The organism is Stutzerimonas stutzeri, from assembly GCF_000935215.1.
Classification (GTDB): domain Bacteria; phylum Pseudomonadota; class Gammaproteobacteria; order Pseudomonadales; family Pseudomonadaceae; genus Stutzerimonas.
Window position 1 is genome coordinate 1 of the sequence record NZ_JXXD01000048.1, and the last position, 57,671, is coordinate 57,671.

At 63.5% G+C, this 57,671-nt stretch carries 42 protein-coding genes and 2 pseudogenes (1 of these 44 running past the window's edge); 23 read left to right on the top strand and 21 right to left on the bottom strand.

The window, feature by feature from the left end; genetic code table 11:
* The 4 genes from LO50_RS06565 to LO50_RS06580 form a co-directional block, all read right to left on the bottom strand.
* Window positions 1-1,450: efflux transporter outer membrane subunit (locus LO50_RS06565; protein ID WP_044314483.1), on the bottom strand; the 1,450-nt coding region annotated here is incomplete at its 3' end.
* Window positions 1,447-4,551 carry an efflux RND transporter permease subunit gene (locus LO50_RS06570; RefSeq protein WP_044314484.1) on the bottom strand — a complete coding sequence of 1,035 codons (3,105 nt, stop codon included), beginning with the start codon at window positions 4,549-4,551 and terminating at the stop codon, window positions 1,447-1,449. The genes LO50_RS06565 and LO50_RS06570, both read right to left, overlap by 4 nt.
* 28 nt (window positions 4,552-4,579) lie before the next feature.
* Entirely contained in the window at window positions 4,580-7,660 is a 3,081-nt protein-coding gene (locus LO50_RS06575; protein WP_044314485.1) for an MdtB/MuxB family multidrug efflux RND transporter permease subunit, read from the bottom strand.
* Window positions 7,657-8,898 (bottom strand): MdtA/MuxA family multidrug efflux RND transporter periplasmic adaptor subunit, encoded by a 1,242-nt coding sequence (locus tag LO50_RS06580; protein ID WP_044314486.1) that lies wholly within the window; start codon window positions 8,896-8,898, stop codon window positions 7,657-7,659. The genes LO50_RS06575 and LO50_RS06580 overlap by 4 nt, the downstream gene beginning before the upstream one ends.
* 281 nt (window positions 8,899-9,179) lie before the next feature.
* On the opposite strand from LO50_RS06580, the gene LO50_RS06585 reads away from it, so the two are divergent.
* Entirely contained in the window at window positions 9,180-10,646 is a 1,467-nt protein-coding gene (locus tag LO50_RS06585; protein ID WP_044314487.1) for a lipid II flippase MurJ, read from the top strand.
* 104 nt (window positions 10,647-10,750) lie between these two features.
* Here the strand turns inward: LO50_RS06585 and LO50_RS06590 are convergent, their stop codons facing one another.
* The 6 genes from LO50_RS06590 to LO50_RS06615 form a co-directional block, all read right to left on the bottom strand.
* The gene (locus tag LO50_RS06590; protein WP_044314488.1) at window positions 10,751-11,938 is read right to left on the bottom strand and encodes an NAD(P)-dependent oxidoreductase; all 1,188 of its coding nucleotides are present in this window, start codon (window positions 11,936-11,938) and stop codon (window positions 10,751-10,753) included.
* Between the two features lie 312 nt (window positions 11,939-12,250).
* Window positions 12,251-12,751, bottom strand: a complete 501-nt coding sequence (tpx, locus tag LO50_RS06595) for a thiol peroxidase (RefSeq protein ID WP_044314489.1) — start codon at window positions 12,749-12,751, stop codon at window positions 12,251-12,253.
* A 140-nt stretch (window positions 12,752-12,891) separates the two neighbouring features.
* Complete coding sequence (locus LO50_RS06600; protein WP_023445343.1) at window positions 12,892-14,235, bottom strand: alanine/glycine:cation symporter family protein; 1,344 nt, start codon at window positions 14,233-14,235, stop codon at window positions 12,892-12,894.
* A gap of 502 nt (window positions 14,236-14,737) precedes the next feature.
* A complete protein-coding gene (locus LO50_RS06605) occupies window positions 14,738-18,415 on the bottom strand; it encodes a translocation/assembly module TamB domain-containing protein (protein ID WP_044314490.1) in 3,678 nt (1,225 codons plus the stop codon).
* Window positions 18,415-20,097, bottom strand: a complete 1,683-nt coding sequence (locus LO50_RS06610; RefSeq protein ID WP_173425581.1) for an autotransporter assembly complex protein TamA — start codon at window positions 20,095-20,097, stop codon at window positions 18,415-18,417. The genes LO50_RS06605 and LO50_RS06610 overlap by 1 nt, the downstream gene beginning before the upstream one ends.
* Window positions 20,098-20,292: 195 nt before the next feature.
* Window positions 20,293-20,928 (bottom strand): GNAT family N-acetyltransferase, encoded by a 636-nt coding sequence (locus LO50_RS06615; protein ID WP_014820178.1) that lies wholly within the window; start codon window positions 20,926-20,928, stop codon window positions 20,293-20,295.
* Between the two features lie 253 nt (window positions 20,929-21,181).
* On the opposite strand from LO50_RS06615, the gene xthA reads away from it, so the two are divergent.
* The 10 genes from xthA (at window position 21,182) to xylB (ending at window position 33,206) form a co-directional block, all read left to right on the top strand.
* Complete coding sequence (gene xthA, locus LO50_RS06620) at window positions 21,182-21,994, top strand: exodeoxyribonuclease III (RefSeq protein ID WP_044314492.1); 813 nt, start codon at window positions 21,182-21,184, stop codon at window positions 21,992-21,994.
* A gap of 95 nt (window positions 21,995-22,089) precedes the next feature.
* Entirely contained in the window at window positions 22,090-23,454 is a 1,365-nt protein-coding gene (locus LO50_RS06625) for a substrate-binding domain-containing protein (RefSeq protein WP_044314493.1), read from the top strand.
* Window positions 23,455-23,553: 99 nt separating this feature from the next.
* Window positions 23,554-24,486 (top strand): carbohydrate kinase family protein, encoded by a 933-nt coding sequence (locus LO50_RS06630; RefSeq protein WP_044314494.1) that lies wholly within the window; start codon window positions 23,554-23,556, stop codon window positions 24,484-24,486.
* Between the two features lie 66 nt (window positions 24,487-24,552).
* Window positions 24,553-25,458, top strand: a complete 906-nt coding sequence (locus tag LO50_RS06635) for an AraC family transcriptional regulator (RefSeq protein ID WP_031297659.1) — start codon at window positions 24,553-24,555, stop codon at window positions 25,456-25,458.
* Window positions 25,459-25,756: 298 nt separating this feature from the next.
* On the top strand, window positions 25,757-27,064 hold the full coding sequence (locus tag LO50_RS06640; protein WP_044314495.1) for an ABC transporter substrate-binding protein: 1,308 nt from the start codon (window positions 25,757-25,759) through the stop codon (window positions 27,062-27,064).
* Window positions 27,065-27,156: 92 nt separating this feature from the next.
* Window positions 27,157-28,101, top strand: coding sequence for a carbohydrate ABC transporter permease (locus tag LO50_RS06645; protein ID WP_044314496.1), 945 nt, complete (start codon window positions 27,157-27,159; stop codon window positions 28,099-28,101).
* 10 nt (window positions 28,102-28,111) lie between these two features.
* The gene (locus LO50_RS06650) at window positions 28,112-28,945 is read left to right on the top strand and encodes a carbohydrate ABC transporter permease (protein ID WP_044314497.1); all 834 of its coding nucleotides are present in this window, start codon (window positions 28,112-28,114) and stop codon (window positions 28,943-28,945) included.
* A 38-nt stretch (window positions 28,946-28,983) separates the two neighbouring features.
* Window positions 28,984-30,087, top strand: coding sequence for an ABC transporter ATP-binding protein (locus LO50_RS06655; protein ID WP_044314498.1), 1,104 nt, complete (start codon window positions 28,984-28,986; stop codon window positions 30,085-30,087).
* 105 nt (window positions 30,088-30,192) lie between these two features.
* On the top strand, window positions 30,193-31,671 hold the full coding sequence (locus LO50_RS06660) for a mannitol dehydrogenase family protein (protein WP_044314499.1): 1,479 nt from the start codon (window positions 30,193-30,195) through the stop codon (window positions 31,669-31,671).
* An 11-nt stretch (window positions 31,672-31,682) separates the two neighbouring features.
* Window positions 31,683-33,206, top strand: a complete 1,524-nt coding sequence (xylB, locus tag LO50_RS06665; protein ID WP_044314500.1) for a xylulokinase — start codon at window positions 31,683-31,685, stop codon at window positions 33,204-33,206.
* Between the two features lie 94 nt (window positions 33,207-33,300).
* Here the strand turns inward: xylB and LO50_RS06670 are convergent, their stop codons facing one another.
* Complete coding sequence (locus LO50_RS06670; RefSeq protein WP_003285077.1) at window positions 33,301-34,527, bottom strand: acyl-CoA dehydrogenase; 1,227 nt, start codon at window positions 34,525-34,527, stop codon at window positions 33,301-33,303.
* Between the two features lie 146 nt (window positions 34,528-34,673).
* On the opposite strand from LO50_RS06670, the gene LO50_RS06675 reads away from it, so the two are divergent.
* On the top strand, window positions 34,674-35,585 hold the full coding sequence (locus LO50_RS06675) for a LysR family transcriptional regulator (RefSeq protein ID WP_044314501.1): 912 nt from the start codon (window positions 34,674-34,676) through the stop codon (window positions 35,583-35,585).
* 24 nt (window positions 35,586-35,609) lie between these two features.
* Here LO50_RS06675 and gntR read toward each other — a convergent pair whose 3' ends face one another.
* The 4 genes from gntR to LO50_RS06695 are packed head-to-tail and all read right to left on the bottom strand — an operon-like array spanning window position 35,610 to window position 40,224.
* Window positions 35,610-36,629 (bottom strand): HTH-type transcriptional regulator GntR, encoded by a 1,020-nt coding sequence (gntR, locus tag LO50_RS06680; protein ID WP_044314502.1) that lies wholly within the window; start codon window positions 36,627-36,629, stop codon window positions 35,610-35,612.
* Between the two features lie 58 nt (window positions 36,630-36,687).
* Window positions 36,688-37,704 (bottom strand): TRAP transporter substrate-binding protein, encoded by a 1,017-nt coding sequence (locus LO50_RS06685; RefSeq protein ID WP_044314503.1) that lies wholly within the window; start codon window positions 37,702-37,704, stop codon window positions 36,688-36,690.
* 60 nt (window positions 37,705-37,764) lie between these two features.
* Window positions 37,765-39,042: a TRAP transporter large permease gene (locus tag LO50_RS06690; RefSeq protein ID WP_044314504.1), complete on the bottom strand. Its 1,278-nt coding sequence runs from the start codon at window positions 39,040-39,042 to the stop codon at window positions 37,765-37,767.
* Between the two features lie 51 nt (window positions 39,043-39,093).
* On the bottom strand, window positions 39,094-40,224 hold the full coding sequence (locus LO50_RS06695) for a gluconokinase, GntK/IdnK-type (RefSeq protein ID WP_044314505.1): 1,131 nt from the start codon (window positions 40,222-40,224) through the stop codon (window positions 39,094-39,096).
* Window positions 40,225-40,400: 176 nt separating this feature from the next.
* On the opposite strand from LO50_RS06695, the gene LO50_RS06700 reads away from it, so the two are divergent.
* Entirely contained in the window at window positions 40,401-40,679 is a 279-nt protein-coding gene (locus tag LO50_RS06700; protein ID WP_003285081.1) for a peptidylprolyl isomerase, read from the top strand.
* Window positions 40,680-40,687: 8 nt separating this feature from the next.
* Here LO50_RS06700 and zapE read toward each other — a convergent pair whose 3' ends face one another.
* The gene (gene zapE, locus LO50_RS06705; RefSeq protein WP_044314506.1) at window positions 40,688-41,797 is read right to left on the bottom strand and encodes a cell division protein ZapE; all 1,110 of its coding nucleotides are present in this window, start codon (window positions 41,795-41,797) and stop codon (window positions 40,688-40,690) included.
* A gap of 49 nt (window positions 41,798-41,846) precedes the next feature.
* Entirely contained in the window at window positions 41,847-42,755 is a 909-nt protein-coding gene (locus tag LO50_RS06710) for a LysR family transcriptional regulator (RefSeq protein WP_044314507.1), read from the bottom strand.
* Between the two features lie 129 nt (window positions 42,756-42,884).
* On the opposite strand from LO50_RS06710, the gene LO50_RS06715 reads away from it, so the two are divergent.
* The 3 genes and pseudogenes from LO50_RS06715 to LO50_RS06725 all read left to right on the top strand — a co-directional run bounded on the left by LO50_RS06715 (window position 42,885) and on the right by LO50_RS06725 (window position 45,563).
* Entirely contained in the window at window positions 42,885-44,129 is a 1,245-nt protein-coding gene (locus tag LO50_RS06715; protein WP_044314508.1) for a D-amino acid dehydrogenase, read from the top strand.
* A gap of 21 nt (window positions 44,130-44,150) precedes the next feature.
* Window positions 44,151-44,505, top strand: a pseudogene (locus LO50_RS06720) (RidA family protein).
* A 77-nt stretch (window positions 44,506-44,582) separates the two neighbouring features.
* Entirely contained in the window at window positions 44,583-45,563 is a 981-nt protein-coding gene (locus LO50_RS06725; RefSeq protein ID WP_080902076.1) for a TAXI family TRAP transporter solute-binding subunit, read from the top strand.
* A 42-nt stretch (window positions 45,564-45,605) separates the two neighbouring features.
* Here the strand turns inward: LO50_RS06725 and LO50_RS06730 are convergent.
* A pseudogene (locus LO50_RS06730) lies at window positions 45,606-47,665 on the bottom strand (TonB-dependent siderophore receptor).
* Between the two features lie 404 nt (window positions 47,666-48,069).
* On the opposite strand from LO50_RS06730, the gene LO50_RS06735 reads away from it, so the two are divergent.
* Window positions 48,070-49,659 (top strand): ABC-F family ATPase, encoded by a 1,590-nt coding sequence (locus tag LO50_RS06735; protein WP_044314509.1) that lies wholly within the window; start codon window positions 48,070-48,072, stop codon window positions 49,657-49,659.
* Window positions 49,660-49,749: 90 nt separating this feature from the next.
* Here LO50_RS06735 and LO50_RS06740 read toward each other — a convergent pair whose 3' ends face one another.
* Together LO50_RS06740 and LO50_RS06745 are read right to left on the bottom strand one after the other, a co-directional pair.
* Window positions 49,750-50,706 (bottom strand): alpha/beta fold hydrolase, encoded by a 957-nt coding sequence (locus tag LO50_RS06740; protein WP_044314510.1) that lies wholly within the window; start codon window positions 50,704-50,706, stop codon window positions 49,750-49,752.
* 93 nt (window positions 50,707-50,799) lie between these two features.
* Window positions 50,800-51,630 carry an undecaprenyl-diphosphate phosphatase gene (locus LO50_RS06745; RefSeq protein ID WP_014820156.1) on the bottom strand — a complete coding sequence of 277 codons (831 nt, stop codon included), beginning with the start codon at window positions 51,628-51,630 and terminating at the stop codon, window positions 50,800-50,802.
* Window positions 51,631-51,892: 262 nt separating this feature from the next.
* On the opposite strand from LO50_RS06745, the gene LO50_RS06750 reads away from it, so the two are divergent.
* The 6 genes from LO50_RS06750 (at window position 51,893) to LO50_RS06770 (ending at window position 56,817) form a co-directional block, all read left to right on the top strand.
* Window positions 51,893-53,527 (top strand): methyl-accepting chemotaxis protein, encoded by a 1,635-nt coding sequence (locus LO50_RS06750; protein ID WP_044314511.1) that lies wholly within the window; start codon window positions 51,893-51,895, stop codon window positions 53,525-53,527.
* A gap of 403 nt (window positions 53,528-53,930) precedes the next feature.
* Window positions 53,931-54,200, top strand: a complete 270-nt coding sequence (locus LO50_RS06755) for a hypothetical protein (RefSeq protein WP_003300411.1) — start codon at window positions 53,931-53,933, stop codon at window positions 54,198-54,200.
* Between the two features lie 140 nt (window positions 54,201-54,340).
* Window positions 54,341-54,622, top strand: a complete 282-nt coding sequence (locus LO50_RS06760; protein ID WP_044314512.1) for a hypothetical protein — start codon at window positions 54,341-54,343, stop codon at window positions 54,620-54,622.
* 74 nt (window positions 54,623-54,696) lie between these two features.
* Window positions 54,697-55,389 (top strand): DUF421 domain-containing protein, encoded by a 693-nt coding sequence (locus LO50_RS06765; protein ID WP_014820153.1) that lies wholly within the window; start codon window positions 54,697-54,699, stop codon window positions 55,387-55,389.
* A gap of 102 nt (window positions 55,390-55,491) precedes the next feature.
* The gene (locus LO50_RS25070; RefSeq protein WP_003300414.1) at window positions 55,492-55,656 is read left to right on the top strand and encodes a hypothetical protein; all 165 of its coding nucleotides are present in this window, start codon (window positions 55,492-55,494) and stop codon (window positions 55,654-55,656) included.
* 60 nt (window positions 55,657-55,716) lie between these two features.
* Window positions 55,717-56,817: a DNA topoisomerase IB gene (locus LO50_RS06770; RefSeq protein WP_044314513.1), complete on the top strand. Its 1,101-nt coding sequence runs from the start codon at window positions 55,717-55,719 to the stop codon at window positions 56,815-56,817.
* Window positions 56,818-56,821: 4 nt separating this feature from the next.
* Here the strand turns inward: LO50_RS06770 and LO50_RS06775 are convergent, their stop codons facing one another.
* Window positions 56,822-57,671 carry the 3' portion of a sensor domain-containing diguanylate cyclase gene (locus LO50_RS06775; RefSeq protein ID WP_023445314.1) on the bottom strand. 107 nt of this gene lie beyond the right edge of the window, so the window shows 850 of its 957 coding nt (coding positions 108-957); the start codon falls outside the window, past its right edge; it ends in the stop codon at window positions 56,822-56,824.

Genomic DNA, 57,671 nt, shown 5'->3' on the forward strand with positions numbered 1-57,671 from the left:
GCTGCTGTCTATCCCAGCCACCGCCGAGCGCGGCGATCAGCAGCACACTGGCGGTCAGCCGATCGCCCAGCAGGGTCAGGTTGGTGCGCTCGTTGTTCAGCGCGGTGGTCTGCACCGTGGCAACGCTGAGGAAATCGACAGTGCCTGCCCGGTACTGGTTCTCGATCAGACGCAGAGACTCCTGTGCCGCCTCCAGCGCCTCGCGCTGCACAACCGCCTCCTCTTCCAGCACCCGCAGCTGCACCAGGTAATCCTCCACCTCGCGGAAGCTATCGAGCACGGTCTGCCGGTAAGTGGCCACGGTCTGGTCATAACTGGCTTCGGCACGCTCCAGTTCGGCGCGCCGGCTGCCGAAGTCCAACAGTGTCAGCGCGAGTTGCGGGCCGAGCGACCAGAAACGGTTGGGCACACTGAACAGGTCGCTGAAGCTGCTGTTACGGTAACCACCGCTCGCCGAAAGCGTCAGGTCCGGGTACCAGGCCGCTTCGGCAACGCCGATGTTGGCATTGGCCGCCATGACCTGGCGCTCGGCTGATGCAATGTCTGGACGACGCTCCAGCAATTGTGAAGGCACGGTTAGCGGCACGCCCGGCAGCGCCGGGATGTCCTCGCGCACCGCAATATCCAGCTCCGAGGGCGCAACGCCGATGAGCACGGCGATCGCATGTTCCATCTGCGCCCGCTGCCAGCGCAGGTCGATGGCCTGGGCCTGGGTGCTCTTGAGTTGCGTCTGCGCCTGGGCGACGTCGGATTTCGGCACGATGCCGGCCCGATACTGGTTCTCGGTCAGGCGCAGCGAGCGTGCGTAAGCCGCGACGGTCTGGTCGAGCAGGCGTTGATGTTCGTCGATCACCCGCAGCTGCAGGTAGGTCTGCACCAGCTCGGCCTGCAGGCTCAGCCGCACTGCGGCCAAATCTGCGGCGCTGGCCTGCATGCTGGCGCGGTTCGCTTCCAGATTGCGCCGCAGTCGGCCCCAGATATCCGCCTCCCAGGACGCACTCAGGCCCGCTTCGTAGCTTTCGCTGACGCCACTGCCGAACGAGCCGCCGCTGGTGTCCGAGCTACCACTGCCCTGCGCTGAACGGGTCACGCCGGCACTGCCGGAAAGGATCGGGAACAGCTGCGAGCGTGCACCGCGTACCAGTGCCCGGGCCTGACGGAACTGGGCCTCGGCCGCGGCCAGGTTCTGATTGTCGACATTCAGCCGGGCGACCAGGGCGTCCAGCTCGGCATCGCCATAAAGCCGCCACCACGCGCCACGCTCCAGCACATCGGCCGGCGCCGCGGCTTTCCAGCCTTCGGCCTGTTTGAATTCGGTAGCCACGGGCAGCTCCGGACGTTGATAGTCCGGGCCCAGGGTACAGGCGCCCAACGACAGGGCCAGCACGGCAGCCGCGAGGGGCCGCAGGGCATGCTTCAGCGATGAGGGGCTCAGCGACGACGGATTCATAGCGGGTTTTCCAGGGCGGCATCGGTGCGAACACCGCGCCAGCTGTTGAAACGATGACGCAGGCGGTCCAGGTACAGATAGACCACCGGCGTGGTGTAGAGGGTCAGGATCTGGCTCAGCAGCAGACCGCCGATGATGGTCAGACCCAACGGCTGGCGCATCTCGGCGCCCTCCGCGCCGCCGAGCAGCAGCGGCAGCGCGCCGAGAATGGCCGCCATGGTGGTCATCAGGATCGGCCGGAAACGCAGCAGGCAGGCGCGATGGATCGAATCGGCGGGCGACAGCCTGTCGTTGCGCTCGAACTGCAGCGCCAGGTCGATCATCAGGATCGCGTTCTTCTTCACCACGCCGATCAGCAGGAAGAGCCCGAGTAGCGAGATCAGGCTGAACTGGTCGCCGGTGAGGATGATCGCCAGCAGCGCGCCGACTCCGGCCGATGGCAGTGTCGAGAGAATGGTCAGCGGATGGATGTAGCTCTCGTAGAGGATGCCCAGCACGATGTAGACCAGCAGCAAGGCGCCGAGAATCATCAGTGGCTGGCCTTGCTGAGTGCTCTCGAAGGCGCTGCCGGTGCCGCCGAGGCGGCCCTGTACCTCACTCGGCATGCCGATGGCGGCGACGGCGCGCTCGATGGCCAGGGTCGCTTGATCGAGGCTGACGTCAGGCGCGAGGTCGAAATCGATGTTCTCCGCAGCGAACTGCCCGTCGTGGCTGACCCTATCCTCCTCCAGGCTGCGTTCGTAGCGGGCGAACACGGCAAGCGGCACGCGCCGGCCATCCTCTGTGATGATGTGGATCTGCTCCAGCACCTCGGGGTACTGCGCGTAGCTGGGGTCGATCTCCATCACGACCTGGTACTGGTTGAGCGATTCGTAGATGGTGGAAATCTGCCGCTGGCTGAAGGCGTTGTTGAGCAGCGTGGTCACCGTACTCATGTCTATGCCCAGACGCTTGGCCGCATCGCGATCGATCTTCAGGCTGATCTGCTGGGCCCCCTCGCCGTCATTGGCGTCGATGCTGGTCAGTTCCGGCAGCGCCGACAGTGCCTGGGTGACCCGCGGCACCCAGGTGCGCAGGTCGTTCAGGTCGCTCGCCAACAACGTGTAGGAATAGGCCGAACTGCTCTGCCGGCCACCGCCGAACTGCAGGTCCTGATCGGCCATGAGGAACATGCGCCCGCCAGGCACCTTCGGCTGGTTCTTGCGGATGCGCTCGATGACCTTCTGCGCCGAGATCTTCCGCTCGCTCAGCGGTTTGAGGCGCACGATCATGAAAGCATTGTTGATGCCGCCCTGCCCGCCGATGAAGCCCGCCACGCTCTCCACCGCCGGATCCGCCAGCACCGCCTTGCGGAAGACTTCCATCTTCGGCTGCATGACCTGGAAGGACAGGCCGTCATCACCGCGGATAAAGCCGGTCAGCTGGCCGGTGTCCTGCTGTGGCAGGAAGGTCTTTGGCACCTGCACGTAGAGCACAACGTTCAGCGCGATGGTCGCCAGCAAGCTCAGCAGCGTGATGCGACGGTGCCGCAGTGCCCAGCTCAGCGACCGGTCGTAGTGACGCAGCAACCACTGATGGGCCTGGTGGCTCCAGCGCTGCAGACGCCCTTCCTGCGCGGGATGATGCGGTTTGAGCCAGCGCGCGCAGAGCATCGGTGTCAGCGTCAGCGAAACCAGCAGCGAGACCAGGATCGCCGCCGCCAGGGTGATGGAAAACTCGCGGAACAGCCGCTCGACGATGCCTCCCATGTAGAGGATGGAGACGAATACCACCACCAGTGAGAGGTTCATCGACAGCAACGTGAAACCGACTTCGCGGGTGCCGACGTAGGCGGCCTTCAACGGCGGCATGCCGTCGTCGATATGCCGGGCGATGTTCTCCAGCACCACGATGGCATCGTCCACCACCAGGCCCGCGGCCAGGATCAGCGCCATCAGCGAGAGGATGTTCAGCGAGAAGCCGAACAGGTACATCACGGCAAAGGTACCGACCAGCGACACCGGCACCGCCAGCGCCGGGATCAATGCAGTACGCAGGCTGCCGAGGAACAGGAACACCAGCACGATGACCAGCGCCACCGCGATCAGCAGCGTGCGTTCGGCCTCGTGCAGCGTGGCGCGGATCACCGGCGAGCGGTCCATGGCGATGTTCAGATCGACGCTGCCGGGCATGATCGCCTGCAGCGCCGGCAGTTCGCGGCGGATGCCCTCGATGGTTTCGATGATGTTGGCGCCGGCCTGGCGATTGACGATCAGCAGCACGGCCTGCTCGTTGTTGAAGAAGCCGCTGTTGTAGCGGTCCTCCACCGAATCGCGCACCTTTGCGACATCGCCCAGGCGCAGCGCCGCACCGTCCTGGTAGCGGATGATCAGCGGTGTGTAGTCGGCCGCCTCGTGCAGCTGATCGTTGGCACGAACCTGCCAGTGGCGGTCCGCGTCCTCGACCATCCCCTTGGGTCGGCGCACGTTGCCGTTGGCGATGGTCTGGCGCACTTCGTCCAGCGACACGCCGTACTGCTCCAGCTGCTGCGGCTGCAGCTCGATGCGCACGGCGGGCAGCGAGCTGCCGCCGACCTGGATCTCGCCGACGCCGGACACCTGCGACAGCTTCTGCGCCAGGATGGTCGAGCCGATGTCGTACAGCTCGGCCTTGTCCAGCACGTCCGAGGTCAGCGAGAGCACCATGATCGGTGCCTGGGACGGATTGATCTTGCGGTAGGTGGGCATGCTGCGCATGCCGCTGGGCAGCAGGTTGCGCGCGGCGTTGATGGCCGCCTGCACGTCGCGGGCGGCGCCATTGATCTCGCGGTCCAGGTCGAACTGGATGATGATCCGCGTCGAGCCCTGGCTGCTGCGACTGGTCATCTGGCTGACGCCGGCGATGCTGCCCAGCGAGCGCTCCAGTGGGGTCGCGACGCTGGAGGCCATGATCTCGGGGCTCGCGCCGGGTAGGCTGGCCTGCACGGTGATTACCGGGAAATCCATGTTCGGCAGCGGCGATACCGGCAGCAGGCCGAAGCTGACACCACCCAGCAACAGGATCGCCAGACTGAGCAACATGGTCGCCACGGGACGGGCGATAAAGGGTGCGGAAAGGTTCATACCCGCCCCCGCACGATCGCAGGCCGGCTCACGCTTGAGCCTCCGCCAGCGGCTCGCGGCGACGCCCGAAGCGATGGCCGAGGCGGTCGAAGAACAGGTAGATCACCGGTGTGGTGAACAGCGTCAGCAGCTGGCTGAGCAGCAGACCGCCGACCAGCACCAGACCGAGCGGCTGGCGCAACTCGGCACCGGAGCCGGATGCCAGCATCAGTGGAATCGCACCGAACAGCGCCGCCAGCGTGGTCATCAGGATCGGACGGAAACGCAGCAGCGCCGCGCGATAGATCGCGTCCTGCGGACTCATGCCCTGCTGCCGTTCGGCCTCCAGGGCGAAGTCGATCATCATGATCGCGTTCTTCTTGACGATGCCGATCAGGAGGATGATGCCGATGATCGCGATCAGCCCGAGGTCGTTGCCGGTCAGCAGCAAGGCCAGCAGCGCGCCGACCGCCGCCGACGGCAAGGTGGAAAGAATGGTGACCGGGTGGATGTAGCTCTCGTAGAGCACGCCGAGCACGATGTACATGGTCACCACCGCGGCGAGGATCAGCAGCAGCGTGCTGGACAGCGAGGCGCGGAAAGCCTCGGCCGCACCCTGGAAGCGGGTCTGGATGCCGGCCGGCAGGCCGATCTGCTGCTCCACCGCCTCGATCACCTCCACCGCCTTGCCCAGCGACACGTCTTCGGCCAGGTTGAACGACAGGGTCACCGCCGGGAACTGGCCGATGTGGTTGATCAGCAGCGGCGCGTTGCGCTGTTCCAGCCGCGCCAGGCTCGACAGCCGCACCGGCGTGCCGCCCTCGCTCTGCACGAACAGTTGCTCCAGCGCCTGCGGACCGAGGCGGTTGCCCGCCTCTGCCTCCAGCACCACGCGGTACTGACTGGCCTGGGTGAAGATGGTGGAAATCTGCCGTTGGCCGAAGGCGTCGTACAGCGCATCGGTGATATCCGCGACCTGGATGCCCAGGCGCGCCGCGGCGTCGCGGTCGATGTCCAGATAGATCTGCAGGCCGCTGCTTTGCAGGTCGCTGGCCACATCGGTCAGCTCCGGCCGCTCGCGCAGCGCCTCGACCAGCCGCGGCGTCCACTCCTGCAGCAGCTCGCCGTCCGGCGTCTCGAGGCTGAACTGGAATTGCGTGCGGCTGATCCGATCCTCGATGGACAGATCCTGCACCGGCTGCAGGTACAGCTCGATACCTGGCACCTTGGCCAGCTCCGGTCGCAGCCGGTCGATGATCTGGCTGGCAGTCAGGTCTCGCTCGCCGTGGGGCTTGAGATTGATCAGCAGGCGGCCGCTGTTGAGCGTGACGTTGTCGCCATCCACGCCGATGTAGGACGACAGGCTGTCCACCGCCGGATCGGCAAGAATCACCCGCGCCAGTGCCTGCTGCCGTTCGCTCATGGCGCGGAAGGAGATCGACTGCGGCGCCTCGCTGATGCCCTGGATCACGCCGGTGTCCTGCACCGGGAAGAAGCCCTTGGGCACGGCGAGATAGAGCACGACGGTAAGGCCAAGCGTCGCAACCGCGACCAGAAGGGTCAGCGTCTGGTGGCGCAATACCCAGGTCAGCCAGCGCGAGTAACCGCCGATCAGGCGCTCGACCCAGTCAGGCTTGGCGTCGGCGGCCGTCTGCGGCTTGAGCAGCTTGGCGCACATCATCGGCGTCAGCGTCAGCGACACCACCAGCGAGATCAGAATCGCCACCGCCAGGGTGATGGCGAACTCGCGGAACAGCCGGCCGACGACATCCTGCATGAACAGCAGCGGGATCAGCACGGCGATCAGCGAGAAGGTCAGCGAGATCAGCGTAAAACCGATCTGCCGTGCGCCCTTGAGCGCGGCGTTGAGCGGTGTCTCGCCCTCCTCCAGGTGCCGCGCGATGTTCTCCAGCATGACGATTGCATCGTCCACCACGAAGCCGGTGGCAATCGTCAGCGCCATCAAGGTCAGGTTGTTCAGGGAGAAACCGCAGACGTACATCACCGCGAAGGTGCCGACCAGCGACAGCGGCACGGCAATTGACGGGATCACCGTGGCCGAGAGCTTCTTGAGAAAGACGAAGGTGACCATCACCACCAGGAAGGTGGCGAGCATCAGCTCATGCTGCACATCGGTGACGGCGGCGCGGATGGTCTGGGTACGGTCGGTGAGCACCACCACATCCAGGCCGGCCGGCATGCTGGCCGTCACTTCCGGCAGCAGCGCCTGGATGCGTTCGACCACGTCGATGACATTGGCACCGGGCTGGCGCTGGACGTTGAGCAGCACCGCCTGGCTCTCGTTGGCCCAGGCCGCGAGGCGCTCGTTCTCGGCGCCGTCGATGATGTCCGCGACATCCTTAAGCCGCAGCGCGGCGCCATCCTCGTAGGTGAGGATCAGCTCGGCATATTCCTCAGGCGTCTTCAGCTGGTCGTTGGCGTCGAGCATCGACACCCGGGTCGGGCCGTCGAAGTTGCCTTTGGGCTGGTTGACGTTGGAGCTGGTGATCAGCGAGCGCACGTCGGCCAGCGAAAGGCCGTACGCGGCAAGTGCTTCCGGGTTGGTGCGGATACGCACCGCCGGCCGCTGGCCACCGGCGATACTGACCATGCCGACGCCGTTGATCTGCGCCAGTTTCTGCGCCATGCGCGTGTCGACCAGATCATGCAGTTTGGGCAGCGGCAGCGATTCGGACGTCACGGCCAGGGTCAGCACCGGCGTGTCGGCCGGGTTAACCTTGTTGTACACCGGCGGCGCCGGCAGATCGTTGGGCAGCAGGTTGTTCGCCGCGTTGATCGCGGCCTGCACTTCCTGTTCCGCGACATCCAGCGCCACGTCCAGCGAAAAGCGCAGGGTAATCACCGAGGCGCCGCCGGAACTGGTGGATGACAGCTGCTCGAGCCCAGGCATCTGCCCGAACTGGCGCTCCAGCGGTGCGGTAACGGCGCTGGTCATGACTTCGGGGCTGGCACCGGGATACAGCGTCATCACACGGATCGTCGGGTAGTCCACCTGCGGCAATGCCGCCACTGGCAACAGCTTGTAGGCGATCAGTCCTGCCAGCAGGATTGCGATCATGCTCAGCGTGGTAGCAACCGGTCGCAGGATGAACAACCGCGAGATGTTCATCGCTCTTCGCGCTCCGCAGCCTCACCGCCCCCGAGCACCGGATTTTCCGCAGCCTGCTCGGCCATGCGCTGGCTGCCGACGACCTCCACTTCAGCGCCATCGCGCAGTCGGTCGGTACCTTCCATCACCACCCGCTCGCCCACCTTCAAGCCGTCGAGCACCACCGTGGTCGCGCCGTTGGTAGGCCCGGCCTGCAACGTCCGTAGCTCCACCTTGTTGTCGTCGCCGACGACATAGGCGAAGGTGCCGCGCGAACCGAACTGCAGCGCCGCAGACGGAATCAACACGGCGTCACGCAGGGTCTCCACCCGCAGGCGCACGTTGACGAACTGGTTGGGGATCAGCAGCTCCGCTTCATTGTCGAAACGCGCCTTCAGGCGCAGCGTGCCGGTAGTCGCATCAATCTGGTTATCGATGCTCTCCAGCACGCCCTCGCCAAACTGGATCTTTTCACCGCGATCCCAAATCTGCACTGCAAGCTCATCGCCCTGGCGATAGCGCGTCAGCACCGGCAGCAACTCGCCTTCGGGCAGGGTGAAGCTGATGGACATCGGCTGGGTCTGGGTGATCACCACCAGCGGCGTGGTGTCGTTGGCAGCTACCAGATTGCCCACATCGAGCTGGCGCAGGCCGACCCGACCATCGATGGGCGAGCGAATCTGGGTGAACTCGAGATTCAGGCGCGCCTCGTTGACCGACGCCTGATTGGCGGCCAGCGTGCCCTGGTACTGGCTGACCAGCGCTTCCTGAGTATCCAGGGTCTGCTTGGCGATGCTGTCATCGGCGTAGAGACCGCGATAACGCTCGAAATCCACTTGCGCGTTCTTCAGCTGCGCGCGGTTCTGCTGCAGGGTGCCCTCCGCCTGTTGCAGCGCGACCTTGTATGGGCGAGGGTCGATCACCGCCAGCAGATCGCCCTTCTTGACACGCTGCCCCTCTTCGAAACGCAGCTCGACCAGCTCGCCACCGACCCGGCTGCGCAGATTGACGGTATTCAACGGCGTCACGCTGCCGAGCGCCTTGTTGAAGACTTCGAACTCACCTTGCTCCACCTTGGCCACGCGCACGGGCACAGGCCCGCCAAACGCGCCGAAGCCCGGACGCCCGCCCGGCCGCTGAGGGTTTTCCTGAGGTGCAGGCCACAGCCACCAGACCAGCAGCCCGATGGCAGCTACGGCGAGGATGATGAGCAGCCAACGAAGGCTGGAACGCGCGGAAGAAGGATGAGCCACGGTCATGAACGGGGTTCGCTTGAAAAGGAGCGTGAACCATAAGCAGTCGCGAACCGCTCGCAAAGTGCCTTTACGGCATTTTTACGTATCGGCATGTATGAAGAGCCCCAGACAGGCCGGTGCGCGTCGGAACCATGTGCCGGGTCTTAAGTCTATTTAGCGTTCTTCTCGGGCACCGGGCTGCGAGGGGAAGAGCTGTAAGCAGGCCGTGTGGTCTGCCAGCACGTCGAATCGGACATTGTCGTGTCGCTAACGGGCCATCATCGATGGCCAGCAAGGATCAAGGAATGAATGTATCGCTGGTCATTCTGGCGTTGACCGTCGCCAGTTTTCTTCTCGGGTTTCTTCGCGATCTGTTCATCGCCCGCTCCTTCGGCCTCAGCTGGGAAGCGGACCTCATCTTCGTCGCTCTGATCCTGCCGCTGTTCTTCGAGAACTTTCTCGGCCTCGCCTTGCGCGACGCCATGATCCCTTACCTGCAGAAGCTGCGCAGCCAGTCGCAATCGCTGTTCGAGGCGGTCGCGCGCTGGCTTTACTGGCGCATCATGCTGCTCGGTGGCGCGGCCTGCCTGTTGATACTGCTGACCAGCTACTGGGTGCTGAACGCCCTGGCACCGGGCTGGACACCGGAACAGGTCGCCAACGGACAACTGGTCTTCTGCGTCGGCGCGCTGCTGATCGGCGTACAGGCCGCGCTGTACTGCCAGGGCGCGTTGCTCAACATGGACAACGTGTTCGTCATGCCGATGACACGAACCCTGCTGCTCAATGCCGGGGCCATCATCGGGATTCTGCTGTTCGAACCCAGCGGCATGGTGATCTTTCTCGGCATGCTTTTGCCGCAGTTGGCCCTGATCGTCGTGCAGCACCGCCGTATTCATTACCTGCGGGGAGAGGCGCAACCGCTGGAAAAAGGTCACGGCAGTCAGTTCGGCCTGGCATTCGCCCCGGTACTGATGGCCGCTGGCGCTCAGCAGGCGTGCATTTTGGCCGAGCGGATGTTCGCCTCATTCCTTGAGGAAGGCAGCATCACCATGCTGTCGTTCGCCTTCCGCATCGTCACCATCCCGCTGACGCTGTACGCGATGTCCGTGCTTTCCGTGCTCTTTCCGCAGTTCTCCTCCAGCTGGAACGAGCAGGATCACAGCGCTCATGCCGCGGTGATTCGCAAGGGGCTGCTGGCGACGTTGCTGTTCCTCGTGCCGGCCACCGTCGTGCTTTGCTCCTTCCCGGAAGCGGTGGTCGCGGTACTGCTCGAGCGCGGCGAGTTCGGCGCCACGCAAACCCAGGCAACGGCTTCGCTGATGGTCATCTACGCGCTTGGTCTGCCGTCGATGGGGCTCGCCCTGCTCTGGGGCCGCGCCCTGCTCGCCCAGCACCAGGTTCGCCTGTTTCTGGTGATCACGCTGATCAGCTCGGCCATGACCATCGGCCTGGATGCCGCGCTTTACAAGCACTATGGCGCCGCCGGTCTGGCACTGGCCTTCTCCAGCGGTGTCACGCTGCAGGCGCTGTTCATGGGGTTGTTCGTCTATCGCGCCTCGCCCAAGGGCGCCGGTGTGGCTGTGCTCGCGCGCTGGGCCGCGACAGCAGCGGTGTTGGCCGCCGCGCTGCACTTCGTGCCTCAGCCACAAGGTTTTATCGAACTCTGCGTCTATATCGGCCTGGTGCTGATCGGTTTCGCCGCCGGCGTGACCTTGCTCGGCGAGCGCGACCTGTTCAAGCCACGCTACTGGTCCATGCGCAAGGCTTGACGGCAACGCGGCGGTCCCTGAATCGCCGCTCTTTCGATCATCACCGACAACAGAAACAAAAAGGCCGCTGACGTCAGACAGCGGCCTCTTTGTTTGAGCGTCGTTCAACCACCGAAGGCGAGCATTCCCATGGTGCTGATGCCAGGTGTGGTCCAGTCCGACCCTTTGCTCTCGACCTGGGTCATGCGCGGCTTGCGCTGCTCCAGCACGATATCCAGCGCGCGACTCGGCAAAATGTCGATGTCGTCGAAGGTGATGATCTGGCCAGGCTCGACGGCGCGTTTGAGCGCAGTCTTGCGCAGCAGACCGATCGGCACGTGATCCGGGTGCTCGGCCAGCTTGATCGCCTCGCCACGGAACTGGAAACCGCCGATGCCGCGCTCGATCAGCTCACCCGGCTTCATGGCGCGCTTGGCGATGGCCGCAACGCCAAGGGTCGGTTCGGTCGAGTTGTTGAGCAGCACACCACCGCCATTCAGCACGCGGCGCACGGTCTTGCCCACTTCCAGCGAGCAGAGGTGGAACGGACGCACCAGCGTGTAGAACGGCCCGCGGCCCAGCTTGAAGTACTCGATTGCCTGCGCCTGATCCTCGTCGTGCCTGCCCACCAGGAACACGCCGCCGGCCGGGTAGCCGGAAGGAATGACGTAGTCGACGATTGGCTGCCCTGCTCGCTCGGCCATCATGCCGAGCAGGCTGGCGCTGTCGTCCAGGTTGGTCGAGGCCAGCCCCTCCATGCCCTGACGGGTAATGGTGGCGCCCAGGCCGTTACCGATGATCACCTGCTCGATCTGCACCTTGGTGCCGTCGGTGAAGGACGTGGTCTGATCGACGCTGATCCCCTGTCGATTGGCCCAGTAGGCCATGTCTTCCGGCGACGGATCATGGTTCAGATAGCCCTTCATGTTGCCGTACACCAGCGGCTGAAAGCCCATCTGCAGCGCGTCTTCATGCAGGGCCGCAAGCGAACCTGGCTGGTCGCCTTCGGCTTCGGTGAGGAAACCCCTGCCAGCCAGGAAGGAGCCCGTGGTCACCTGCAGTTCGGCGTTGACCGTCACCACCTGCAAGCCCGCTTCGAAAGCGCGTTCAATGACTGAAGTCCCATGGAACACGTCACCGCTGCACTCGACAATCAGATCGGAATGATCGATCAGCTCATCCAGCGAGTTGGTGAGGACGTCTGCCAACGGGAAGTCAGCCATCGTTGAGAGCGGCCGGCGTGTCAGGACGCGCGAGATTTCCATGTCCGGATAGTGTTTCTTGATTAACCGCACGAAGCCGCGGGCGATCATTCCGGTTCCGGAAACACCGATTTTCTTGATCTCTGAGGTAGGCATAAACTGAATCCATTCAATGGGCATCAGCGCTATGACAGCAGCTGAGCGAAAAGATTTTTGAAAAGCTGCCTATTTGCCACTTTTGCAGACTTCTCCACACCCGCGACGCTGAAGCCGGGCGGCATGCCTGAAAGTAGTTGTCTCGGAGGGTTCACGCTAATTGACGACGACGGGCGGTTTCGCACCAACCGATGGATTTCTGTCGCCAGAAAACAAAACGGCGAGTGCTATTAAAAGCCACTCGCCGTTTCGTCGTAGCAAGGCAGATCAGCCAAGCGAGGCGATGGCTGCCTCGTAGTTCGGTTCACTGCCGATCTCGTTGACCAGCTCGCTGTGCAGGACACGATTCTGTTCGTCGAGCACGACTACCGCGCGAGCCGCGACCCCGGCCAGCGGACCGCTGGCAATCGCTACGCCGTAATCCTTGAGGAACTCGACGCCGCGCATGGTGGACAGGTTGATGACATTCTCCAGCCCCTCGGCGCCACAGAAGCGCTTCTGCGCGAACGGCAGGTCGGCGGAGATGCACAGCACCACGGTGTTTTCCAGGGCATTGGCCTGAGCATTGAACTTGCGCACCGAGGTGGCGCAGGTCGGTGTATCGATGCTCGGGAAGATGTTGAGAATCTTGCGCTTGCCGGCAAGGCTCGACAGCTCGACATCGGAAAGGTCAGCGCCCACCAGGCGGAACGCCTTGGCCTGCTGGCCGGCCTGGGGGAAGTCACCGGCCACTTGGATCGGTGTGCCTTTCAGGGTGATTTCAGTCATTTGCTTCGCTCCTCGATATGAATAGGCAATAAAAAAGGTCGTGGAACGCGCAGCTCCACGACCTGGATGGTCGACACGGGCTTGTTCCTGTTGCACGACCGATGCAGCGCTGGCTGGCCTGCACCGGTCGCTATCGGACATCAGCTACGTGCGAAATATTCCTTGGTCAGCTTGACCACTACCGGACTCAGCAGCAACAGCGAAACCAGGTTGGGGATCGCCATCAGGCCGTTGAGGGTATCGGCCAACAACCAGGCGAAGTCGAGCTGGGCAATGGCGCCGAACGGCACTGCCAGAACCCAGATCACGCGGAACGGCCAGATGGCTCGCGTGCCGACCAGGAACTCCCAGCACTTCTCGCCGAAATAGCTCCAGCCAAGGATTGTGGTAAAGGCGAAGACCACCAGCGCGATAGTCAGGATGATGCCACCGATACCCGGCATGGCCGACTCGAAGGCTGCCGCGGACAGCGCCGCACCGCTTTCGCCGCTGGTCCAGACCCCGGTGCAGATGATCGCCAGGCCGGTCATCGAGCAGACGATGATGGTGTCGATGAATGTACCCAGCATGCCGATCATGCCCGAGCGCACCGAGCTGGTGGTGGTTCCGGCCGCCTGAGCGATACCAGCGGTACCAAGGCCCGCCTCGTTGGAGAAGATGCCGCGGGCAACACCGAAGCGAATCGCCGCCATGACCGCCGCGCCGGCGAAGCCACCGGTTGCGGCGATCGGCGTGAAGGCGTGGGTAAAGATCAGGTCGAATGCCGCTGGAATGGCCGAGGCATTGACGACCAGCACCACGGCCGCGGCGATCAGGTACGCCAGGCACATGAACGGTACGAGCGACGCGGCGACCACACCGATACGGCGAATACCGCCGAGAATCACCAGGCCGACGATCACCATTGTGATCAGGCCGGTCGCCCACAGCGGTACCGAGAAGGTGGTTTCCAACGCGTGGGCCATGCTGTTGACCTGCACCATGTTGCCGATGCCGAAGCCGGCCAGGCCACCGAAAATGGCGAAGGCGGTACCCAGCCAGATCCACTTCTTGCCCAGACCGTTCTTGATCGCGTACATCGGGCCGCCAACGTGCTCGCCGCGGTCGTCCTTCTCACGGTAGTGGACCGCCAGTACGACTTCGCAGTACTTGGTGGCCATACCCACCAGCGCGGTGCACCACATCCAGAACAGCGCACCCGGCCCGCCGAGGAAGATGGCCGTGGCCACGCCTGCGATGTTGCCGGTACCCACGGTCGCCGCCAGCGAGGTCATCAGCGCCTGGAAAGGGCTGATTTCGCCAGTGGCTTCGTCACCCTTGGTGCGTCCGCGCCACATCAGCGCAAAGCCGGTCGGGATGCGGGTCAGCGGCATGAACTTGAGGAAGATCATCAGGAACAGACCGGTACCAAGGATCAGCACCAGCATGGGTGGGCCCCAGACGAGGCCGTTGACGCTATTGACGAGGTTATTCAGAAATTCCATTCGAGCACCTTATTTCTTATAGGCGAGTTCCCTCGCGTTAGGGTCGCGCTACCGTGGAGCCGTTGAAAAACATGACGCTTGTGGCGGTGGTTTTTCAGCGACCAGGTAACGGCGATTCCGATACGCCTCTGGAGCTTGCGCTGCGCTGAGGTCCGCGAGCGCTTTGCAAGACTCGTGCTAGAGCGTTGCGCGGTTATGACCGCGACGTTCGGAAGCGTGGATGCTACCACTGCATTCGCCCATTGGGCTCGGGGCAATCGCGCCAGATTCGATGATCGAATCGACGCGAAAACCAGACCGAACGGTCAGACCCCGACAGCTCGACTCAGTCGAGCCAGGAATGGCATGGAAAGCGAAATCAGCGTAGTCCAGTCTGGTGCGCCCGCCAGTGTGGATTGATGCAGTTTGGTGCGCCCGACCGATGAGAGCGCGAATGCTTCATCATGCCTCTGCGCCTCCTCGATCACGGCGCACCAGCGGTGTTCCGGCGCCGCGCAATCGATCAGAAGTCGCGGCGATAGAACAGGTCCAACGAGCTGGCCAATCCGCTGGCGGCTTCGAGGAAGATTCGCCGCGTCAGCTGATAGCGCAGCGCAATGGTATTCGACGGCTCGAACACGCCGACGCCATAGCGCAATGCCAGCCGTTCCGTCAGCCGCCCGGTAGCGACCACGCTGGTGCCAACGCCGGTGCCTTCGGTGTCCAGCTGGAAGTCTTGTATGCCCAGGCGCTGCGCCAGACCACCGGTGATGGACGAGCTACCCGCCAGGCCAAGGCCCAGCGCCGCCTGTGCCAGCAGGTTGCTGTCCTCGGTATCGGCACCCAGCGGCCGCCCCAGTACCAGATACGCCAGTGCCTGCTCCTGACTCATGGCAGGCTCGGAAAACACGTCGATGCGTGGCTGCTCGGCGCTGCCGGTGATGCGCAGGCCGGCGATTACATTCTCCGCATCGATACGGCGAATCGCCTCGATGTTGAGGAACGGCTGGCTGATCACGCCAGTGAACAGCAACTCGGCGCGGCGGATGGTCAGTCGCTGGCCGTAGGCTCGGTATCGGCCGTTCTTCAGCTGCAGCTCGCCACGTGCATCCAGGTTGTCGCCAATGTGCAGATAGCCGGCGAGATCGGCGGTCAGGCCGAAGCCGGAGAAGCGCAGGCGGTCCTGGCCCACCTCGACATCAATGTCCATCTTCACTGCCAGCGGGGTCGCCGGCTCCTCGGCTTCGCGACCGATGATCACCGTGTCCTCGGAGACCTTGACTGTCGCCGGCGGTAGCTCGCGAACCGTGATCGCTCCTCGCGGTACTTCGACCCGACCGCTGACCGCCAGGTCTTGCCCGCTAAGCACGATGCGCAGGTCGGGCTCGACTTCCAGGTCGGCGTAAGGCTCGACCACCACCGGCAGGCGACTGCCCTTGATCGCCAGATCCAGATCCAGTTCGTTCCGCCAGTCCAGCGAGCCGGCCAGACTGCCGCGTCCCTGCTCGCCGGCACGCCAGTTGCCGTCGATGTCCAGCCGCTCACCCTCGATCAGCATGCGCACCCGCAGGTCTTCGAACGTCGTCGGCAACTCGCTGCCGGCGATCTCACCGTCACTCAACAGCAGTTGGCCGTTGAGTGACGGCTGCTGCAGGGTGCCGGCCAACTGGCCACTGCCGTTCAGTTCGCCGCGCAAACGCTCGACCATCGGCACGAACGGGCGCGCCACCGACAGATCGAGACCACTCAGGCGAAACTCGCCATCGATCGGCTTGGCCGCAGGCCGCGGATCGATCTGCAGCTGCACGTCAAGCTCGCCCAGCTCACCGCCCTGGAAACGCAGCTGGCTGTCGATCCGCTCCGGCAGCAGTCGGCTGTTCAGCGCCAAGGTCTGATAGGGAAAGTCGTGCCACTCGTCCGCATCACGAATGCGCAGCACGCCGGGGCCGGCGTCGACCCGAACCCGGCCATTGGGCCCGCCAGCGGGAAGATCCAGTTCGATATCGGCATTCAATTCGCCCTGCCAGCGGAAATCTTCTGGCAGATACTCGGCCAGGGTCTGCAGCGAGAAATCGCGCAGGCGATAGCGAATCTGCGGTTCCGGCAGCAGACGCTGGTTCTCCGCGCAGAGGCTGGCGGGCCCGGAACGCCAGCAATGCGCACCGAACTCCAGTCGGCCATCGGCGAAACGCTGCAGTGTCGCGGGCCGTTGCAGGACCCAGTCCTGCTGCTGCGCGCTGAGTTCGCCGCGCGTCAGCCGGCCAAACCAGTCCTCACCGCGCAACCCGCCATCGAAGGCCAGCGCCAGGTCGAGCAACGGACCTTGCAGCTGCAGCTCGGCCTGATGCCGTTCCGCAGTGCCTTCGGCATCGATCCGCAGTGCGCCGAGGTCCGTCTCGCCTGCGCGGATTCGCTCGGCGTTCAGCGCCAGCCGACCACGTTCCCCATCGGATAGCTGACCCTGCACGCTGAGGCGACGCAGCCGATTGTCCTGATAAGCGAGGTTGCGACCGTTCAGCTCGATCTGCGCGTTCGGCGCCGCTGCGGTTCCCGCCAGCGTGACCTCACCGTTCACTCGCCCCCTGAGACCGGGCCACAGCTGCGCCAGGCGGCCCAGTTCCAGTTGCAGTCGACCATCCAGCGTCTGTGCCCAGGTGCCGTTGCCCTGTACGCGGTTATCGCCCATACGCAGGTTGATGACCGGCAGATCCCAGCGCTCGCCCTCGCCGTTGGCTTGCAGCTGCAGACGAGTGTTCTGACCGCGCAGGCGCCCGGCGAGGTCGAGGCTCGCCTCGGCCTCCAGCTGCTCGTCACGCAAGGCGCCCTGGCTTTTCAGCGAACCGCCGAGATTGCCCGGCAGTTCGGCCAGCCAGTACGCCGGATCGAGTTCGCTCAGCGTCAGGTCGGTTTTCCAGTCAATGCCCGAGGCGAAGCCGACGCTCAACGAACCCGTCGCACTGCCCTGCCCGGCTTGCAGCTGCAGTTGCGGCAGATGCACCGCTTCGAGATTGCCGCTGACCGGGCTGTTCAGTGTGAAATCCCCGGCCGGGCCGGTCATGGCCGATTCGAAATTGCCGAGATAGCTGCCGTCGTCGTACTGAATCTGCGCCTGGAGCTCGCGCAGCGTCACCGGCGGCTCTTCGATCGCCGGGTAGAGCCGTCGCCAGGGAAAATCGCGCCAGAGCAGATCGGCATTCGCTGTCAGGCCGTCCTGCCAGTCGACATCGCCACTCAGCCGCACATCGCGCTGCTGCCCCGCATCCAGCTCGAGCATCTCGATCTGCGCTCCGCTCGGACTGACGACGCCCTCCAGCGCCAGCCGCACTGCGCCGCCCTCGCCCGGCAGTTCGGTGGTACCGAGCAGCCGGTAGCCGTCCTGCAGGTTGCCACTCGCTGCCAGCTCCAGATCGTTCAGGCGCAGGGTGTCCGGCAGATCGGGCACTGGCTTGAACCCGTCGGCGTTCAGCCGGAGCGTCGCCGGCAATTGCTCATCGAGGGCTCGCAGCTGCCCGCTGAGGGTGCCGTCGAGATAGCCCTGGCTTTGCACCTGCACCTGCAGCTGCTCGCGCAGGGCGCCATCCACGGCGATCATCAGCGCCCACGGTTGTTCGTCCGGCGACTGCAACGCTGCCTGCCCGTCCAGCGTCAACAGCCAATCACCGCTGGGATGCAGCCGGCCAGTCACTGACAGGTCCACATCCGCCCTGCGCAGGTCGAGGCGCTGGATATCCAGGCCATCCGCACGCCAATTTGCCTGCAGATGCAGGTTTCGCACCTGCTCGCTTTCATTAAGCGTCACCCGGCCGATTTCGATGCGTTCGACTTGCAGCGCCAGCGGTAGATCGAGCTCAGGCAAGCTGAAGGGGTCCGCCGCCGGGTCAGGCTCGCTGGGCGGGAAGCTGAGGTCGATGTCGCCAGTGACCAACTCGTCGATGCACAGCGTGCGCTTTAGCAGGCACGCCGGTGACCAGGCAAGACGGGGCTGTTGCACTTCGACACGACTGCCGTCCTGCTCCCAGATCAGCCGCTCGGCCTGCCAGCGCTGGCCGAGTCGGCCCTCGAACGCTTCGACCGTCAGCCCCGGCACCTGCCCCAGCAGCCAGCGGCTGCCGCTGGCGGTGCCGAGCAGCACGGCGGTGACGATGAGCACGAGCAATATCAGCCCAAGCAGCGTCCAGCCAAGCCCACGCAGTACCCGCATCACAGCTCCGGCCCCATGGAGAAATGCAGGCGGACGCCACCGTCGCCGTCCAGCGGATGAGCGAGATCGACGCGAATCGGCCCAACCGGCGATACCCAGCGCACACCGACGCCAACGGCACTTTTCAGCGTGGGAATTTCCAGTGAGTTGAAGGCGTTGCCCTGATCGACGAAGGTCGCGACACGCCATTTCTCGGCAATCGAATACTGATACTCGGCGCTGACCGCGAACTGATAGCGGCCGCCGATCTTGTCGCCATCGGAGTTGGTCGGTGACAGGCTCTGGTAATCGTAGCCACGCACGCTCTGATCACCACCGGCGAAATAGCGCAGTGACGGCGGCACGTTGACGTATTCATCGGTCCAGTTGCCGCCAAGCTGCACGCGACCGAGAAAGCGATGCCGCTGGGCCAGGGTGGTCAGCCCCCGCAGCTGCACGTTGGCGTGGACCAGGTCGGCATCGGAAAGCACCCCGGCCTTCGCCGCGGCCACTTCGAACTGCAGGCGATAGCCGCGGCTCGGATCGATACGGTTGTCGCTACGCAGGTAGCTGTAGGCGACGCCGGGCATGAGCAAGGTGCTGGTTCCGGAATCGTCCCCGAGGCGATATTCCTCGTGCTGCCACTTCAGCGACAGCACGCGCAACCAGCCGCTGGGCAGCTGGCTGTGCCATTCCGGCCCGACCTTGAGCAGGCGGCTGAGGCTGTCGGTGCCGGCGATCTCTTCATACTGGTAGCCGCCGACGAAGCGCAGCTTGTCGGTCAGTGGCGGGTCCAGCGGGATGTCGTACCAGAACCCGACGTTCTGCCGCGGCGCCGACAGTTCCGCCTCGGCCCCGTAGCTATGGCCTTGCAGGTTGACCCAGTGGCGTGTCCAGTCCAGTCGGACCCGCGGGCCGACGTCGGTGGAATAACCAAGGCCGAAGCCAAAGGTGCGCGGCTTGCGCGTGGTGAGCGCGACCGAAACCGGGATGCGCTGCTGGTTGGCGCCGCTCGGGTTGGCATCGACGCGCACGCCCTCGAAATAGCCGCTCGACTGCAGCGCCTGGCTGAGTTCGGCGATCAGTTCGGAGTCGTACGGTGTATCCGTCTCGAACGGCACCATGCGCGCGAGCAGGTCGTCATCGAATGGCGAATCCCCCTCGAAGCGCACGTCGCCCAGGCGGTAGCGCGGCCCGCTGTCGAACACCAGCTCGACGTCGGCGACGTTCTCCCGCGGATCGACGGCCAGCCGCTGCTGGGTGAAGCGGCCATCGAAATAGCCGAAGCGCGAGGCCTGGTTGAGAAACTGCTGCTTCACCTCTTCGTACCGTCCGTGGTTCAGCACATCGCCCTGACGCAGGGTGCGTTCGGCGACGCGAAAGCCGGAGAACTCAGCGGCAGGCCCGTCCAGCCGGACGGTGATGTTGCGCAGCTTCACCGGCTCACCGGTTCGCACACGCAACACCAGCGCGGGTTCCTCGCCCTCACGCACATCGGTGCGGATGCGGCTGCGGTAGTAACCCAGCGCTTGCAACGCCTTTTCCGCCTGACTCTGCGCGACCCGGCTGTAGCGCAGCAGCTCGCGCGCGTCACGGTCGCCCAAGTCGCCAATGTAGTTCTCGATATTTTCCCGGAGCGCCCGGTTCTCGGGCTCGATGCGAACGTCGAGTTCAGCGGCGCTGGCATGGATGCCGCTCAACATCACGAGTGCGGCTACCAGCGGGCCGATTCGGTTCGATTTGCACATGGCCAGCGATGCTAGCACGTGTTTCCGAGCAAGCCCGAACGTGCGGGCTAGACAGTGTGTAAGGCGATCTTGCGGCGGGGCGGGCATCGGCTGACATCGCGTGGCTTCAGACCAGTCAGACTGGCCCGCCCGGATAAAATTCGGCCACACCTAACGCGCCGCTTCCATCCGCCTGGGCGCCGGATGAAAGAAGATGTGTTCGACCACCGGGCCGACGGCGATCTGGCCGATCTCCTCGTAGCCCTGCCGCTGGTAGAAGTTCAGGTAGCGTGGGTTGCCGGTATCGATCACCAGCCCCTGGGAGGTTTCATCCTCGGCGCACCACTCGTGCACCGCCTGCAGCAGCTGCTCACCATATTGCTGCCCCTGAAACTGCGGATGCACACCGAGCAACGGCAGCAGATGCACGGCACCGGTCGGCAGACACGCCAGTACCGCCGCGTGGTAGTCCAGATAGCGCCTGGTGCAGCGGAACCCGGCGGTCAGCAGCATGCGCGCGCGCCAGGCCCAGCTTTCGGTGACATCCAGCCGCCGTTGCGGCGGCGCGATCAGCGCGACGGCTATCAGGCGGTCGTCCAGCAACAGCCCGAGTGCTGGTTGCTGCTGCAGGAAATGCTGGTTTACCAGCTCCCGCACGGTCGCGCGCACGCGCTGCTGATAGCCGGGCCGGTCCGCCTCGAACAGGTAGGCAAAGGTCGGTTCGTGACGGTACGCGTGATACAGCAGCGAACGGGTTTCGCGGTCATAACCACCATCGAGCGTGCGAACCTCGGCAGACATCGGCATGGCAACTCTCGGCTTTTTCCAGAGGGATGCTTGCAACTTAGCAGCGCTTCGCCCGCCCCGCCACGCCGCCGGAGCACCTGCCGTTCACGCTGCTCCAAAGACAATGCCGTTGCTGTCTGTTTCAGCGCGAAACTTGGTATGCACGGCGCCGCGGCTCTAGAATCGGCATTCTTTGCCCACGACAGATCGGCATCGGCAGCGCCGCGCCGGGTGTCCTTCCCCCTTGAGCCTCAGCCAGCCTTCACGGAATCCCATGAAAATCGTTTCCTTCAATATCAATGGATTACGCGCAAGACCTCACCAGCTTTCTGCGATCATTGAAAAGCATCAGCCGGACGTCATCGGCCTTCAGGAAACCAAGGTTTCTGACGAACAGTTTCCCCAGGCGGAGATCGAGGCGCTCGGCTACCACGTCCACTATCACGGGCAGAAAGGCCACTACGGCGTCGCCCTGCTCTCGCGCCAGGCACCACTGGAGATCCACAAGGGCTTTCCCAGCGATGGCGAGGAGTCGCAGAAGCGCTTCATCTGGGGCCGCTTCGCCGATGCCGGTGGCCAGCAGGTAACCGTGATGAACGGCTACTTCCCCCAGGGCGAAAGCCGCGCCCATCCGGTGAAGTTTCCCGCCAAGACCAAGTTCTACGCTGACCTGCAGGCGTTGCTCGAACAGCAGTTCCGCCCCGAGGAATCGCTCGCGCTGATGGGCGACTTCAATATCTCCCCGCAGGACTGCGACATCGGCATCGGCGAAGTGAACGCCAAGCGCTGGCTGCGCACCGGCAAATGCAGCTTCCTCCCCGAGGAGCGCGAGTGGCTCGAGCGCCTGAAGGGCTGGGGACTGCAGGACAGCTTCCGCACCCTCAACCCGGAAGTGGTCGATCGCTTCAGCTGGTTCGACTATCGCAGCCGCGGTTTCGAGGACGACCCGCGCCGCGGCCTGCGCATCGACTACATCCTGACCACCGCAGCGCTGCACCAACGCGTGATCGAGTGCGGCGTCGACTACGACATCCGCGCGATGGAGAAACCTTCCGACCACTGCCCGGTGTGGATCGAGCTGCGCTGACGACCGCTGCGCAATTCCGGCAGCGCCGCCCGCGCTGTCATTTATTGGTAACCGAACCGTCTTAATCTCGCGACCTTCTACAAGGAGGTCGCGAGATGACGCCACGTGTGTTTGGACGGTTCTGGAATCGGGCACTGCCCCTGCTGCTGGTCACGCTGGGCAGCGCCTCCAGCGAAAGTTTCGCCGCCCCACCCACCCCGCCAGACGGATCGGCCGTACTGCGCATTCACGGCTCCAACACCGTGGGTGCCAAGCTGGCACCGATGCTGGTGGCGGGCCTGTTCGAGGCCAAGAGCCTGCAGTCGGTCCGCATCGCCCCGGCCGGCAAGGAAAACGAGCAGCGCATCACTGCCCTCGACGAGCGCGGTCGGACTGTGCAGGCACTGGTCGCCGCGCATGGCACCGGTACCGGATTCGCTGGGCTAAAAGACGGTACTGCCGATCTCGCCGCTGCTTCGCGTTCGATCAAACAGAGCGAAGCGCAGAGCCTCTCCGCCCTGGGCGACATGCGCAGCGCCGAGAGCGAACAGGTCATCGCTATCGATGGCCTGGCGGTGATCGTCCACCCCGATAACCCGGTGCAAGCCCTCAGCGTGGAGCAGGTAGCCCGCCTGTTCGCCGGCAAGATCACCAGCTGGCGTGAGCTGGGCGGTGCGGATGTTGCCGTCGAGCTGCACGCGCGTGATGACCAGTCCGGCACCTACGACACCTTCAAGGAGCTGGTGCTGAACAGTCAGGGGCAGGCATTGGCCACCAGCGCCGTGCGCTATGAATCCAACGACGCCCTGTCCCAGGCGGTCAGCCGCCGTAGCGGCGCCATCGGCTTCGTCGGTCTCGCCTCCGTCGGCAAGTCGAAAGCGCTGGCAATCACCGACGGCGATTCCCAGCCCATGCCGCCGAGCCAGGCGCTGGTCGCCACCGAGGACTACCCGTTGTCACGCCGGCTGTTCCTCTATGCCGATCCCCAGAAGCAGTCCGCATGGACCCGCGAGTTCCTGAGCTTTGTGCACAGCCCGGAAGGACAGGCCATCGTCGAGAAATCCGGTTACGTGGCCCAGGCCATCGCGCCGATCCGGCTGCCGCTACAAACGACGATGCCCGAGGCCTATCAGCAGCTGGCCAAGGAGGCACAGCGACTGACCGTCAACTTCCGCTTCGCCGAAGGCAGCGCGCAACTGGACAACAAGGCCCAACGCGACGTGCAGCGTTTGATCGACTATCTCAACAGCCACGACAAGCAGATGAACGCTGCGGTGCTGGTCGGCTTCGGCGACGCCCGCAACGATCCCGCGCGGACTGCATTGCTGTCCAAACTGCGCGCCATGGCGGTGCGTCGCGAACTGGCGCGTGGTGGCATACTTGTAAAGGAAATCAATGGCTTGGGCGATCAACTTCCAGTGGCATCTAACAGCGAAGCTGGCCGTATCAAGAATCGCCGCGTCGAAGTCTGGGTGTACTGAAACGAGTGCAAGATCGTATCGGCCGCCAGCCGCGGGCGTACTGTCCCGGTGCAGGCGTCGGGTTTAAGCTCGGGCGATTTCCGCCAGCAGGAATCGTCCATGTACCTCGTCTGTGGTGAAGCGCTTTTCGATGTGTTCGCGGCCTCGACCGACAGCCGCAGTCGTCTGCATCTGGAAGCCGTTGCAGGTGGCTCGCCGTTCAACGTTGCCGTCGGGCTGGCCCGGTTGGGCACGCAAGTCGCGCTGCTCGGTGGGCTCTCGCGCGATCATTTCGGTCAGCGCCTGCTAGAGCTGCTGCAGGAAGAAGGCGTTGCCACCGAACATCTCGCCATCTTCGATGCGCCGACCACCCTGGCGATGGTCGCCATCGGCGCCGATGGCAGTCCGGTCTACAGCTTTCGCGGCGAAGGCTGTGCCGATCGCCTGTTGCATACCGAACAGCTGCAGCCGCTGCCTGCTGGGATTCGCGGCATCCATTTCGGCTCCTATTCGCTGGTGACGCCGCCGATTGCCGATACGCTGCTGGCCTTGCTGCATCGCGAGCATGCCCAGCGCCTGATTTCACTCGATCCGAACATTCGCCTCAACGTCGAACCCAGCCTCGAACGTTGGCGCGAGCGGGTCGAGGCGTTCGCCGAACGCGCACACCTGATCAAGGTCAGCGACGAGGATCTGGCCCTGCTCTATCCAGGCGTTGCGCCAGCGAGCATCGCCCAGCGCTGGCTGGACCATCACGCAGAGCTGGTGGTGCTCACCCGCGGTGCCGACGGCGCACAGCTCTTCAGCCGCAAGCACGGGCAGCTGGATGTGGCCGCGCATGCGGTGACGGTGCGTGACACCGTGGGAGCCGGCGACACCTTCCAGGCCGCGTTGCTCGCCTACCTGGCCGAACAGCAGCTTGACTCGCCGCACGGGCTCGCACAAATGGGATCTGCGCAACTGCAGGCCATGCTCGCCTTCGCCAGCAGCGCCGCCGCCATCACCTGTTCCCGGCGTGGTCCGGACCTGCCCTACCGATACGAAATTGTCTGACCGGTTTGGCCGTTGCGCCCTCAGCAGCTATAACCCTTCGTGGCCTTTCACGACAACGGACCCTGCATGAGAGCGTTGAAGATTACCGACCCGTCCTACGAGCTGATGGACGACCACCACGGCAACTCGCTGATTTATCGCGAGCACGGGTTCCCCTGCCCGCTGGTGCGCTGGCACAACCACAAGGAATACGAGCTGCATCTGATCGTCGCCAGCTCCGGCAAGGTGTTCGTCGGCGACTACGTAGGCAATTTCGGCCCGGACAGCCTGTTCCTCACCGGCCCGCACCTGCCGCACAACTGGATCAGCCAGGTCGAGGACGGCGAGGTCGTGGCCAAACGCGACATGCTGGTCAACTTCACGGACGAGATGCTCGAAGCGGGCCACGCTGTCTTCTCCGAGCTGCGGACCTTCACGCCGATGCTCGAGCGCTCGCGCTACGGAATCGAGTTTCGCTGTCCGCAGACCATCGCCCAGGCACGCCAACTGATGCAGCAGATCGCCGACAGCCGCGGCGCCACCCGCCTCGGCTATTTCCTGATCATGCTCGAGCTGCTTGCCAGATGCGACGACTACCAGCTGCTCTCCGGCGCCACTTCGGCACAGTTGAGCGACGAGCAGCAAGCCGACCGGACCAACATGGCGGTCAACTACATCTTCGAACACTACATGCGCGAGCTGCCCCTGGAGGAAGTCGCCAGCCATCTCGGCATGAAACCCACCTACTTCTCGCGCTTCTTCAAGCGCGCCACCGGGCGTTGCTACGTCGAGTTCGTCAACAGCCTGCGCATCAGCAAATCCTGCGAACTGCTGCTCGATCAAGACAAGCCGGTCACGGATGTCTGCTTCGAATCGGGTTTCAACAACCTGTCCAATTTCAATCGCCGCTTCCAGCAGCTCAAGGGCATGACCCCATCGTGCTATCGACGCCTCGTCGAACAACGCCTGACCGAGCAGAACCTGGCCAGCTGATACGCTTCCGGCCGGCCGGCTCCAGCGCCCTGTTCCTCGCCCGCTGCTCTACTCGCGTCTTTATGATCGTGGCAAAGACTCGTTCTTGAGCCCCTGCGACAGGTCTGGACGGTGCCGCTGCGGGCAGCCCACTGCGGTCAAGCGAGTGCAAAAAAGTATCGAAGCGAGTGCAGTCACGGCTTTGTCGTGCGGCCACTGCCGGCGTTGTAATGCCTGCCAGACGCTCGTAGCGCAGTACGCGGGTAACAACAAAAACAATAAGTGCTTCCAGGCCCTGATCTGGAAGAGGAGTCCACGAATGAAAGCATTCAACTTGCTGCTCGGTACCGCCTGCATGGCCTCGATTGCGCTGGCCCAGGCCGCCGAAACCCTCACCGTTGCCACCGTCAATAACGCGGATATGATCCGCATGCAGCGCCTCTCCAAGACCTTCGAACAGCAGAATCCCGACATCAAGCTCAACTGGGTGGTGCTCGAAGAGAACGTGCTGCGCCAACGCCTGACCACCGATATCGCCACCCAGGGCGGCCAGTTCGACGTACTGACCATCGGCATGTACGAAGCCTCGCTCTGGGGCGATAAGGGTTGGCTGGCGCCGATGAAGGACCTTCCCGAAGACTACGATCTGGATGATGTCTTCCCTTCGGTACGTGAGGGCCTTTCGGTCGACGGGACGCTCTACGCCCTGCCGTTCTATGCCGAAAGCTCGATGACCTACTACCGTACCGACCTGTTCGAACAGGCCGGTCTGGACATGCCCGAGCACCCGACCTGGACTCAGATCGCCGAGTTTGCCGAAAAGCTGCACAAGCCTGGCGAGGACCAGTACGGCATCTGCCTGCGCGGCAAGGCCGGCTGGGGCGAGAACATGGCGCTGGTCACGACGGTCGCCAATTCCTTCGGTGCGCGCTGGTTCGATGAGAAGTGGCAGCCGGAGTTCGACGGCCCTGAATGGACCAAGGCCGCCAACTTTTATGTGGATCTGCTGAGTAAATACGGCCCACCGGGCGCCTCAAGCAACGGCTTCAACGAAAACCTGGCCCTGTTCAACAGCGGCAAGTGCGCCATGTGGGTCGATGCAACGGTCGCCGGTTCCTTCGTGACTGACGAATCTCAAAGCAAGGTCGCCGACAAGGTGGGCTTCACCTTTGCCCCGCAGGAAGACACCGACAAGGGTTCCGCCTGGCTGTACTCCTGGGCGCTGGCAATCCCGACCAGCTCGCAACAAAAGGACACCGCCAAGCAGTTCACCGCCTGGGCAACCTCCAAGGACTACGCCAAGCTCGTTGCCGAAACCGATGGCGTCACCAACGTGCCGCCGGGTACGCGCGAATCGACCTACAACGACGAGTACATGGCCGCAGCGCCGTTCGCCAAGATCACCCTGGAGTCGCTGAAACAGGCTGATCCCGCCTCGCCGTCGGCCAAGCCGGTTCCCTATGTCGGCATCCAGCTGGTGACCATTCCGGAGTTCCAGGCAATCGGTACCCAGGTCGGCAAGATGTTCTCCGCGGCGCTAACAGGGCAGATGCCGGTCGAGCAGATGCTGACTGCAGTGCAGCAATCCACCACGCGGGAAATGAAGCGCGCCGGCTATCCCAAGTGAGCATCCCAAGTAGGTAACCCCTTCAACCGAAGGTGAACACCGGACAGGGCTCGCCCGAGCCCTTAAGGCCTTCTTACAGCCGGAGCACCCCCATGGCCACCTCATCCGCAGCCTTGCCCAAGGCACCTGTCACCGAAACGGCAAGCGAGCCGAGCGCGCGCAAACCACGCCGCTTCGGCCCCAGCTGGTTCCTCGTCAGCCCGTCCGTTGCACTGTTGCTGCTGTGGATGCTGGTTCCGCTGTCGATGACCGTCTACTTTTCGGTGATCCGCTACAACCTGCTCTATCCCGGCGACAATGAGTTCGTCGGGCTGGAGAACTTTCACTACTTCCTGACCGACGCCGGCTTCATGCCTGGCATGACCAACACGCTGATCCTGGTGGGCAGCGTGTTGCTGATCAGCGTTGTACTTGGCGTACTGATTTCCGCGCTGCTTGAGGCGGCGGACTTCACCGGGCGCGGGATCGTCCGCGTCATGCTGATCTCGCCGTTCTTCATCATGCCGACGGTCAGTGCGCTGGTCTGGAAGAATCTGATCTATCACCCCGTCTCCGGCATTCTCGCCGCGGTCTGGAAATTCTTCGGTGCCCAGCCGATCGACTGGCTTGCCCAGCACCCGCTCGCCTCGATCGTGATCATCGTGTCCTGGCAATGGTTGCCCTTTGCGATCCTGATCCTGATGACCGCCATGCAGTCCCTCGACCAGGAACAGAAGGAAGCCGCTCGTTTGGACGGCGCAGGCCCCATCGCGATCTTCTGGCATCTGACCTTGCCCCACCTGGCCCGGCCCATCGCCGTGGTGGTGATGATAGAGACCATTTTCCTGCTTTCGGTATTCGCCGAGATCTTCACCACCACCAGCGGTGGTCCCGGCTACGCATCCACCAACCTCGCCTACCTGATCTACAACCAGGCGCTGCTGCAGTTCGATGTCGGCATGGCCTCGGCCGGCGGCCTGATTGCGGTGGTGATCGCCAACATCGCGGCGATCATCCTGGTGCGGATGCTCGGCAAGAATCTCACCGAAAAATATTGAGGACAGACCGATGCTGACGCTCAAACAAAGTCGCCGCCTCAACACCCTGGTGGTCGGGCTGTTCGCCTGGGCCGTGGCGCTGCTGCTGTTCTTCCCCATCTTCTGGATGCTGATGACCAGCCTGAAGACCGAAATCGACGCTTTCGCCACGCCGCCGCAGTTCATCTTCACGCCTACCCTGGAAAATTACCTGCAGATCCAGGACCGCAGCGGCTACTTCAAGTACGCCTGGAACTCGGTGACCATCTCCTTCGGTGCCACAGCCCTGGGCATGCTGATTGCGATTCCTGCGGCCTACTCGATGGCCTTCTACGAGACGAAGCGCACCAAGGGCACGCTGTTGTGGATGCTCTCGACCAAGATGCTGCCGCCGGTGGGCGTACTGGTGCCGATCTACCTGCTGGCCAAGCAGTTCGGCATGCTGGACAGCCGCGCAGTGCTGATCATCATCTACACGCTGATCAACCTGCCGATTCTGGTGTGGATGATCTACACCTACTTCAAGGACATCCCGCGCGACATCCTCGAAGCGGCGCGTATGGACGGCGCCACGCTGATGCAGGAAATGGTTCGCGTGCTGCTGCCAATCAGCAAGGGCGGGCTGGCCTCGACCATGCTGCTGTCGCTGATCCTGTGCTGGAACGAAGCCTTCTGGTCATTGAACCTGACGTCCTCCAATGCAGCCCCGCTGACCGCGCTGATCGCCTCCTACTCCAGTCCCGAAGGCCTGTTCTGGGCCAAGCTCTCGGCCGTCTCCACCCTCGCCTGCGCCCCCATCCTGATCTTCGGCTGGATCAGCCAGAAGCAGCTGGTGCGCGGCCTGTCGTTCGGCGCCGTGAAATGAGCGCCGCCTGACAACCAAGTACAACTGAGGATTCGAACATGGCAGACCTGAAGATCCACAACCTGAAGAAAGGCTTCGACGGCAACGACATCATCAAGGGCATAGACCTCGACATCCGCGACCGCGAATTCGTGGTCTTCGTCGGGCCCTCCGGCTGTGGCAAGTCCACTCTGCTGCGCCTGATCGCCGGGCTCGAGGAGGTCAGCAGCGGGCGGATCGAACTGGACGGGCGCGACATCACCGATGTCAGCCCGGCCAAGCGCGACCTGGCCATGGTGTTCCAGACCTACGCGCTGTATCCGCACATGACGGTGCGCAAGAACATGTCGTTCGCCCTGGATCTCGCCGGGGCGGACAAGCAGGAGGTGGCGCGCAAGATCGAAGCCGCCGCGCGCACCCTGGAGCTGGAACCGCTGCTCGAACGCAAGCCGCGACAACTGTCCGGCGGCCAGCGCCAGCGCGTCGCCATTGGCCGCGCCATCGTGCGCAACCCCAAGGTCTTCCTGTTCGATGAGCCCCTGTCGAACCTCGATGCCGCGCTGCGCGTGCAGATGCGTCTGGAGCTGTCGCGCCTGCACCAGGAACTGCAGGCGACGATGATCTACGTGACCCATGACCAGGTCGAGGCCATAACCCTGGCCGACAAGGTGGTCGTGCTCAACGGCGGGCGAATCGAGCAGGTCGGCTCGCCCATGGAGCTTTATCACCAGCCGGCCAACCTCTTCGTCGCCGGCTTTCTCGGCACACCGAAGATGGGCTTTCTCAAGGGCCGCGCAAGCCGTGTCGAAGCCAGCGGCTGCGAAGTCGAGCTCGACGCCGGTTGCCGTCTGTTCCTGCCGGTGAGCGGCGCCACGCTGAAGACCGGCGATCCGGTCACCCTCGGCATCCGCCCGGAACACCTCAACCGTGGCAGCGAAGGCAACTGCCAGTTGACCGTGAAGGCCGACGTCAGCGAGCGGCTGGGCAGCGACACCTACTGCCACGTGGTCACCGGCAACGACGAGCAGCTGACCATGCGCATCCGCGGCGACTTCACCCCGCGCTATGGCGAGTCGCTGTCGCTGACATTGGAAGCCGACCATTGCCACCTCTTCGACAGCAATGGCGTTGCAGTCGGCCAGTCGCTGCAAAAGGCGGCCTGACCGACCCACAGCCACCCGATCCCTGACTTACCGGCAGATCGCTGCGCCCGCAATGGCAGCGATCCGGCCCCGGCTTTTCCACATTCAAGCCCAGCGAGGCCCGAGATGAAGTTGAACGAAGCGAATCTGCCACAGCTGCCGGGCCCTATCGCGCGCCCCGACTACCACCTGGCAGAGATCACCACCGGCATCGCCCACATCGGCGTGGGCGGTTTTCACCGCGCCCACCAGGCGGCCTACACCGATGCACTGATGAACACCGGCGAGGGGCTGGAGTGGGGCATCTGCGGCATCGGCACACGCGCCGAGGAGCGCGCGATGCGCGATGCACTGGCCGCGCAGGACTACCTCTACACCCTGGTCAAGCTCGACGACCGGCCTGACACCGAGGTCAGGGTGATCGGCAGCATTCGCGACATGCTGCTGGTGGGCGAGGATGGTTCCGAGGCGGTGGTTGCCCGCCTGGCCGATCCGGCGATTCGCATCGTCTCGCTGACCATCACCGAGGGCGGCTATTGCCTGGACGACAGCACCGGCCAATTCAATGCGCAACTGCCGCAAATCCAACATGACCTGCAGCACCCGCGCAGCCCGGTTAGCGTGTTTGGCCTGCTCTGCGCGGCCCTGGCCAAGCGCCGCGGCGGCGGCGTCGGGCCCTTCACGGTGATGTCCTGCGACAACCTCCCCCACAACGGCGACGTAACCCGCAAGGCTACGCTGGCCTTCGCCAGCCTGGTCGACCCCGACCTAGCCGGCTGGATCGAGCGCAACGTCAGCTTCCCCAACGCCATGGTCGACCGCATCACGCCCATGACCAGCGCGGCCCATCGCCAGGACCTGGAGCGTCAGCACGGCCTCGATGACGCCTGGCCGGTGGTCTGCGAACCCTTCGTGCAATGGGTACTGGAAGACCGCTTCGTCGCCGGCCGTCCGGCCTGGGAAAAGGTCGGCGTGCAGTTCACCAACGACGTTTCGCCCTACGAGGAGATGAAGATCAAGCTGCTCAACGGCAGCCACCTCGCGCTGACCTACCTCGGCTTCCTGCGCGGTTATCGCTTCGTCCACGAAACCATGGCCGATCCGCTGTTCGTCGAGTACATCCGACGCTACATGGACGAGGACGTCACCCCACAACTGGCTCCCGTGCCCGGCATCGATCTCGCTCGCTACAAGCAGACGCTGATCGAGCGCTTCTCCAACCGTGCCATCGCCGATCAGCTGGAACGGGTGTGCTCCGATGGCTCGTCGAAGTTTCCCAAGTTCAGCGTGCCGACCATCGACCGCCTGATCGCCGATAACGCTGGCCTGGACCGGGCCGCCTTGGTGGTCGCCGCCTGGGCGCTGTATCTGCGGGGCGTCGATGAAAACGGCGAGCAGTACCGCATCCCCGATCCGCGCGCGGATTTCTGCCAGTCCCTTGTTGCGGAGGACGACGGTCTCGCCGAACGACTGCTCGGGCGCGAGGAGATCTTCGGCACGCAGATTCCGAGTTCGCTCGCCTTCCGCGAAGCCTTCGAGCGCAACCTGCTGCGGCTGCGCACGCTGGGGGTCAGCGGCACCCTCGACCAGCTGTTGACGCAGTGACGGAGTGCGGCATGTTTCTCGGGATCGATTGCGGCACCCAGGGCACCAAGGCGCTGTTGCTCGACGCCAGCAACGGGCGCGTGCTCGGCCAAGGCTCGGCCGGTCACGATCTCATCAGCGGGCCCAATGGCCGGCGCGAGCAGGACACCGAGCAGTGGACCGCCGCCTTCGCCAGCGCCACCGCCGCGGCACTGGCCGAAGCCGGGGTCGACGGCGATGCCGTGCTGGGCATTGGTGTGTCTGGACAGCAGCATGGCTTGGTTACGCTCGATGCCGCGGGCCGCGTGTTGCGCCCGGCCAAGCTCTGGTGCGACACGGAGTCGACTACGGAGAATCAGCGCCTGCTCGACTGGCTGGGCGGTGAACAGGGTTCGCTGCAGCGCCTCGGTATCGTCATCGCACCGGGCTACACGGTGTCCAAGCTGCTGTGGATGAAGGAGCAGCATCCCGCGCTGTTCGCACGGATCGCCCATATCCTGCTGCCCCACGACTACCTCAATTACTGGCTGACCGGGCGTTGCGTAAGCGAATACGGCGACGCCTCCGGCACCGGCTATCTCGATGTGCGCAACCGGCAGTGGGCGTTCGACATCCTGCGGTATGTCGATCCCAGCGGCCGTCTGGAGGCGGCGCTGCCCGAGCTGATTGAACCCCATCAGCCGGTCGGCCGGCTACGCCCCGAACTTGCCGTCCGGCTGGGCCTGAACTCCCAGGCCATCGTGGCGAGCGGCGGTGGCGACAACATGATGGGCGCCATCGGCACCGACAACATCCGCCCCGGCGCGATCACCATGAGCCTGGGAACCTCCGGCACACTCTACGCGTTCTCCGGGGAACCTCGGATCAGTCCGCAGCCATCAGTTGCGACGTTCTGCTCGTCCAGCGGGGGCTGGCTGCCGCTGATATGCACCATGAACCTGACCAACGCCAACGCGGCGATACGCGAACTGCTGGAGCTGGACCTTGATGCGTTCAACGCGCTGGTGGCGCAGGCGCCGATCGGCTGCGAAGGCGTCACGATGCTGCCGTTTCTCAACGGCGAGCGCGTCCCCGCCCTGCCCCAGGCCAGCGCCAGCCTGCACGGCCTGACCGCCGACAACCTGAGCCGCGCCAACCTCTGCCGCGCCGTGCTCGAAGGCGTGACCTTCGGCCTGCGCTATGGGCTGGATCTGCTACGCGAAAGCGGCATTCGCGGCGAGCGGATTCAGCTCATCGGCGGCGGCGCGAAGAACCCGCTGTGGCGGCAGATCGTAGCCGACATGATGGCGACGCCGGTGGTCTGCGCCCGCCACAGCGAAGCCGCGGCGCTGGGTGGCGCGATCCAGGCGGCGTGGTGCCATGCCAGGCAGCGCGACCCCGCGGCGAGCCTCGCTGAGCTGTGCCAGCGCTGTGTCAGCCTCGACGAGACCACGGCGGTCGCGCCTGACACCGCCGCGGTTCTGGCCTACGGGCAGGCCTATCGGCGTTATCGGCAACTGGTAGCCAGCATCTACGGTCAGCAGACAGCACCGGACCTGACGCCGGTCACCTCTTGATGCGCAGCGCTCGGTCGGCAGGCAAATAGCTCATAAAAAAAGGCAAAGCCACGGCGTGTGGCTTTGCCTTTGGTCCTGCGCCTGGGACGACGCCTCAGCGGCTGCGCAGCGCCTCGCGCGGCACGTACTTGCCCAGCTCGTGACGGGCGATGGCCACCCGATGCACCTCGTCCGGGCCATCGGCCAGGCGCAGCGTGCGCTGCATCGCCCACCAGTGCGCCAGCGGGAAGTCCTCGGAAACACCAGCGCCGCCGTGAATCTGGATGGCGCGATCGATGACCTTCAGCGCCACGTTGGGTGCGACCACCTTGATCTGTGCGATCTCGCTGGCGGCGATCTTGTTGCCTACGGTATCCATCATGTACGCCGCGTTCAGCGTCAGCAGGCGCGCCATGTTGATCTCGATGCGGCACTCGGCGATGTAATCGAAGTTGGCACCCAGCCGGGCCAGCGGCTTGCCGAAGGCGGTGCGGCTGACGGCGCGTTCGCACATCAGCTTCAGTGCACGTTCAGCAACGCCGATAGAGCGCATGCAGTGGTGAATGCGACCTGGGCCAAGACGGCCCTGGGCGATCTCGAAGCCGCGGCCTTCACCGAGAATGACGTTCTCGTAGGGCACTCGCACGTTTTCCAGCAGCACTTCCGCGTGGCCGTGCGGGGCGTCGTCGTAGCCGAACACCGGCAGCGGGCGCAGCACCTTCACGCCGGGGGTATCCATCGGCACCAGGATCATCGAGTGCTGGGCATGGCGCGGCGCGTCAGGGTTGGTCAGGCCCATGAAGATCATGATCTTGCAGCGCGGGTCGCAGGCACCGGAGGTCCACCATTTGCGACCGTTGATGACCCACTCGTCGCCCTCGCGCACCGCGCGGGCTTCCATGTTGGTCGCGTCGGACGAGGCCACGCCCGGCTCGGTCATGCCGAAGGCCGAACGGATTTCGCCGCGCAGCAACGGTTCCAGCCACTCGCGCTTCTGCGCCTCGCTGCCGTAGCGCACCAGCACTTCCATATTCCCGGTGTCCGGTGCTGAGCAGTTGAACGCCTCCGGGCCAAGCCCCGAGCTACCCATGATTTCCGCCAGCGGTGCGTATTCGGTGTTGGTCAGGCCGGCGCCCAGTTCCGATTCCGGCAGAAACAGGTTCCACAACCCTTCTGCCTTGGCCTTGGCCTTGAGCTCCTCGACGATAGCGGTCGGCTGCCAGCGGTCACCTTCGGCGACCTGCTGGTAGAACACCTTTTCGGCGGGATAGACGTGAGCATCCATGAACGCTTGCACGCGCTCTCTCAGCTCTTGAACCTTCGGGGAGTAGGCGAAATTCATGGGCGACAACCTTCTGGCAGGTAATGTTTTGTAGTTTTGAATGCTAGAGGAGGCCTAGTGATTTATCTAAGCTATTTTCCTCGTGTATAAACATTCATCACCGATATATGATCGGCGAATTCCGATACACGCCGGAGAGCACAACAATGAACCTGAACAAGGTCGATCTGAATCTATTCATCGTCTTCGATGCCATCTACACCGAAGCGAATCTGACACGCGCCGGGCAGATCGTCGGCATCACCCAGCCCGCCGTTTCCAACGCCCTTGCCCGCCTGCGCGAGACCTTCAACGACCCGCTGTTCGTGCGCACCGCGCAGGGCATGGTGCCGACGCCAATGGCGCAGAACATCATCGGCGCGGTGCGCAATGCGCTGCAGCTGCTGCGGGTGTCGGTGCAGGAAAGCCGGACCTTCAGCCCGGCGCAGGCGAACAAGACCTTCCGCATCAGCATGACCGACCTCACCGAGGCGGTGATGCTGCCGCCGCTGTTCCAGCGCCTGCGCCGTCTGGCACCGAACGTGAAGATCGAGAGCATGCTGGCCAAGCGTCGCGAGACGACCAAGGAACTGGCTGCCGGCCGCCTGGATTTCGCCATGGATGCACCGCTCAATACCGACCCGCAGGTGCGCCACGTCAAGCTGCTGGAAGATCGCTACATCTGCGCCATGCGCCGCGGCCACCCGCTAGCCAAGGACAAGCTGACCCTGGAGCAGTACCTGTCGCTGTCGCACATCCATATTTCCAGCCGCCGCAGCGGGCTCGGTCTGGTGGATCTGGCGTTGGGCAAGATGGGTCTGCAGCGCAAGATCGCCCTGCGCTCACAGCACTACCTGATGGCGACCCAGGTGATCGACCAGACTGACATGGCGGTGACCGTTCCCGAGCGTTTCGCCCGGCGCCACAACCTGCACCAGGTCGATCTGCCGGTGGACATCATGCCGCTGGAAACCCACATCTACTGGCATGAAAGCACCGATCAGGACCCGGCCAACCGCTGGATGCGCGAGCAGATGATCGAGATCGCGCAGCAGGTCACCGCGCAGCAGGATCTCTGACGCGCTGGCGGGTGAAAGCCCGCCTCAGGCGCTGTCGCGCATCACCACTTCGAAGCCCACATCGATACAACGCTCGGCAGGCTGCTGACCTCGCATCAGACTCAGCAGCATCTGCGCCGCCAGCTCGCCGATTTCGCCACGCCGGGTGCGCACGGTGCTCAGCGCCGGATGCATCCAGGCCGCCGCCGGCAGGTCGTTGAAACCGGCAATCGCCAGCCGCCCCGGCACGTCGAGCCCCAGCTGATGGGCACGAAACAGCGCCCCGAGGGCCAGGTCATCGTTGTTGAAGAACACCGCGTCGATCTGCGAATGCTGCGCCAGCAGCCGATCCAGCAGCTCCGCACCAAGCCCAATGGACGACAGCTGCGGCGTCAGCAGCTCCAGCGTCGGCTCATAGCGACCGGCCTGGCGCATGGCCTGACGGTAGCCTTCGGCGCGTTGCAGGGTCCGAGGGTCGAGCTGCGCCGCGGCGAAGGCGACGTGACGGTAGCCGCGCTCAAGCAGCGTGCGGGTCATGGCCACGCCGGCTTCCAGCTGCGAGAAGCCTACGCAGTAGTCATCCGGCCGCTCGCTCAGCTCCATCAGGGTAACCATCGGTGCGGTGTAGTTGGCCAGCACTGCACGGGCGGCATCGCTGCGCTCGAACCCGGTGATCAGCAAGCCGGCCGGCTGATGCGCCAGATAGGCACGCAGCAGTCGTTCGTCCTCTTCGGGGCGATAGTGGCTGACGCCGATCATCATTTCGTAGCCCGCCGGCATCAGCACGCGCTGGATGGCCTCGACCGTGTCGACGAACACCGCGTTGGACAGCGAAGGAATGATCACCGCGACCAGATTGGAACGCGAACTGGCCAGGCTGCGCGCCGCCGGATGCGGCACGTAGCCGAGCGCCTTGACCGCCTGCTCGACACGCTCGCGCAGCGCGTCGGAAACCAGTTCCGGTTGCGACAGCGCGCGGGATGCCGACATCAGCGAGCAGCCGGCGCTACGTGCGACATCCGAGAGGGTTACCCGCTCGGCAGAGCGGCGTCGGCGTGTGGTCATGCGCGTTCCATTGGTCGAAAGCGGCGGATTCTAGCAGCGGGCATTCTGGGGGCGCCTCCTAAGGTGCGGCCTTTTCCACTTCGGCCTGCACCTGATCGAACAGGTCCTGGCCGACCGCATCGATCACCGTCTGGATCGCCGGCTGCGCCTGTTCGCGCATGCGCTGGATCTCCTCGGGACTGACCTCGTTGATCTGCATGCCGCGCTCCTTCAGCGCCGCCAACGCCTGACTGGCCTCGCGACGGGTGTCCTCGCGCTCGGCATCGCGTGCCTTTTCCGCGGCATCCATGAGGATGCCCTGCTCGGTCGCGGACAGCCCGTCCCACCAGCGCTTGGAAACCGTGACGATCCAGGGGCTGTAGACGTGATTGGTCACGCTCAGGTACTTCTGCACCTCATAGAACTTGGACGAGAGGATGGTGTTGTAGGGGTTTTCCTGGCCGTCGACCGCCTTGGTTTCCAGCGCGGTGAACAGCTCGGAGAACGGCAGCGGCACCGCATTGGCGCCCATGCGCTTGAAGGTGTCGATGAAAACCGGATTTGGCATCACGCGCAGCTTGATGCCCTCGAAGTCCTCGAGCTTCTCGATCGGCCGCGCACTGTTGGTCACGTTACGAAAACCGTTCTCCCAGTACACCAGCCCGACCAGGCCCTTCTCTTCGAGTTTGTCCATCACCTGCCTGCCTACCGGGCCGTCCAGTACCTGATCGGCCTGGCGCGGATCGGTGAACAGGAACGGCGTATCCCACACCGCCATCTCCTTGCTGATGCCGACCAGCGTCGCGGTCGAGCCGACCATCATTTCCTGCGCGCCGCCGATCAGTGCGTTCTGCATCTGGTCGTCCGAGCCGAGGCTGGCCGAACCAAAGGTACGCACTTTCAGCTTGCCGTCCGAAGCCTTGGCCACCTCTTCGGCGAGCAGTTTCACTGCCCTGCCCTGGTTACTGTCTTCGTTGAGGCCGTAGCCGAAGCGGATCATGCGCGGGCGGATGTCGTCGGCGGCGTGGACCTGACCGAGGCCGAGTGTGCTGCCGAGCAATGCGGCAGTCAGGGTGCTGATGATGAGTCGTTTCATGGAGCGGTACCTTTTTTGTTGTTGGGCTGTTGGTGTGTCGTTGGGGTTGCACGACCGGCGTTACCGCAGCCAGGCCAGGGGTACGGTGATGATCGAGGGCACGGCTATGAGCAGCCCGACGATCACCAGGTAGACGAGGAAGAACGGCATCACGCCGCGCACCAGGGTTTCCATGCGCAACCGGCCGATGCCGCCGACCACGTTGAGCACGGTGCCTACCGGCGGGGTGATCAGCCCGATGGAACCGATCAGCACGAACATCACGCCGAAATACACCGGATCGATGCCGGCCTTGATCGCGATCGGCGCCAGCACCGGACCGAGGATCAGAATGGTCGGGGTCAGGTCCAGCACCATGCCGACGGCGATCATCAGCAGCATGATGGCGACCATCAGCAGCTTGGGGTCCTGCGCCAGCGGACCGAGCATCGCCGCGATCTCGTCGGGCAGCTGGGCCAGGGTGATCATGTACGCCGATACCGTCGCCGCGGCGCAGAGAAACATCACCGACGCCGTGGTGCGGCTGGCACGCGTGAGCACCTCGACCAGCCCGGCCCAGGTCAGTTCGCGATACAGCAGGGTCGACACCGCCAGCGCGTAGACGGCGGCGACCACCGCCGCTTCGGTCGGGGTGAACAGGCCGCCACGCAGCCCGCCAACGATGATCACCGGCAGCATCAGCGCGGCGGCGCCGTCGACCAGCACGCGACGGCGTTCGGCCGCTCTGGCCTTTTCCTGTTTCGGTTCATCGATCCGCCGGGCGATCAGCGTCCAGGCGACGATCAGGCCCATGCCCATGATCAGCCCCGGCACCATGCCGGCGAGAAACAGCTGGCTGATCGACGTGCCGGTCACCACGCCGTAGATCACGAACGGCATCGACGGCGGAATGATCGGCGCGATAATCCCGCCCGCCGCCACCAGGCCCGACGACGAACTCAACGGGTAGCCGCGCTCGCGCATCATCGGCAGCAGCAGCGTCGCCAGCGCGGCGGTATCGGCCAACGCCGAGCCGGACATGCTGGCCAGCAGCACCGAAGCGGCAATCGCCACGTAACCCAGGCCGCCACGCTTGTGACCGAAATAGGCCTGCGCCATGGCGATGATGCGCCGCGAGATGCCTCCGGCATTCATCAGTTCGCCAGCAAGGATGAAGAACGGCACCGCCAGCAGCGGGAAGCTGTCAGCGCCGGCCTGAAGATTCTGAGCCAGCAGCTGCACGTCCCAGAAATCCAGGTACCACATCAGCACCGAGCCGGTGAGCAGCAGCGCGAAGGCGATGGGCATGCCAAGGGTCATGAAGCCCAGCAGCGATGAAAGGAAGACGACGACGGTCATACAAGGTCCTCGGTTGGGCAGTGCCCGTATTGTTCTGAATGCGGCGTCGCTTCAGTCCGCGGTGACATTCGCAGCGGCGGTGGCCGATGGCTGATCACGCCGCCAGACATTGACCAGCTGCACCAGCGCCAATACCGCCAGCGCGACCATGCTGGCGGCCACGGGCAACATCGCCAGGCCCAGCGGATACCCGACTACCGGGCTGTTGATGGTCCAGCCGAACTGCATCTGGTTCCAGCCGCCCCAGGCCGCCAGGCAGCTCGCAGCTGCCACCAGCAGCCAGCTGAGGGAGTCGACGACGCGGCGGAACAGCCGCGGGAAGCGGTCGCGCAGCATGGAAAAGCTCATCAGCTCGCCGCGGCGCATGCTCGAAGCGACACCGACGAACACCAGCCAGACGAACGCCAGCCGCGACAGCTCCTCAGCGCCGGTCCAGCCAGTGCCGAAGGCATAGCGCAGCACCACGCTGGAAAACACCACGATGACCATGAAGGCCATCAACGCGGCCATCAGCCAGTCGGTCAGGCGGTCGAAGTGCTGGGCGACCGTGCCGCTGTAGATCGGCTCGTTGGTCAAAGGTGGCGCCGTGGTAGCGCTATCAAACGGACGCGAGGAAAGATCGACCCGGGTTTCAATAAGCTCATCCAGACCGGCGCCCTGCATCCAATCGACGATGTGGCGCAGAACGTCTTCGCGGGGCTGGCTGGCATCCACGGTCAATACGCCGGGTTCGCCCTCGGGTGATTCGAGGGTGGCGAACTGGCTGTCGACCAGGGAAATAGGCATGAAATGTCCCGGCCTGCCGCCGACGCGCTGCACGGCGGTTTCGTAATCGATGGCTAGATGGGCGAAACGCAGCTCCGGAACCGCACTGCGCAGCAACTCCCGGTAGCTGCGCTTGAGCGCCGAGCAAGCCAGCACGAAGCCGCTGCCTGCCGCTAAAGTGCGCTGCATTTCAGCGATCAGCGCGTGCAGCCACTCCACGCGGTCGGCATCGGACAGCGGCGTGCCGGCACGCATGCGCGCCACGTTCTCTGCCGGGTGAAAGTTGTCCGCTTCGATGTGCGGCAGGCCGAGCGCGTCGGCTACGGCGTGGCTGGTCTCGGTCTTGCCGGAACCGCTGACGCCCATGACGACCAGCACCGGAAGCGCGGAAGCCTTTGAGGTATGCACTGAAGGCATGCGAGGAATCCATTATTTTGCTTGTTTGGCTGGATGTTAGCGCTATCACAGGACACGATAAAACTACCGCTCGTCGACCAATAAGTCACAAAACGGCTGCATCGAAGCGCGATCCCGTTCGACATTCGCCGTGGCACGACTACAATCGCGCCCCAGTGCAATCAAGGACACCGAGCATGCCCAAAGCCATGTGCCGCCACATTCTGGTCAAGACCGAGGCCGAAGCCGCGCAGCTGAAAAAGCGCATCGCCAATGGCGAGGCGTTCGACGTGCTGGCGCGCAAGTACTCGACCTGCCCGTCCGGCAAGAAAGGTGGCGATCTCGGCGAAGTGCGCCCCGGGCAGATGGTGCGCAGCATCGATCAGGTGATCTTCAAGAAGCCGCTGCGCGAGGTGCACGGTCCGGTGAAAAGCCAGTTCGGCTACCACCTGGTGCAGGTGTTCTACCGCGACTGAGTTGGCGCTTAGCCAAAGCGCTGCAGCTGCATTTCCCGCAGACGACTGAGCGTGCGGCGGAACGGGAATGCCAGATAGCCCTCGGTATACAGCTCGTCCAGTGCCACCTCGGCTTCGATATAGAGCGGAATACGCCGGTCGTAGCACTCGTCCACCAGCGCGATGAGCCGGCGCACGGCATCATCCCGTGCGGCGAGCCTGGGCAGTTGGCGGTCACCCGCCTCGACCCGCGCAGCTCCATCCTCGGTGCCGCGGGCAATCCGCCCATCGCGCTGCGTACCGCCCAGCCTGGGCACGTCACTAATCAGGATCGCTGCGAAACGATCGCACAACTCGATGAAGTCCAGCGCCGAAAACGGCTGTTCGCAGAGATCGGCGAAGCGGCACCAGAGCACCGATTCGCTACGCCGGACCACGTCGAGCAGGCGGCGGCTGAGAACCAAAGGCTCGGTGCTGACTGATCCAGCAGCAAGCGCCTCGAACGTCGCGACCAGTGCGCTGCCGCTGTCGGACTGAGCGATCCAGTAGCGCTGTAGCGCAGCGCCGGGACGCAGGCGGTGATCGGCGCCACCATCCACATCCACCACATGCATGTGTTGCAGGATGGCGTCGATGGCCGGCAGAAAACGCTCGCGATTGAAGCCGTCGGCGTACAGCTGCTCCGGCGGCTGGTTGGAGGTGGCGACGATCACCACGCCGTGCTCGAAGAGCACCTGGAACAGGCGCCCCAGGATGATTGCGTCACCGATGTCACCGACGAACAGCTCGTCGAAGCAGAGCGCACGAATCTCTTGCGAAAGTTCTCTGGCCAGGGCCTGCAACGGATCGGCCGTACCGTTGAGCTGGAACAGCCGGATATGCACCCAGCGCATGAAATGGTGGAAATGCTGCCGCCGCGACGGAACCGCCAGGCTTGCGTGAAACAGGTCCATCAGCCAGGTCTTGCCACGCCCGACCGGGCCCCAGAGATAGACACCAAGCGGCAGGTCCGCACCTGAAACCAGTGCCTCATGACAGGCTTGGAGCCGCGCGACAGCGCGCTGTTGAGCTGCATCGGGTACGAACCCGTCTTGCGCAATGGCCAGCTGATAACGTTCAAGGGGCGAGTCGACGTGCATGATCGTCCGGCGCAAAAGCCGCCATGGTAGCGCACGCCTGCGCGACCGCTCAGCTGTGCCCGTCCTGCAGCAGTCGCTCAGCCTGGGCGCCGAGCTGCTCAAGCAGCATCGCCTGCGCCGGCAGCGGCTGCTCGTGAACACGAGTCACTGCGTAGACCGGCACGCTGATGGCCGGCTCGAGCAGACGGGTCTGCACCTCGCCGCCAGTAGCCGCCAGCGCGGTGAACGGATCGACCAGCGCCACGCCCTGTCCCGACGACACCAGCTGTCGCGCCAACTGATAAGTCTGCACCCAGGTAACCACGCGCGGCGGCGGATCGAGTTCCTCAATGTGGCCGCGCAACAGGCTGCCCAGGGCATCGCGGGCGTCGATGCCGATCAGCGCTTTACCCGCTAAGGCCTGCAGCCGCAGCGGGCTGTGCAGTTCATCCAGCGGCCACCAGCCAGGCGGCGCGATCACGCGCATGCGTCCCTCGGCCAATAGCTGGCTGCTCAGTCCCGGATGCTCCACCGCCTGTGACGTCAGCCCCAGATCGGCTTCACGCAGCAACAGCGCCTCGACGACTTCCGCCGTGTGCTGCGTCGCGAGCTGACAGACCGTACGTGGAAATCGCTCGCGCCAGGCGCACAGCGCCTGTGGCAGCAGCGCCTGAGCCAAGGCCGGTGTGCAGACCAGCCGCAGTGCGCACTCCTCGCCCCGACCGAGGCTGTCTGCAAGGCGCCGCAGACTCTGCAGGTCGATGGCTAGGCGTTCGGTCTGCTGCTGCAACACGCGTGCCTCGGCGGTGGGCTGCAGCTTGCCGCGCACCCGGTCGAATAGCGCAAAACCCAGTTGCTGCTCGGCATGCTTGAGAATCTTGCTCGCAGCTGGCTGGGAGATATGCAGCAGCTCGGCGGCGGCGGTCAGGCTGCCGGTTTGCAGGATCGCCTGGAACAGTTCGATATGACGCAGCCGCATGCATGTCCCTCCTTCAGTCGATCGAGCATAACCGCAGGTTATGGGAGCGCTCCATCCTTTCATTGGCTGCCCCGCTGGCCCGCTGGCCCGCGGCCTAGGCTGGGCTGATCGAGTCGGAGGAGCGGTTGCATGCGGGTAGCAGTCATCGGCGCAGGCGTCATCGGGCTTGCCACGGCCTATTCATTGGTGCGCCAGGGGCACAGCGTGGAGCTGATCGAACGGCGCGACGATGTTGCCCTGGAAACCAGCTTCGCCAATGGCGGGCAGCTCAGCTATCGCTACGTTTCGCCCCTGGCCGATGCCGGCGTGCCGCTGCAGGCGATTGGCTGGATGCTGCGCGGAGCCGATGCCCCGTTGCGTTTCCGACCGCAGGCGAGCCTGCATCAGTGGCGCTGGTGCCTGCAGTTCCTGCTGGCATGCCGGCGCTCGGTCAATCGGCGCAACGCGGCTCATCTGCTGCGTCTGGCCCTGCACAGTCAGCAGATCCTGCACAGCTGGCGCGAGCAGGACCGGCTGGACGGCTTCGCCTGGCGCGCCAACGGCAAGCTGGTGATCTATCGCGATCAACACAGCCTGCACAAAGGCGCGGCGGCCATCGACGACGATTCCGGGCAGCGGCTGCTGGACGCCGCGCAATGCGTCGACGTCGAGCCGGCGCTGGCGCCGTTGGCGGCATCGCTGCACGGCGGCATCTATTCGCCCGGCGACGAGGTTGCCGACTGCCATCTGTTCTGCACCGAACTGCTGCGGCGACTGCGGGCATCACCTGCGTTTCATCTGCATACCGGCCAATCGGTGAGCGCATTGCGCAGCGAAGGCAAGCGCGTCCGCGCGTTCGTGCTCGGGCGCGATGAAATCGCCGTCGACCATCTGGTAGTCGCGGCCGGCACCGGCAGCGTCGGGCTGCTTCGGCCACTGGGTATCGACCTGCCGATTTACCCGCTCAAGGGCTACAGCCTGACCGTTGGGCTGGCCGACCAGAACCGCGTGCCGCAAACCAACGTCACCGACTACGACAACAAGGTCGTCTACGCCCGCCTCGATGACCAGCTGCGCGTCGCGGCGATGGTGGATATCGCCGGCTGGGACGCCGGGCTCGACCAGCAGCGCATCGCCACCCTGCAACGTCTGGCTCGTGCGACCTTCCCCGGCGCCGGCGACTACCAACGCGCGCGGCAATGGGCGGGGCTGCGCCCGGCGACGCCCCAGGGCACGCCTCTGCTTGGCCGCAGCGGCTTCGACAATCTCTGGCTCAACGTCGGCCACGGCAGCCTCGGTTTCACCCTGGCCTGTGGCAGCGCCGACCTGCTCACCAGCGTAATCGGCGGATCGCCACCCGCTGTTTCTCTGGACGGCTTGAGCCTGCCCGCCTGACCACTCAAAGAGGAAACCGATATGACCTTGCAACGCATCGTGAGCAATCCACGCATGTCCGCCGCAGTCGTTCATGCAGACGTTGTGTTCCTCGCCGGCCAGGTCCCGGACGACCGCGGCCTGGGTGCCGCCGGGACAGACCCGCGAGGTGCTGGCGAAGATCGACCGGTTGCTGGCTGCCGCTGGCTCTAGTCGCGAGCACCTGCTCAGCGCGCAGATCTGGCTGAAGGACATCAATGCCGACTTCGCCGCCATGAACGAGGTATGGATCGACTGGCTGCCAGCAGGCTGCGCACCGGCGCGGGCGACGGTGCAGGCGCGTCTGGCCTCACCCGAGGTGCTGGTCGAGATCATGGTGATCGCCGCGCGCACCTGACCACAGCGGTCTATCGTTCCTGCGCCGGCGACACCGCAGTGCAACTACCCAAAATACGAACAAAAGAGGGAACCGCAATGAACCATCAGATCCGTACCGGCCTGCTGGGCATCACCCTGGCCGGCGCACTCGCCGGCGCTTTGGCAAGCACCAGCGTGCTGGCGCAGGAGCGCTTCGTCACCATCGGCACCGGAGGGCAGACCGGCGTGTATTACACCGCCGGCCAGTCGGTGTGCCGCTTCCTCAATCGTGTCGAGGTGAAGCCCGCCATCAAATGCAACGCACCCTCGACCGCGGGCAGCGTGACCAACATCGTGTCGTTGCACAAAGGCGAGTACGACTTCGGCTTCATCCAGTCCGACCATCAGCACAAGGCGCTGCAGGGCCTGGCGCCCTTCGACAAGGAAGGCGCGGTCGAACTGCGCGCAGTGTTCTCATTGCAGTCGGAGATTCTCACCGTGGTCGTTCGCAACGACAGCGGCATCACCGATCTGGCCGGGCTCGAAGGCAAGCGGGTAAACATCGGCGTGCCCGGCTCGGGCAGTCGCGACACCTTCGAGGAAGTCATGCAGGCCAAGGGCTGGACGAATGCCAGCTTCGCCCTGGCCGCGGAACTCAAACCGGCGGAAATGGCTTCCGCCTTGGGTGACAACAACCTTGACGCCATCACCTATGTAGTCGGCCATCCGAGCGGTGCGATCCAGGAAGCCTTGACCAATGTAAAGGCCAGGATCATTTCGGTGCAGGGCGCAGAGATCGACAGCCTGCTGGCCAAGGCCGATTACTACAGCGCAGTGGAAATCCCCGCCGGACTCTACCCGGGCGTGGACGGCGCCATTCCGTCGATCGGCGGCAAGGCCGTGCTGGCGACCACCAGCAAGACCGACCCGGAGGTCGTCTACCAGCTGGTCAAGTCGGTGTTCGACAACCTCGACAGGTTCAAGCGCCTGCATCCGGCCTTTGCCGACCTCAAGGCCGAAGACATGATTCGCGTCGGCCTGACTGCGCCGCTGCACGAGGGCGCCGAGCGCTATTACAAGGAGAAGGGTTGGCTGTAGGACAACGAGATCAGCGGGCGTCACCGCCCGCTGAGTACAGGCTCAGAGATCCACGGACAGGCTAACGCTCAGGTTGCGCGGCTCACCCGGCATGACCCAGACATTGCTGTAGGAACGCTCGTAGTAGGTCCGGTCGAAGGCGTTGTTCAGGTTCACGCCGAGGGTCAGCTTTTCCGTCGCCTTGTAGCGCGCCAGCAGGTCCACGGTCGTGTACGACGGCAACTCGAAGTCGCTATCGGCCTGCCCTGCCCGATCACCCACGTAGTTCACCGCGCCGCCAAGGGAGAGCCCGCTGAGATCGCCATCGAGGAATTCGTAGGTAGTCAGCAGGTGCCGCTGTGGCGTGGCACGTTGAGCAGCCGGCTGCCGCTGGCCAGGGTGTTATCGCGAGTCACCTTGGCATCCACGTAGGCATAGCCACCGATCACGCGAATCGCGTCGGTCAGCTGCCCGGCCAGCTGCAGGTCAATCCCGCGGCTGCGCACCTCGCCGGCGGCAATCTGAAAACCGTCGTTCGCCGGATCGCTGGTCAGCACGTTTTCCTTGGTCAGATGGAAGGCTGCGGCGGTGAGCCCCAAACGGCCATCGAACAGATCAAGTTTGACCCCTGCCTCATAACCCACGCCTTCTTCCGGATCGAAAGTGGCGCCGCTGACGTCCGCACCGTTGTTCGGTTTGAATGACTGCGAGGCGTTGGCGAACAGCCCGACCTCCGGCATCAGCTGATAGAGCGCACCAACACGCGGCGTGACCTTTTCGTGGGTCTGCTCGGTGCGCCGGCCAGCAACCTCATTGTCCAGGCCTTGTTCGTAATGATCATAGCGGGCGCCGATGACGCCAAAGAGCTTGTCGGTAAAGCGAATCTGGTCCTGCAGATTCAGTGCGCGGCTATGCACCAGCTCATTGCGGTTAACCGTACGCGCGGGATTGAACGCCGGACGCGACGCACCGTAGACCGGGTTGTAGAGATCGATGTTGCGCAGATTGTTGGAGCGCAGCATGAATTCGCTCAAGGCGTAACGCTCGTACTCGGTGCCGATCAACAGCTGATGCTCGATCGAGCCGGTATCGAAACGCCCGCGCAGCTCCAGCTGGGTGATCGCGTCCTGCCAGTCGTAGTCGCGATAGCGCAGGTTGCGGGTCAGCGTGCGGCCGTCTGCTGCGACCTCTGCCGCTTCGGTGGCGTAGCCATCCATCCGGCCCTGCTTGTAGTGGCTGGCCAGGCGCAGCGTCCAGACTTCGTTGAGGTCGTGTTCGAGTTCGGCCTGCAGCGTTTCGTTGTCGTTGCTGATCGGCCCATCCGAGGGTTCGCCATAGAACGCTGAGCGGGACACCTTGCCCAGGTCGCCGCCGGGTGCAACCACGCCGCGATCGAAGATCTGGCGGTTGCGCACCACTTCTGCCTGCACCAGCAGCCGCGTATCAGGGCTCAGCTCCCAGCTGAAGGACGGCGCGACGAACTGGCGCTCAGCCTCGCGGTGGTCGCGAAAACTGTTGTTGTCTTCGATGGCGATGTTCATGCGATAGAGCATGTTGCCGTCTTCATCGAGCGGCGTGTTCACATCCAGCGTAGTGCGATAGCGATCCCAGCGACCGGCGCTGAGATCGAGACGGGCAAAGCTGTCCAGCTGCGGCCGCTTGCTGACGATATTGATGGTGCCGCCCGGATCACCGCGTCCGTAAAGGCTGGCCGAAGGCCCCTTGAGCACTTCGACCCGCTCGATATTGGAAGCGTCCGGTGGGTTCATGAAGCCGCGGTTGACGCTGAAACCGTCCTTGTAGAACTCTCCGGTGGTCAGCCCGCGCACGCTGTATTCGTACATGGTCAGGCCGCCGAAATCGTTCTGCCTAGCGACGCCGCCGGCGAAATCCAGCGCCTTTTCGACGCGTGGGCTGTCCAGATCCTGCAGCACGGATGCTGGAACGACGCTGATCGACTGAGGTATTTCCTCGATGGGCGTGTCGGTTTTCGTCGCGCTGCGCGAGCGGTTGGCACGGTAGCCCTGCACCGGTCCATCGGCGCGTTCCTGATCGGCCGTGATGATGACCGAATCCAGTACCGCCGCGTCCTCTGCCACAGCCAGCGGCGCACCCGCCAGCATCAATGCCGCTCCGCAACCCGCCCATTTCACTACCGCACTTGCGTTATTCATGCTTTAACTCAGACACCGATGTTATATCGTAACAATGCTCTCTGTTTGGCATCCGGGTGTCAATGAAACGATTCGCATCCGCTCGAGCTCGAAGACCGCTACCGGGCGATTCCGGGTTGCCTCGTCAGCCTGTCCTTACGCCGGCCAGTGCAGCTATGCGACAATGCGCGGCTGAAGTTCGGTAGCCACCCCGCATTCATCCGGCAGCAGGCGCAAACGCCCACCGTTGTCATTCACCTCAAGAATCGCTGGATCGACCAGCTCCCTGTCGGAGCGAGCTGGACCGCTGAGTATTGGTATCGGATCGGTATCAGCCTGATTCACGCAGCCACACGTCATTGATAGGTACGCCCTTGATCTCCACCGCCAACATCACCATGCAGTTCGGTGCCAAGCCGCTGTTCGAAAACGTTTCCGTCAAATTCGGCGGTGGCAACCGCTACGGCCTGATCGGCGCCAATGGCTGCGGCAAGTCGACCTTCATGAAGATTCTCGGTGGCGATCTGGAACCGTCCGCCGGCCAGGTGATGCTCGAGCCGAACGTGCGCCTGGGCAAGCTGCGCCAGGATCAGTTCGCCTACGAAGAATTCAACGTGATCGACACGGTGATCATGGGCCACGAGGAACTGTGGAAGGTCAAGGCTGAGCGCGATCGCATCTATTCGCTACCGGAAATGAGCGAAGAGGATGGTATGAAAGTCGGCGAACTCGAAGGTGAGTTCGCCGAAATGGACGGCTACACCGCAGAATCCCGTGCCGGAGAACTGCTGCTTGGCCTGGGTATTCCGCTGGAACAGCACTTCGGCCCGATGAGCGAAGTCGCTCCCGGCTGGAAGCTGCGTGTGCTGCTGGCCCAGGCGCTGTTTTCCGATCCGGATGTGCTGCTGCTGGATGAACCGACCAACCACCTGGATATCAACACCATCCGCTGGCTGGAAACGATCCTCACGGCGCGTAACAGCACCATGATCATCATTTCCCACGACCGCCACTTTCTGAACTCGGTCTGCACCCACATGGCGGACCTGGATTACGGCGAGCTGCGCCTGTTCCCGGGCAACTACGACGAGTACATGACCGCGGCGACCCAGTCGCGCGAGCAGCTGCTGTCGGACAACGCCAAGAAGAAGGCTCAGATCGCCGAACTGCAGACCTTCGTCAGCCGCTTCTCGGCCAACGCCTCCAAGGCCAAGCAGGCCACCAGCCGCGCCAAGCAGATCGACAAGATCCAGCTGGCCGAGGTCAAGCCGTCCAGCCGTATCAGCCCGTTCATTCGCTTCGAGCAGACCAAGAAGCTGCACCGCCAGGCAGTGACTGTCGAGCGCCTGTCCAAGAGCTTCGACGACAAGGAACTGTTCAAGAACTTCAGCTTCACCGTCGAGGCCGGCGAGCGCGTGGCGATCATCGGTCCGAACGGTATCGGCAAGACCACCCTGCTGCGCACCCTGGTTGGCGAACTGACCCCGGACAGCGGCAGCGTCAAATGGACCGAAAGCGCCGACTACGGCTATTACGCCCAGGACCATGCCCATGACTTCGAGGATGACGTCAGTCTGTTCGACTGGATGAGCCAGTGGACTCAAGGCGGCGAGCAGCTGGTGCGTGGCACCCTCGGCCGCATGCTGTTCTCCAACGACGAGATCCTCAAGTCGGTCAAGGTCATCTCGGGTGGCGAACAGGGCCGCATGCTGTTCGGCAAGCTGATCCTGCAGAAGCCCAACGTGCTGGTGATGGACGAACCGACCAACCACCTCGACATGGAATCCATCGAGGCACTGAACCTGGCGCTGGAGAACTACCCGGGCACGCTGATCTTCGTCAGCCACGACCGTGAATTCGTCAGCTCGCTGGCGACCCGCATCATCGAGCTGTCGGAGAACGGCGTGACCGACTTCAGCGGCAGCTACGACGACTACCTGCGCAGCCAGGGCGTAATCGTCTGATCCTCACCCTGCCCGCGTATCGCAGCGCCTTCATCGAGGGCGCTGCAGATTCATAGGCAACTCCCGGTAACGCGCGGCGCGGTGCTTCAGCTAGGTAAAGCGCCTGCCGAGAAAGTCCAGCAGCAGCGCGTTCACCCTCCCCGCCTGCTCGTTCTGAATCCAGTGGCCGCACGGCGCCAGTTCGTGCCGTTCCAGATCCGGCACCCATTCCGGCATCTTCTTCAGCGTGTAGGCCTCGAGCTCACCAACCGGGTCATGATCGCCGATCAAAAACATGGTCGGCTGCGTGATCTTGCGCCCCTGCAGCGGCTCGGTAACCTGCCAGTTGCGTTCGAAGTTGCGATACCAGTTCAGCGCACCGCGAAAACCGTGCTCGGCGAACGTCTGCCGATACACCGCCAGATCGTCTTCTGAGCACCAGTCGGGCAACGGTCCCGGTTGCATGTCGTCCTCGAACAAGGTGCCGTCGGCAGGCTTGTTCTGCAGCAACAGGTTCCTTTCCTGGTAATACATCAACAGGCGCAGGGTACGATCAATGTCGGCATCCAGTTCACGCTCGGCGCGACCGGGCTGCTGGAAATAGAGGATGTAGTTGAATCGATCACCGCTGGCTTCGCGCATAATTTCGGTCGCGGGCCGCCGCGGTCTTCCGGCGAAGGGCACCGACATGGTCACCAGCGCGGTGACCCGCTCCGGCTCCAGCAACGCGAGATACCAGGCGACCATTGCGCCCCAGTCGTGCCCGATTAGCGCCACCTGCCGGTGACCGAAATGATCCATGGCCGCACGAACGTCCTCACACAGCGTCAGCACATCGTAGGCCGAGACGTCCACTGGCGCGCTGCTGAGCCCGTAGCCACGCATCTCGGGAACGAACACGCGATAACCAGCCGCCACCAGTGAATCGATCTGATTGCGCCAGGAATACCAACACTCGGGGAAGCCATGCAGCAGCCAAACAGGCCTGCCCTCTTCTGGTCCGGCGCTATAAAGACTGAGCGATATACCGTTCAGGTCGAGCTGGAAATGGTCCGCAGTACTGTTCATGAGGCCTCCTGACTGGAGGCCTCACTATGGCAAAGCCAGGCGCGCGCGTGCGCTGTATCAGCAGGGCGAAGGCCGCGACATCCCGCCGATGGATCAGCCCTGCGCGCTGGCCCAGTCGATCAGCCCGAACTGCCAGGTAGCCAGAATCAGCAGGCCGAAGCCGATCCGGTACCAGGCGAACGCCGCGTAGCTGTGATTGCCGATGAACTTGAGCAGCGCCCGCACTGCAAGCATCGCGAAGATGAACGAGGTGACGAATCCGACCGCGAACACGGCGAAATCGCCTGGCTGAAAGAGCTCGCGGTACTTGTAGCCGGAGTACACCGCCGCGCCGACCATGGTCGGCATGGCCAGAAAGAACGAGAACTCGGTAGCCGCCTTGCGCGACAGGCCGAACAGCAGGCCGCCAATGATGGTCGACCCCGACCGCGAGGTGCCGGGCACCAGTGCCAGGCACTGGGCGAAGCCGACTTTCAGTGCCAGTGCCCAGTTCATGTCGTCGACGGTTTCGGCACGAATGATGTGATCACGCCGTTCGGCCCAGAGCATCACGACACCGCCGATCACCAGCGCGGTGGCTACGGTGATGGGGTTAAAAAGGTATTCGTGGATCAGGTCGGCAAAAGCGACACCGAGGACAACTGCAGGCATGAAGGCAATCAGCAGGTTCAAGGTGAACTTCTGCGCCTGAGACTCCTTGGGCAGGCCAATCACTACGTCCAGGATCTTGCGCCGATACTCCCAGATCACCGCGAGAATTGCCCCGAGCTGAATGATGATGTTGAAGGCCAGCGCCCGCTCGCCACCAAAACCGATCAGGTCCGCAACAATGATCTGGTGACCGGTACTGGATACCGGCAGAAACTCGGTTACACCCTCGACCACGCCCAGAATCAACGCCTGAATCGCAACCCAAAGATCCATCTATTCCCCTAAAGCGATGCAGCCCATCGCGACTCAATGCAACCAAGGTATATGTCAGAAAGCCATCTGGCCGGCTGTTCTGACTCGTTCGAGAGAACTAAATTCCTCTGCAAACGAAACGGGGCTCATTTTTAGCCACGGGCGGCCGAAAAGCTATACAGGGTGCCGCGAAACGACCGCAACCAGAAGGTCGACCGCGGCGCGACAGACCCACCGATCAGCCAGAACAAAACGATAAGAAAGTCCATCAGGAGCCCTATTCATGAATCTGCTGCGCAACGTTCCCATTAGCAAGCGCCTCTGGCTGATCCCCGTGGTCGCCGTCGTCATGCTGTTCATCCTCGGCATGCTGATGATTCAGCAGGTCCGGTCCGACTTGTATCGTGGCAAGCAGGAGGCAACTCGGAACATAGTCGAGGCTGCATCCGGCGTGCTCGAGTACCACCGGGCACAGGAGACCAGTGGCGCCATGACCACGAGCGAAGCACAAAAGGCGGCCATGGAGCAGATCCGCCTGCTGCGCTACGACGGTCAGGACTATTACTGGATCAACGACCTCGGCCCGACCATGATCATGCATCCGATGCAGCCGAAGCTGGACGGCCAGGATCTGTCGAAGATCAAGGATCCGGAAGGCAAGGAACTGTTCAACGAGATGGTCAAGATCGCCCAGCGCGAAGGTGCTGGCCTGGTCGACTACATGTGGGCCAAGCCAGGCGAAGCAGATCCGGTACCGAAGATCTCCTACGTGCAGTTGTTCAAGCCCTGGGGCTGGATCATCGGCTCGGGCATCTACGTGGACGATGTCGAACAGGAATTCTGGAACTATCTGACTCGTTTCTCCCTGATCGGCCTGTTTATCTCGGCAATCATGGCCGTGCTGGTGGCGATCCTGATCCGCAGCATCGTGCGTCCCCTGCGCCACACCATGTCGGCGATGGCGAATATCGCCAGTGGCGAAGCCGATCTGACGCGTACTCTGGACGTATCCGGCAACGACGAGCTGAGCATCCTTGGTCGTGACTTCAACCGCTTCACCCAGAAACTGCGTACCGTGGTCGGTCAGCTGTTCGAGACAGCCGGCGCGCTGGATCAATCCTCCCGTTCGCTGAGCCAGCTTTCCGGTCAGGCCCATGAGCAGAGCCAGCAGCAGATGCTGCAAATGGAGCAGGTCGCCACCGCCGTCAACGAAGTCACCTACGCCGTACAGGAAGTCGCGAAGAACGCCGAGCATGCCTCCAGCGAAGTCGGCAACGCCGAAAATCAGGCGGGCCAGGGTCAGCGCAATATCGAAACGAGCCTGCAGCAGATCGACGAGCTTTCCGCGACCATCGGCCAGGCCGTCGACGTGATTCAGTCGCTAGCTGATGAAACAACCAAGATCGGTTCGGTACTGGAAGTGATCGGCTCGATCGCCGAGCAGACCAACCTGCTCGCGCTCAATGCGGCGATCGAAGCTGCCCGAGCCGGTGAACAGGGCCGCGGTTTCGCCGTGGTGGCCGACGAAGTTCGTCTGCTGGCGCAGCGTACGCAGCAATCGACTGCCGAGATACATAGCATGATCGAACGCCTGCAGAAGAACTCCGGCGCTGCGGTAAACGTGATCATGGAAAGCAATCGCGCCTCCCAGCTCACCGTAGAGCAAGCCAGCCAGGCCGGCGAGAGCCTTGGCGAAATTGCCCAGGCGCTGCGCAACCTCTCAGGCCTGAACGCATCCATCGCCAGTGCCACGCTGCAACAGTCCCACGTGGTCGAGGACATCAACCAGAACGTGACCCAGGCGGCCGGGCTGGCGCAGGAAAGCACCCTGGCTGCCGAGCAGTCCAGTGAAGCTGGTAAGCGCCTTGGCGAACTCGCCGATCAGCTGAATCGTCTGCTGAGCCAGTTCAAGGTCTGATAAACCCTTTGCCTGCGGCCCGCCAGATGAGCAGGCCGCAGGCACTTCGACGAAGCAGGCGCCCCGCCCCATGCTCCATCGCGGAGCACGCCCTTAGAGATTCGATACATTTCCCGTCGCGACAGGTTGTCGCACGGGATTTTTTTTGCGTCCCGCGCCGATTCCCTCACGCTGCGCATGGCGTCGCGAAGTTTTTCAATATTTACAGGGAGTTAGCTCAAACGTACTAAGCCGGCTTGGCCAGGCGTCAACGTTATACTTTTGGCTAATTGCAAAGCCCTTCAAATTTTTTCGAACTCGCATGTGACTCGTCAGTCCTCTGGGTACATCAACTGCAATGTAAGGCCAACGCCAACGAGCTTGGCTGCAGGTATTTTGGGTATCACACAGAGAGACATGCCCCATGCACACCCCGCTGCGTATCAATGAAGCCCTTTTGATCACCGACCGCGCGTTTAAGCCCTTCCAGTGCGTTGCCTGGACGCTGCCCGAAGGCAACGGTGAAGTCAGCATCACCGTCGTAGACCGCGACGAGGCCCGTCTGCTAGGCCGCTGCAAGATGTCCAGCAGCGTGTTCACCGATCCCGTGAAGCTCGGCGAAACCCTGGAACAGACTCGCGCGCAGCTGAGCCGCGACGGCGCGCATCTGTCGCCCTGGCACATGCCAGAGTAACCATGGCTTGCAACGAACAAAGGCCTGCGGCGGTGCCCCAGGCCTTTTTTCATGTCCCGAATTCGGCTACGCCAACTGCTCTACTGATCCATTCGCGTGTTTGACGGTCTTAACAGCAACACGTGAAACAGGAGAAGCTCATGAAAGGTGCAGAAGCGTACGTCAACGATCAATGGCAAAGCTGCGGCCTCGCCGACCTTCCGCAAGACCCCGGCGCCCATACCGTCATACTGCACTTCATCGTGCCGCGAGATGCCCAGATGCCGGGCCTGATCACGCACATAGGCGAAATCGCACAGCGGCACCTGAGCGACTTCTATGACGGTCGAGCCGTCAGCCGCAAGCCCGCAACCGGCTCGGTGGTGGGCGACGGCAGCGGTGACGGAATTAACCTGGAATTCGAGATAGCGGCCGCGCGCTGACCCTGGTGGACGTCGGCGTCAGCCAAAGCCGAGCTTGAAGAAATCGCACCGAGCGCCTGGAAGGACGATTCAAGATGACCCCCTTTGACATGCAGCGCATGCTTCTGCACGAATTTCCCTTGATGTTCGTCGCCGAAGTGGCGTTGCGGGCATTGCTGGCCTTCGTCGCCGTGTTCGTCTTTCTCAAGGTCAGCGGCCGTCGCGGCATTCGCCAGCTTTCGGTGTTCGAGCTGGTGATTATCCTGACCCTCGGCTCCGCCGCGGGCGACGTTTCATTCTACGAAGACGTGCCGTTGCTGCCGGTCGCAGCGGTGTTCGCCACCCTGCTGGCGCTGTACCGCCTCACGGTGTTCTTCATGAATCGCAGCCCGCGATTCGAAGCCTGGCTCGAAGGCCGTCCCGTCACCATCATTCGCGATGGCATCTATGAGCTGCGCAGCCTCGACAGCCTGAACATTTCTGCCGATGAATTCTTCATGGAGCTGCGCCAGCAAGGGGTCGAGCACCTCGGCCAGGTAAGGCTCGGCATTCTCGAGAACGATGGCAACGTCAGCCTGTTCTTCCATGAAGACCATGCGGTACGCCCTGGATTGTCCGTCCTCCCGCCGGAATACCGGCCGGTCTTCCGCCAGGTGCCGGCGGCCGGCATGTACGCCTGCAGCCGCTGCGGTTTTCCTCAGGCGCTGGAGAGCCAGCAAAGCCAACAATGCCCGCGGTGTTCCAATCCAACCTGGTCGAAGGCGCTTTCCACACAGAGATCGCGCTGATACACGGTCAGAACCGCCATCCTGCTGGCCGGTCAGTTGTTAGAGGCGCCGGAATTCGCTTCCTGGATACGCCTTCTCTACTCACTGCAGCAGGAGCACACCATGCTTGGCGACTATTCATCGATCAACGACCACCTCGACACCGCGCGCAAACATGCCGATCAGGCTGAAACCGAAGCCAAACCCGAGCTCTATCGCGAAGCCATCGACGAGCTGGTCGCAGCCATTCGATTGCTGATGCGCAACAGCAACGAAAAGGATAGTTGAGCCCATCCAAAAGCCTCGCCGGTAGCTACTCCGGCGAGGCCATAGCGGGAACGGTCATACATGCGCAACGACACCCTGATGGACGACCCGGTGCCCCTGGCCGAGGGCACTCGCCCTGTTCCTGCCGATGAGACCGGCGACATCGGTACGCTGCTGTGCCCAACACTGCCGCCGGACCTGCATTACGTCGATGATTCCCAGCCAGGCATCCGCCGCAGGCGACTGCGCGGCAAGTTCGTCTACTTCGAGCCGAACGGCGAGCGCATTCGCGACGAGGAGGAAATTCGTCGCATCAACAAGCTGGCGATTCCACCCGCTTATCGTGACGTATGGATATGCCCGGATGCTCAAGGGCATCTTCAGGCGACCGGGCGCGACGCCCGTGGACGCAAGCAATACCGCTATCACACGCGTTGGAGAGAGATTCGCGACAGCGACAAGTACGAACGAATGCTCGAGTTCGGTGAAGCCTTGCCGAAACTGCGCCGCGATCTGGAAAAACACCTGGCTAGACCCGGCATGGCGCGTGAGAAGGTCATGGCCCTGGTGGTCATGTTGCTGGAGTCGACCCTGATCCGGATCGGCAACTCGCGCTATGCGAGGGACAACCGATCCTACGGGCTGACGACCCTGCGTACGCGTCACGTGGATGTCAAAGGAACATCGATCCGCTTCCACTTTCGAGGCAAGAGCGGCGTGGAGCACGAAGTCACCCTGCGCGACCGTCGGTTGGCCAGGCTGATGCGCAGCTGCATGGAGCTGCCGGGCCAGCAGCTGTTTCAGTACCTGGATGAAGATGGTCAGCGCCGCGCGGTCAGCTCCAACGACGTGAACCTATATCTTCGCGAAATGACCGGTCGCGACTTCACCGCCAAGGACTATCGCACCTGGGCCGGAAGCGCGCTGGCACTGGAACGGCTACGCAAGCTGGACGCATCCACGGAATCCGTCGCCAAGCAGAATCTGGTCGAGACGGTGAAGCAGGTCGCCAGCCAGCTGGGCAACACCCCTGCGGTCTGCCGCCAGTGCTACATCCACCCGGCGATTCTGCAAGCCTTCAGCGCAGGCGAGCTGGCTGATGTGCGCGCCGCGCGCAAACGCAAGTGGCTCAGCGCCGAAGAGGTTGCGTTGCTGGCTTTTCTCCGCAAAGCGGCGGGCTGAAGCGCTAGTGCTGATGCAGGGTGACGCGATTGCGACCGGCCGCCTTCGAGGCATAGAGCGCCGAATCGGCCCATTCGATCAGTTGCGCATGACTGTGGGTGGGGACGCTGAGGTCCGCAACACCCAGACTGATGGTGAAGCGAATGCGGTGCTGCTCGTGCTGAACCTCGCGGCTCTCTACCGCATGCCGCAAGCGTTCCGCAAAGGTCATCGCACCCTGTTTGTCGGTATCCGGTAGCAGTACCACGAACTCTTCACCGCCGTAGCGGCCAGCCACGTCCGAATCACGCAGATTCTCGCGAATCAGCTCCGCGACCTGTTGAATCACGGTATCGCCTACCTGATGTCCATAGGTATCGTTGATCGCCTTGAAGTGGTCGATATCGAACATGACCAAAGCCGCCTGGCTGTCATAGCGGCGATGACGGGCGTAATCCAGGCGGAGCATCTCTTCCCAGTGTCCGCGGTTGTAGAGCCCAGTCAGCCGGTCAGTGCTGGACAGGCGCTGCAACTCGGCATTCGCCGCCTGCAACTGGCGGCGGTTCACGGCGACATCGGTGACGTCATAGATGATCAGGCACACCTGGTCGATGCTGCCGTTGACGCCCTTGAGAGGCAGCAGCGTGGTGTTCTGGTACATGAAGTCTTCCAGCCCGGTGATCGGCTGGTAGTTCTTGAAGCGCAGCAGATAAGGGCGCTGCTCCCAGATGGTGAAAGATGGCGTACCGAGGGTCATCACGCTTTCCACCTTCCGGCGGAACCAGTCTTCATCGACTTCGGGAAACAGCGTGAAGAACGACCGATTGCGCGCATTCTCCGGCTGCAAGCCGGAACGGTTTTCCATGAAGGTGTTC

Bases quoted from the DNA above. Each gene is read 5' to 3' on its own strand.
- LO50_RS06570 (WP_044314484.1), bottom strand. From the start codon at position 4,551: ATGAACCTTTCCGCACCCTTTATCGCCCGTCCCGTGGCGACCATGTTG.
- LO50_RS06575 (WP_044314485.1), bottom strand. From the start codon at position 7,660: ATGAACATCTCGCGGTTGTTCATCCTGCGACCGGTTGCTACCACGCTG.
- LO50_RS06580 (WP_044314486.1), bottom strand. From the start codon at position 8,898: ATGACCGTGGCTCATCCTTCTTCCGCGCGTTCCAGCCTTCGTTGGCTG.
- LO50_RS06585 (WP_044314487.1), top strand. From the start codon at position 9,180: ATGAATGTATCGCTGGTCATTCTGGCGTTGACCGTCGCCAGTTTTCTT.
- LO50_RS06590 (WP_044314488.1), bottom strand. From the start codon at position 11,938: ATGATCGCCCGCGGCTTCGTGCGGTTAATCAAGAAACACTATCCGGAC.
- tpx (WP_044314489.1), bottom strand. From the start codon at position 12,751: ATGACTGAAATCACCCTGAAAGGCACACCGATCCAAGTGGCCGGTGAC.
- LO50_RS06600 (WP_023445343.1), bottom strand. From the start codon at position 14,235: ATGGAATTTCTGAATAACCTCGTCAATAGCGTCAACGGCCTCGTCTGG.
- LO50_RS06605 (WP_044314490.1), bottom strand. From the start codon at position 18,415: ATGCGGGTACTGCGTGGGCTTGGCTGGACGCTGCTTGGGCTGATATTG.
- LO50_RS06610 (WP_173425581.1), bottom strand. From the start codon at position 20,097: ATGTTGAGCGGCATCCATGCCAGCGCCGCTGAACTCGACGTTCGCATC.
- LO50_RS06615 (WP_014820178.1), bottom strand. From the start codon at position 20,928: ATGCCGATGTCTGCCGAGGTTCGCACGCTCGATGGTGGTTATGACCGC.
- xthA (WP_044314492.1), top strand. From the start codon at position 21,182: ATGAAAATCGTTTCCTTCAATATCAATGGATTACGCGCAAGACCTCAC.
- LO50_RS06625 (WP_044314493.1), top strand. From the start codon at position 22,090: ATGACGCCACGTGTGTTTGGACGGTTCTGGAATCGGGCACTGCCCCTG.
- LO50_RS06630 (WP_044314494.1), top strand. From the start codon at position 23,554: ATGTACCTCGTCTGTGGTGAAGCGCTTTTCGATGTGTTCGCGGCCTCG.
- LO50_RS06635 (WP_031297659.1), top strand. From the start codon at position 24,553: ATGAGAGCGTTGAAGATTACCGACCCGTCCTACGAGCTGATGGACGAC.
- LO50_RS06640 (WP_044314495.1), top strand. From the start codon at position 25,757: ATGAAAGCATTCAACTTGCTGCTCGGTACCGCCTGCATGGCCTCGATT.
- LO50_RS06645 (WP_044314496.1), top strand. From the start codon at position 27,157: ATGGCCACCTCATCCGCAGCCTTGCCCAAGGCACCTGTCACCGAAACG.
- LO50_RS06650 (WP_044314497.1), top strand. From the start codon at position 28,112: ATGCTGACGCTCAAACAAAGTCGCCGCCTCAACACCCTGGTGGTCGGG.
- LO50_RS06655 (WP_044314498.1), top strand. From the start codon at position 28,984: ATGGCAGACCTGAAGATCCACAACCTGAAGAAAGGCTTCGACGGCAAC.
- LO50_RS06660 (WP_044314499.1), top strand. From the start codon at position 30,193: ATGAAGTTGAACGAAGCGAATCTGCCACAGCTGCCGGGCCCTATCGCG.
- xylB (WP_044314500.1), top strand. From the start codon at position 31,683: ATGTTTCTCGGGATCGATTGCGGCACCCAGGGCACCAAGGCGCTGTTG.
- LO50_RS06670 (WP_003285077.1), bottom strand. From the start codon at position 34,527: ATGAATTTCGCCTACTCCCCGAAGGTTCAAGAGCTGAGAGAGCGCGTG.
- LO50_RS06675 (WP_044314501.1), top strand. From the start codon at position 34,674: ATGAACCTGAACAAGGTCGATCTGAATCTATTCATCGTCTTCGATGCC.
- gntR (WP_044314502.1), bottom strand. From the start codon at position 36,629: ATGACCACACGCCGACGCCGCTCTGCCGAGCGGGTAACCCTCTCGGAT.
- LO50_RS06685 (WP_044314503.1), bottom strand. From the start codon at position 37,704: ATGAAACGACTCATCATCAGCACCCTGACTGCCGCATTGCTCGGCAGC.
- LO50_RS06690 (WP_044314504.1), bottom strand. From the start codon at position 39,042: ATGACCGTCGTCGTCTTCCTTTCATCGCTGCTGGGCTTCATGACCCTT.
- LO50_RS06695 (WP_044314505.1), bottom strand. From the start codon at position 40,224: ATGCCTTCAGTGCATACCTCAAAGGCTTCCGCGCTTCCGGTGCTGGTC.
- LO50_RS06700 (WP_003285081.1), top strand. From the start codon at position 40,401: ATGCCCAAAGCCATGTGCCGCCACATTCTGGTCAAGACCGAGGCCGAA.
- zapE (WP_044314506.1), bottom strand. From the start codon at position 41,797: ATGCACGTCGACTCGCCCCTTGAACGTTATCAGCTGGCCATTGCGCAA.
- LO50_RS06710 (WP_044314507.1), bottom strand. From the start codon at position 42,755: ATGCGGCTGCGTCATATCGAACTGTTCCAGGCGATCCTGCAAACCGGC.
- LO50_RS06715 (WP_044314508.1), top strand. From the start codon at position 42,885: ATGCGGGTAGCAGTCATCGGCGCAGGCGTCATCGGGCTTGCCACGGCC.
- LO50_RS06725 (WP_080902076.1), top strand. From the start codon at position 44,583: ATGAACCATCAGATCCGTACCGGCCTGCTGGGCATCACCCTGGCCGGC.
- LO50_RS06740 (WP_044314510.1), bottom strand. From the start codon at position 50,706: ATGAACAGTACTGCGGACCATTTCCAGCTCGACCTGAACGGTATATCG.
- LO50_RS06745 (WP_014820156.1), bottom strand. From the start codon at position 51,630: ATGGATCTTTGGGTTGCGATTCAGGCGTTGATTCTGGGCGTGGTCGAG.
- LO50_RS06750 (WP_044314511.1), top strand. From the start codon at position 51,893: ATGAATCTGCTGCGCAACGTTCCCATTAGCAAGCGCCTCTGGCTGATC.
- LO50_RS06755 (WP_003300411.1), top strand. From the start codon at position 53,931: ATGCACACCCCGCTGCGTATCAATGAAGCCCTTTTGATCACCGACCGC.
- LO50_RS06760 (WP_044314512.1), top strand. From the start codon at position 54,341: ATGAAAGGTGCAGAAGCGTACGTCAACGATCAATGGCAAAGCTGCGGC.
- LO50_RS06765 (WP_014820153.1), top strand. From the start codon at position 54,697: ATGACCCCCTTTGACATGCAGCGCATGCTTCTGCACGAATTTCCCTTG.
- LO50_RS25070 (WP_003300414.1), top strand. From the start codon at position 55,492: ATGCTTGGCGACTATTCATCGATCAACGACCACCTCGACACCGCGCGC.
- LO50_RS06770 (WP_044314513.1), top strand. From the start codon at position 55,717: ATGCGCAACGACACCCTGATGGACGACCCGGTGCCCCTGGCCGAGGGC.